Genomic DNA, 55907 nt, shown 5'->3' with positions numbered 1-55907 from the left:
GCCGGACAGCTGCTCGCCGTCGAGCCGGCGCACGCTCGCCTGCTCGGCCGACACCAGCTTGTGCAGGGCCTGTGTGGCGGCGCCCAGCGCGTTGGCGTCGGGGGCCGCGAGCCGGACCGTGAGGTCGAGCGGCGTGGGGCCGTGCGCCGGGCGCGGGCCGGCCGTCAGCGACACCGTGGTCGCCGAGGCCGGCAGGGTGAGCAGCCGGGACACCAGGCGCCGGGACGTCTCGACGCGCGGATCGGGCCACCGGCGCAGCCGGAAGGTGCTCTGCGCCATTCCGCCCACCCGGAGCCCCGGCCATGTCTCCTCGGCCGGGCCTATGCCGTCGTCGTGGGCCAGCTCGGCGATGACCCGCATCGCCGCGGCCTCGCCGAGCGGCTTGGCCGGCACCGCCGACATGCGCCGGACGAGCTTGCGCACCAGGCCCGAGAGCGAACGGTGCAGCTCGTCGGGGGACCAGCCCTCGGCCCGCAGCACCCGGACCGCGAGCAGCGCGCGGCTGTGCCCGAGCAGGCGGCCCTCGGTGAGCTGACGGTAGGAGTTCGCCGGGGTGCCGGCCCCGGCCCGCAGCGACGGGGCCGGCGCGCCGGTCAGCAGCAACTGGATGAGCACAGGCGGCAGCTCGGCCTCGGCCGAGGGCAGCAGCGAGGCGGGGGAGGGCAGCGTCGCCGACTCCTCGGCGAGCAGTCCGGCCGGGTCGCCCAGCTCGAGCACGGCGGTCAGGCCGCGGCCGTCGACGATGATCGCCGCCGGGTCGCCGGCCAGGTCGGTCTGCTCCACGCGCGCGCCGGGCGCGACGAACTCGAGCAGCGCGGCCGGGGTGTCGACCACCGCCGCATGGCGGCGGCCGCCGTAGCGCAGCATCAAGCCGAACCACTCGAAGAGCCAGCGCCGGCGCAGCCGCAGCCACGTCACCGCGAGGACGAGCAGGGCGACGGCGGCGCCGGCCACGATGCCGATCGGCCCGCTCAGCACACCGATCACGACGGCCACCGCGGCCACCTGGGTGGCGACGATCTGGCCGGCCCGGACGCCGAACAACCGTCCACCACGGACCGGCCTCATGCTGACCTTGGGTGACTGCCGGGCCGGGCCGCTGAGGTCGCGGTAGTCGCGGTCACCCGCCACGCCGACCGTCATCGCACACCGCCCTTCGCGCCGCGTTCTTGCTTGTGCGGGCCCATCGTAGGGGCTGCGGCCCATCCTCGGGGCGCCCTGTGGACAGTGCGAAAGTTATCCACAGGTTCCGATTTCCAGCTTTCCCGTCTTGACGGACTTCGCTACGGTCGGCGACGTACCTGAAGAGTAGTCGGCCGCTCACGGCGCGCCCCGTACGGCTTGTGTACGGGGGTTAGCCTGGTGGCCACCGTCGATACGTCGAGGACGATGATCACCGTCCGTCCATTACGGATCCCGGCGATCGGCGAACCGAACGAGAGAGCGGGGTGACGTCCGGGGTGGCCCAGACGCAGGCAGAATCCGCGGTGATGGCGAAGACCGCCGCGAACTTCGACGACGTGAACGCGGGGCTCCAGCAGATGCTGAGCACGCTCATGTCCGAGCTTTCCGTGCTGAGCAGCGCGTGGAAGGGACTCGGCGCGGCCGCGTTCGAGCAGGTCAAAGTGCAGTACGCGGAAGACCTCAAGAAGCTCAACGGTGCACTCGCGCAGACCGCCGATTCGATCAAGGTGTCGGGTGTCGGCTACGACGCCTCCGACACCGAGGCCCAGAGCCGGGTGGCCAACTCCGGTGGCAGCTTCCAGCTGCCGCTCTGACGGGGAGAGAAGACATGCCCAACGACGGAGTCCTGCTCGTCAACTTCGGCGCCCTTCAGAACGCGAGCGCCGACATCCAGAAGGCGATCAGCACGCTTCAGTCCCGGCTCGACCAGCTCGAGAGCGACGCCGCTCCGCTGGTCGCCAGCTGGGAGGGTGAGGCCAAGGAGGCGTACGCCCAGAGGCAGGCCACCTGGCGCGCCGCTTCGGCCGACCTCCAGAACATCCTTCAGAACATCAAGGTGGCCGTCGACCAGTCGGTGGACGACTACATCCACACCGAGAAGACGGCGACCCAGCGCTTCCAGTGAGCGCCGGTCCCGCCTGAGACGGCCGGGCAGTCGACAGCGACTGCGCCGGCCGTTCCGTTTAGTCCGTTCTTGCGGGCCTTGGTGTCCCCCGAACGCGTACTGGCCGAAAAGTCCGGTGACGCTACGATCGGTTGTTGGCTGATCGCTGCCAGCTACTGATCAAGGCGCTAGGAAGACCTACCTAGCGCGTACCGAGGGCGTCGTACACCTGCTTTACTACTCCGCGTACTGCCGCCCATTGTGATCGCGGCCTGACCTTGTAGGTTGTACGCGTTGAGATGGCCTCGTCGCGCGTGGGGAGAGGTGGACGTGTCCGAGTGGGAGCCGGCTACGGACGCCGAGGTCGCGATGCGCGATGCGTTGCGCACCGACGACCAGGAGTCGTACTTCCGCATTCTCTCCAGGGTTGACCTGCTGTTGCCGGTGTCGGCCGATGCCCTCGCGGGCCTCGCGCCGCTCGGCTGGGGCACCTGGAGCACAGGTGGGCGCACCCATGTGCTGGCCTTCACATCGACCGCCGCGCTGCAGGCGTGCCTGGCCGACTACACGGGTTCGGCCCGGCGTGTTCCGTATCAGGAGCTCGCCAACACCTGGCCCAACCTCGAGTGGTGGCTCGCGGTCAACCCCGGTCTGCCGATCGAGGGATATCTGCCGGCGTGGTTCGTCGCGCAGCTCTCCCGGGGCGATCTGAGGTTGCCCACCCGCGGCCCGGGCCGCGAGGCGACCCCGGCGTCGGCCAAGATGCAGGACCTTCAGGCGGCGGCGCTGGCGGCCAACGCGGCCGTCGCCCGCCAGGAGGAGACCGCCCGTCCGGGCGGGCCGACCACCGACGCGCCCTCAGCGGTGCCGGCGACGGCGGCCTACCCGCAATATCCGGGTTCGCCGGTCGCCGCGCCCAGCGCGTACGGCCAGGCGGCCAGCGCGGCCTACGGCGAGGGGAACACGCCCTACGGCCAGCCCGTGAGCGATTCGCCGGCATATGAGGCGCAGCCGCCCGCATACGGACAGCAGGCGCCCAGCGCGCCCGCCGCTTACGGCCAGGCCGCGGGAGCGGCCCCGGCGTACGGGCAGACGCCCTACGGCCAGCCGTACGGCGGCAGTGCCGGCGCCCCGCCCGCGCTCGGCCAGCCGGCCGGCCCTTCGACGAGCACGCCACCCGCATACGGCCAGCCCGGCAGCCCGGCCGCGCCCGGATACGAGCGGCCCGGCAGCCCGGCCGCCCCCGGATACGAGCGGCCCGGCAGCCCGGCCGCCCCCGGATACGAGCGGCCCGGCAGTCCCGTCCTTCCCGTGCGCGGTCAGCCCGGCAGCCCGGCGGCGCCTGCATACGGTCAGCCCGGCAGCCCGGCCGCGCCCGCGTATGGCCAGCCCGGTGCGAGTGCTGGCCCGGCTGCCCCCGCGTACGGTCAGCCCGCGGCGAGCGCTCCACCCGCCTACGGCCGGCCTGTCAGCCCGGCCGCTGGTGCTCCGGCGAGTGCCGTGCCCATCAGCGCGCCGCCGGTGAGCGGACCGGGAACGTACGGCGGTCAGTCGGCCGCCTTCGTCCGATCGCCCGGCCAGCAGCCAGGTGCGGCCCAGCCGTCGACCGCCGAGCCCTCGAAGTCCGAGCCGATCGGTCCCGGCGGTCTGCCGATCCGCAGCCCCGGCAGCGTGCTGCCCAGCGGCCTGCCCGCCCGCACGCCGGCCCCGGCCACCCCCGCGACGCCGGCCGGGCCCGCCAGCGCGGCCCCGCTCGTCCCGCCGATGGCTCCGCCGCCCGCGGTTCCGTCCGCCTACCAGCCGCCGTCCATCCCGATGACGCCGACCTCGAGCATCCCGTCCTCGAGCATCCCGGCGTCGAGCGTTCCCGCTTCGGGCATCCCGGCTTCCGGCATCCCCGCTTCCGGCATCCCCGCTTCCGGCATTCCGTCGTCGAGCATCCCCGCTTCGGGCATCCCCGCCTCGGGCATCCCCGCCTCCGGGCCGCCCTCCACGCCCACCCTCGGTGGTGCCTTCGGCGCCCTCGGCAGCCGTCGCTCGGCCCCTCCGAGCGACCTCCAGGACCCGAACGCCCCTCTCCCGGTCCGCAGCCCCGGTGCCAACACCCCGCCGGTGCCCGAGCACTTCGTGCCCAGCGACCCCGCCGAGAGCACCTTCGACCCCGGCTGGGCCCAGCCCACCGTGGCCACCCCGGCCGGTGGTCTGCCCCGCCGTTCCGCCACGCCTCCCGCCGACGAGCGCGGTGGCTTCCCTCAGGGCCCGGCCTCCCCGCAGGCCGCCGCCGCGCAGACCAGCCCCTCGGTTCAGCAGGGCGGCCTCGGTGACCAGCCGGGCAGCAACAGCGAGCCCGGCCGTGGCTTCGGCACCCCGCTGCCCCGTCGGCAGGCCACGTCGCCCTCGGCCGGCCCGCCGGCCTCCATGACGTCGTTCCCCGCCTTCCAGACGCGGTCCGACGCTGCCCGGGCCGAAGCTCCCGCCGAGCGCCCCGGTCTGGCCCCGCCGGTCATTCCCGGCTCGCCGGGCAGCGACCGGCCGGCTCGTCCCGGTGGCCACCCGCCGCTCGACGTTCGTGAGCCCGCTCGGGTCGATCCTTTCGTTCCGGCGAACGATGTCGAGCGGGAGCTTTTCGACGCCGCCGGTGGTGGCAGCACCGACGCCTTCCTCTCCACCCTGCTGCTCGCCACCGTGCTCGTCCCGGTGGCCGACCACTCCCGTCCGGGCAGCTCACCCGGCGAGTCCGGTTTCGCCTTCCGCACCGAGCAGATGGACGGCGAGGCCTTCCTCATCGTCTTCACGAGCAAGGACCGGCTGGCCGAGCACTACGCCCAGCCCACGCGCACGGTCGGCGTCCGGTTCTACGAGCTGATCCGCAACTGGCCCGACCCGGGCTGGTCGTTCGCGGTCAACCCGAACAGCCCGATCGGCGCGAAATATCCCGGACCGCAGGTCATCGCGCTGGCCAACTGGGCCGCCGAGGCCGGACTGGGCAACGACCCGGACGCGCCGGTCATCGACGACACCGCCGTTCCGGTGCCCGCGCCCGAACCGGCCAGCGACGACGCCCAGCACGCGACCGTCATGCAGAAGACGCTCCCGCCCGACCAGGTCGACTACTACCTGGAGCGCGGCTACGACCGGGTCGCCGGTTTCGTGCACCGCGCCACCGAGGTGGAGCATCTGCGCACGCCCGGCGAGCTCTTCGGAGCTTTGGGACTGAGCTACGACGGCTCGCAGCACCAGGCGGACGCCAAGGAGGCGTACGTCCTGCGCTGGCCCGCCTATCGGCCGAGCCTCTACCGGATCCCCTACGGCGGCCAGAACGAGCAGGCGCTGCGCGCCATGGACGGCTGGGTGATCGAGCGGCCGCCGTTCCGTGGCAACGGTTTCGCGCCCGGCGAGGGCCGTGACGTCATCGCCGAGTTCAAGGTGGACAGTGTCCGGCTGCCGCACGGCTCGCAGCTGTGGCGGATCGACGCCGACGGCAGCGAGCGCATGGTGGCTATCTTCGACAACGACGGACCGCTCTGGCGCCGGGTGGGTGAGCAGTGATGCGCGACGGCTACGTGGCCACCTGGCAGGGGCAGGAATACGACGCGGTTCCGGACGGCGACAACGTCCGGATCTACCGCGCCGAGCCGGCCGACGGCTTCGAGGAGGTCCGACCCGGCCGGTACGTGCGGGTGCTGAGCCCGAACGAGTACGAAGAGATGGTCTACGTGCGGACGACCTGTTCGTGGCGCGGGGCCCCGTTCATCGTGCTGGCCGAGACCGATTCATGGCTTCGGGTGGAGTATGCCGGCGGCCGCGCCCCGATCGCCCGCCAGCTCGGCCTCGAGGAGTTCGACTTCGGCGTCTACCAGGGGTGGGCTCCGATACACGAGGTCTCGGAGCTGCACGAGCAGCGGATCTAACTGGTCTTCGCCCAGCGGAGGATCTCGCCGGTGACCATGTCGGTCGCCTCCTGGTGCAGGAAGTGGCCGGCGTCGGGGATCAGGCGCCATTCGTACGGCGCGATCACGTATCGCCCCGAGCCCTGGGCCGTGCGCGGCAGGGTGGCCGTGTCCAGTTCGCCGTGCAGCTGCAGGGTCGGCGTCACCAGTGGTTTCTGCATCAGCTTCACGAAACGGTAGCCCTGGAGCCGGATCGCGCTGCGGAAGACCCACCGGTACGCCTCGAGGGCGCAGAACGCCGCCTGCGGGATCTGCATGGCCTCGCGGCACCGGCGCACGTATTCGTCGAACTCGGGCGTCTCCCGCCACCGCGGACTGGTCCAGCGGGTCATCAGCTCGCCCACCATGGCCGCGTCGTCGCGGGTGAGCACGTGTTCGTAGCGCGGCACCTGGAAGCGCAGCGCCGACGTGGAGGCCGAGAACTGGCCGCGCGGGTCGGCGAACAGCGCCGCCCGCAACCGCAGCGGGTGGGCCGCGCCGAGCACGACCAGGCGGTTGACCAGTTTGGGGTGGAACGCGGCGGCGGCCCAGGCGATCATGCCGCCGGCGCCGGCGCCCACGATCGTCGCGTTGCGCTCGCCCAGGGCCCGGATCGTGCCGGTGACGTCGGCCGCCATGGTGTATCCGTCGTAGCCTCGCGGCGGTTTGTCACTGGCGCCGTAGCCGCGCAGGTCCATGGCCACCGCCCGGAAGCCGGCGTCGGCGACCCGGGGCAGGATGTCGTGCCAGGCCCACCAATACTCCGGGAAGCCGTGCAGGAACAGGACGAGCGGGCCGGTGCCGGCCTCGACGACGTGGAACCGGCTGCCGTTGGCGCCGACGAAGCGATGTGTCCACGGGCCGTCCACCAGCACGCACGACTCGTCCACCCGACCGCCCATGACCTCCAGGGTAGGCGGTCGCGTCAGCCGGCTGCGACCATGGCCCGTACGAGCGTGCCGGGCTGGCCCTTGCCGCAGTTGATTTTCGTCGGTCCCGGGTTGACGCGGGCGCGGATCGCGGTGCCCGCGGTGACCGGAACGGGGCCGGCCGAGTAGAGGCTCCAGGTGACGCCCTGGTCGTCCTTGACGGTCAGGCAGGAGCCGGAGACGCCGGTGACCGTGCCGTTCACCCAGCCCGGCTGGATGCCCCCGACGTTGGGCACGTGCACCCCGGCCGGCCGGCTCGGGGTCGGCTGCGGCGCGGCCGAGGAGGCCGCCGAAACCGGCGAAACCGGCGAATTCGGCGAATTCGGCGAAGCGGGCACGGTGGCGGCACCCGGACCCGCTGGTGAATAAGGGGAAGGCGAAGTGGCGACCGGAGCGGCGCTCTGCCCGGCGGCCACGGGCGCCGGAGCGGCGGCCGCGGCGGGCCGCGGGGAATCGCTCGAACATCCGCCCAGCGCCAATATGCCGAGGGACAGCGCTACCGCCGTACCCCCAATGACCTTGACCATGAAACCCCCGTGACCACAACGCCGCGGCCCTTCAGGGCCGCGGCGCCACAGCGTATCGGAAACGGTCAGTCCTCGGACTTGGTGCTCTTCATGCCCGACGAGATCAGGTCCATCACCGCGGAGTCCTGGAGCGTGGTGACGTCACCCAGCGAGCGGTGCTCGGCCACGTCCTTGAGCAGACGGCGCATGATCTTGCCGGAGCGGGTCTTCGGAAGCTCGGGCACGAGCATGATCTGCCGCGGCTTGGCGATCGGGCCGAGCGTCTTGGCCACGTGGTTGCGCAGGTCGACGTTGAGCTGCTCGCCCGCGTCGCCCGCGGTGTCCACATTGCCCCGCGGGATCACGAACGCCACGATCGCCTGGCCGGTCGTCGGGTCGGTCGCGCCGACCACCGCCGCCTCGGCCACCGACGGATGCGACACCAGGGCCGACTCGACCTCGGTGGTCGAGATGTTGTGGCCCGAGATCAGCATGACGTCGTCGACCCGGCCCAGCAGCCAGATCGCGCCGTCGTCGTCCTTCTTGGCGCCGTCGCCGGCGAAGTAGATCCATTCATCGGAGGAGCCGGACCCGGAGCCGGCGCCGAAGCGGGACCAGTACGTGTCGATGAACCGCTTGTCGTCGCCCCAGATCGTGCGCAGCATCGACGGCCACGGGTCGCGCAGCACCAGGAAGCCGCCGCCACCGTTCGGCACCGACTGGGCCTGGTCGTCGACGACGTCGGCCGTGATGCCGGGCAGGGCGGTCATGGCCGAGCCGGGCTTGGTCGCGGTCACGCCGGGCAGCGGCGAGATCATCACGCCGCCGGTCTCGGTCTGCCACCAGGTGTCGACGACCGGGGTCTTGTCGTGGCCGATGTTCTTGCGGTACCACATCCAGGCCTCGGGGTTGATCGGCTCGCCGACGCTGCCCAGGATGCGCAGCGACGACAGGTCGTAGCCGGCCGGGATGTCGTCGCCCCACTTCATCATCGTGCGGATGAGGGTGGGCGCGGTGTAGAGGATCGACACCTTGTACTTGTCGACGATCTGCCAGAACCGGTCGCGGCCCGGGGTGTCCGGCGTGCCCTCGTACATGACCTGGGTCGCGCCGTTGGAGAGCGGGCCGTAGACGATGTAGGAGTGGCCGGTCACCCAACCGATGTCGGCCGTGCACCAGTAGACGTCGGTCTCCGGCTTGAGGTCGAAGACCGCGTGGTGCGTCCACGACGTCTGGGTCAGATAGCCGCCGGTGGTGTGCAGGATGCCCTTCGGCTTACCGGTCGTGCCCGACGTGTAGAGGATGAAGAGCGGGTGCTCGGAGTCGAACGCCTGCGCCTTGTGCTCCGGGCTGGCCTGCTCGACCGTCTCGTGCCACCACTTGTCCTTGTCGGTCCAGGCGACCTCCTGGCCGGTGCGGCGCACGACCAGCACGTTCTCGATGCTGGGGCACTGTGCGACGGCCTCGTCGACGGTCGGCTTGAGCGCCGAGGGCTTGCCCCGCCGATATCCGCCGTCCGCGGTGATCACGAGTTTCGCGTCGGCGTCCTTGATGCGGGTGGAGAGCGCGTCGACCGAGAAGCCGCCGAAGACCACGCTGTGCGTCGCGCCGATGCGGGCGCAGGCCAGCATCGCGACCGCGGCCTCGGGGATCATCGGCATGTAGATCGCGACCCGGTCGCCGGCGCCCACGCCGAGGCCGGTCAGCGTGTTCGCGGCCTGGCTGACCAGCTTGAGCAGGTCGGCGTAGGTGATCGTGCGGGTGTCGCCGGGCTCGCCCTCCCAGTGGATGGCGACCTTGTCACCGTTTCCGGCCTCGACGTGCCGGTCGACGCAGTTGTAGGCGATGTTCAGCTCGCCGCCCACGAACCACTTGGCGAACGGCGGGTTGGACCAGTCGAGCACCTGGTCCCACTTCTTGGCCCAGGCGAGGCGGTCGGCCTGGGTGGCCCAGAAGGCGAGCCGGTCGGCGGCGGCCTCCTCGTAGGCCGCGGCCTTGACGTTGGCGTCGGCGGCCACCTGCTCCGGCGGCGGGAACTGCCGCGTCTCCGATGACAGGTTCGCCAATGTCTCGCTCATGAGGGCGGCTCCTCTTCACTGCTGGCCGGGGCTTCTTGGTTGCACATTAGTCAGGCCTGATGGGACCGGCGAGGGTTGCGTCACCCAGCGCGCCGGGTGGCATCATGGGCGCGCTGGATGACCGATCCTTGATCGGTCCTGCGCGAATCTTGCCAGTTCCGCGCCCATTTGTGCAGCCCACGTTTCGATACTCTTACGCGGTGGATCCACTTGCCCCGCTGCTCGACCTGGCCGACGTCACTCCCGCCCTGACCGAGGCGCGTGACCGCGTCGACGCCGCCATGCGTCACCGCGCGCTGCGCCGGCACGGCGGTCAGGTGGCGGCCGAGGCCAGCCTGCGCGGCGCCGTGGCCAGCGCGGCTCTGGAGGGCAGCGCCTACGACCTCGACGAGGTCCGCGGCGGCACGGTCACCGATCCGGTGGTCCAGGGCGCCCTGCGCGTCGCCGAGAGCCTGGGTGGCCTCGTCGACCTCTGGCCCCGCGCGCCCCGCCAGGTGCTGGCCAAGCTGCATGTGCTCGCCGCGCGCGGCGCCGTCCCGGCCGCCGACCTCGGCCGCCTCACGGGCGCCGCCGACCGCGTCGACGCGCTCTCCGGGCTGGTGGCCGGCAACGACAAGACCCCGCCGCTGCTGCTGGCCGCGATCGTCCACGCCGAGCTGATCACGCTGCGCCCGTTCGCCGGCCCGGCCGGGGTCGTCGCCCGCGCCGCCGCCCACCTCACGCTGATCAACCGCGGCTTCGATCCGCGCGGCCTGGTCGCCGTCGAGATCGGTCACCACAACCGCGAGCCCGAATACGTCGGTTCCGCCGGCGCCTACGCGACCGGGACCCCCGACGGTGTCCGTTCGTGGCTGCGTCACTACGCCGCAGCGGTCACGGAGGCCGCCGACGAGATCACCCGCATCGGCGATGGGGTGCTGGCCTCCGTCTGATCGGTCAGTCTTTTCCGACTCCGCCGGATCATGACAATTCCGCTGGAATACTCGCACGCGTGGAGACGACCTGGGAGCGCCCTTACACGCCGGGCACGGGACGTTGGCTGGTGATCGGCTGGGAGATCGTCGCGCTGGCGCTGCTCGGCTGGACCACCGTCCGCCAGTTCGATCTCAGCGGCCACGGCATCCGCGTGCTCGCCGGCGTCCTGGCCGCCGTCTGGGTGCTCGGCTCCTACCGCATCCTGCAGATGGGCGCCTACGTCGGCCCGGCCGGCCTGCGCATCCGCGGCCTGCTGCGATCACACACGATGAGCTGGGCCGAGATCGCCCACGTGCGCCTGCACAAGGCCACACACAAGCTCGGGCCGTGGGAGATCGAGAGCGGCCTGACGGTCCTCATCGAGCGTTCGGACGGCTCCACGGTCAACACCGAGCTCTGGGCGCAGGGCGTCGACTTCCACTCGCGCCCCAAACTCTTCAAGGCCGTCTATCACGAACTGCGCAACAGACATCTAGAGGCGAGAAACCCCATTTAGTACGCATCGTCGGTGAGCCCCCGCTTCGTCGTTCCGGCTGGGTGCAACTCACCCTCCTTGCAGACGACCGGCCGGTTCGCCACTCACGCTTAAAGAAGGCAGAAATAGAGCCGGCGTCCCTCATGGGGCGCCGGCTTTGCGCGTCCGGACCGGGTTATCAAGCGTGCACCTGGGTCGTTGTCGACGGTCCAGAGCCTCGCGGGTCCACTGTGGGAGCCCGGTGGCCCAGGTCCCGCCGCAACGTGCCTGCCGTGGCTGATCGCGCGTGGGTTCCCGGTGGCCGTGCACGAGATCCGGACTACGGAAATTCCGGCTGAGCCGGGCTTTCTGCTTCGAACCTCGCCAGTTCTTTCTACGCCCGTCGCGGCTTGATCGCCAGGGTTTCAGGTCCCTTAAGTCGCCGCGCGAGATTACTCAGACCGAAGGCATTCGCGCTGGTCATTGACCTTGCGCCCGATGCCGTCGGAGGGTGAGAGCCGGGACAGCCCGGCGGCCGGGCGCGGAGAGCGAGCCGCGATAAGCGGCCCTGTCGTGCCGGGTCGGCGGGGATGGCGGTGGTTTCGGCGAGCGGGGGCCGCGCGACTCCGTACCGCCGGAATTTTCGAAGTTGACGTCAGGCCAGAGCTTTGGTGCGGCGATGGCGTGCGTAGATCGCGAGGCCGATGCCGACGCCGACGCCGACGCTCAGCGCGGCGGCGACCGGGACGGCCGGACGGTCGCGCAGACGCCTGCTCAGGGGGATGGGATGGCGGAACTCGAGGATGGGCCAGGCGTTCTCGACGGCGGCGCGGCGCAGGGCGCGATCGGGGTTGACGGCGCTGGGGTGGCCGACCGCCTCGAGCATCGGCAGGTCGGTGACCGAGTCGGAGTAGGCGTAGCACTCGGCCAGGTCGTAGCCGCGCTCGGCGGCCAGCTCACGGATGCCGACGACCTTGCTCGGACCGGCCGCGTAGAACTCGACCTCGCCGCTGTAGCGGCCGTCGACGATGCTCATGCGGGTCGCGATGACGTCGGTGATGCCCAGCAGCGCGCCGATCGGGCGGACCATCTCGTCGCCCGACGCGGAGACCAGCACGACGTCGCGGCCGGCCGCCTGATGCTCGGCGATCAGCGTCGCCGCCTCGGCGTAGACGTAAGGGTTGATGAGCTCCTCGAGCGTCTCGGCCACGATCTGCTGCAACTGCTCGACGCGCCAGCCCTTGGAGAGCGCCGCGAGGTAGTCACGCGTGCGGCTCATGGTCTGCTCGTCGGAGCCGCCGCCCAGCCGGAACATGAGCTGTGCGTAAGCGGATTTGACGACGTCACGGCGGCTGATCAGGCCATCACGGTAGAAAGGCCGTCCGAAGGCCAGCGCGCTGGACTTGGCGATGACGGTCTTGTCGAGGTCGAAAAACGCGGCACTGAGGCCCACGGGCGGCAAGTGTAGCCGTATCGCGCCGACCTCCGTGGCCCCCGGCGCGGCGACCCACCGATGGTGACGCGCTGTGAAAACGGTCAGACGGGCAGGCATATCCCACTCGGACACAATCAGTACTCGACTGCGCTGCGTCCGTGAGGCATGCTTGTGCTGTTGCGATCGGGATTCATGTTGTTACGGTCGCGCCCATTTCACTCAAGCCCTCGGTGATTACGCCCCCCGTAATCACCGAGCGATTCGGCTCGACCCCCCCGGAGCCGAATCCTCGGACGGCCCCCGTCTCCCCCGACGGGGGTCGTTCCCTATGCGCCGGTGGCGCGGGCCTGATCGGCCGTTTCGTTCTCGGTGCTCAAGCCGAAGAAATCGCACAGTCCGGTGACGTCGAGGACGCGCCGGAACGACGGCGACGGATTGACCACGACGAAGGCCGCGTCGACCTCGCCGGCCGCCCGGAAGCCTTCGATCAGGGCGCCGAGGCCGCTGGAGTCGATGAAACTCGCCGCCGCGAGGTCGATCCGCACGGTCGGGGGCGACCACTCGGCGACCGCGGCGCGCACACAGTCGGCCAGCTCGCCGGAGTTTGAGAAGTCGACCTCACCCACGACGACGATCGTGGCCCCGCCGTCGTCGGCGAGTGTGCGCTGGAACGAGCTCTCCATGCCAACCCCTCCGTGTTCGGAACAACATACCCAACCGGGCCGTGCTCCACCCCTCGGCGGTAATCCGTCCGTAGCAGATCAGCGCCGTGTCCGGCTGATATCCACAGGCGCTCCGGCTGTCCACAGGCCCCGTTGCCGAGGCGTATCGGGCTTCGCGACGGTGGGCGCCATGTCCGCACCTCGCCTGCCTCTCGTCGTCACCGCCGACCCCGATCTGCTCGATGACCTGCTCCGGCTCGCCGCCGCCGGAGGCACCCAGGTCGACGTGGCGCCCGACCCGGTGGCCGCCCGTTCCCGATATGGCCGTGCCCCGCTGGTCATGCTCGGGGCCGACCAGCTCCGCGCGATCGGCCGGGCCCGATTACCGCGCCGCTCACGGGTCGCCGTCGTCTATCGGGGCGAGCTGTCGCCCGCGCTCGACCGGCTCGCCCAGCAGTCCGGGGCGGAGCACATCATCGAGCTGCCGACCGCCGAGGCGTGGGTGGTCGACCGCTTCGCCGAGCAGCGCGACCAGCCGGTGGGGCGGGTCCTGGCCGTGATCGGCGGTCGCGGCGGCGCCGGCGCCAGCATCCTGTCGAGCGGTCTCGCCGTCACCGCCGCCGGGGCCGGTCACCGCACCCTGCTGATCGACGGCGATCCGCTCGGCGGCGGTCTCGACCTGCTGCTCGGCTGGGAACACGTCGACGGCCTGCGCTGGTCCGCGCTCACCGAGACGGAGGGCCGGGTCGATCCGCCGGCGCTGATCGGCGCGCTGCCGCACCGGGGCGAGCTGGTGCTGCTGTCGTTCGCCCGGCACGACTCGCCGGTCGTGCCCGCGCCGGCGATGGCGGCGACCATCGACGCCGCGCGCCGGGCCCGCGACGTGATCGTGGCCGACCTGCCCCGGCGGCTCGACGACGCCGGGGTGCTCGCGCTCGAGACCGCCGACCGGGCGCTGCTGATCGTCCCGGCCGAGCTGCGGGCGGTGGCCGCGGCGACCCGGGTCGCCCAGATGGTGCTGACCCACCGCGACGAGCTGTCGGTGGTGGTCCGCGGCCCGGCCCCGGGACGGCTCAAACCGCGTGACGTGGCCTCGTCGCTGAGGTTGCCGCTGGCCGGGACGCTGCGGCCCGATCCGGCGATGTGCCAGGCCCTGGAGCGCGGGATGGCGCCCGGCGAGACCGGGGGCGAGCTGGCCGGGTTGTGCCGGCGGCTGGTCGGCGAGCTTCTGGAGGCGGCATGACGGCGTACGGCTCCGCGCCCGCGGTGGCCGGGCGGGTGCGCCACCGGTTCGCGATGGAAGGTGTCGAAGCCACTCCGGCCGCCGTGGTGCGGGCGGTGCGGCGAGAGCCGTCGGCGGCGGTGCTGGGCGACACAGCCGTGCTGCGGCTCGCCGACCGGGTGCGCGACCAGCTCGTCGGCGCGGGCCCGCTGGCGCCGCTGCTCGACGACCCGGCGGTGACCGACATCCTGGTCAACGGGCTCGAGGTCTGGGTCGACCGCGGCGACGGCCTGTGCCGGGTCCCGGTGCCGATGGGCGATCACGACGAGGTGCGCCGGCTCGCGCAACGGCTGGCGGCGGCCTGCGGGCGCCGGCTCGACGACGGGCGGCCCTACGCGGACGCCCGCCTGCCCGACGGCACCCGGCTGCACGCGGTGCTGCCACCGGTCGCCACCGACGGGCCGTACCTGTCGCTGCGGACGTTCCGGCAGCGGCCGTTCACCCTCGACGAGCTGGTCGAGCACGGCACGGTCCCGGCGACGGCGGCCCCGGTGCTGGCGGCGATCGTGGCGGCCCGCCTGGCCTACCTGGTCACCGGGGGCACCGGCAGCGGCAAGACGACCCTGCTGGCCACCCTGCTCGGCCTGGTGCCGCCGACCGAGCGGATCGTCCTGGTCGAGGACGCGGCCGAGCTGCGCCCGGTGCACCCGCACGTGGTGGCGCTGCAGGCCCGCACGTCCAACGTGGAGGGTGTGGGCGCGATCGGCCTCACCGACCTGGTCCGCCAGGCGCTGCGCATGCGCCCCGACCGTCTGGTGATCGGGGAATGCCGCGGCGCCGAGATCGTCGACCTGCTCGGCGCCCTCAACACGGGCCATGAGGGCGGCGCGGGCACGCTGCACGCGAACGCGCCGGCCGACGTGCCGGCCCGCCTGGAGGCGCTCGGCCTGCTCGGCGGCCTGCCCCGGGCGGCGCTGCACGCGCAGGTGGTGGCCGCCCTCCAGGTGGTGCTCCAGGTCCGGCGGGGCGAGCAGGGCCGGGTGCTCGAGTCGGTCAGTGTCCTGCTGCCCTCCGGCGATCAGCGGATGGCCACCGTGGTCCCGGCCTGGCGCCGGCAACGCGGCCCGGGTCCGGGCGCGGCCGCCCTGGCCCGCATGCTGGCGGCGCGCGGTGTCCGGATCCCGGCGGTGCTCTCGCCCCCGCAGGGGCCGTCGTGAACTGGTGGGGGCCGTGTCTGGTGGCGGCGGCCGCGCTGGCGGTCGTCTGGCGAGGGGAGCCGCGCCTTCCCGCGATCTCCGCCGGTGCCCTGCGACAGCGGCTGCTGGCGGTCGTGGCGGTCGCGGCGGCCCGGCCGCGACAGGCGCTGGCGTGCGCGGTGGGCGGCACGATGGCGGTCGCCCTGATCGCGGGCGGACCGGTGGCGGCGGTCGTCGCCACGGTCTACGCCGGGCTGGCCGGCCGGGCCGTGATCCGGCGCTCGGCCCGCCGCCGCGCGGCCGCGACCCGGGCGGCCGCCCTGGACCTGCTGGCCGCCCTCGCCGCCGACCTGCGCGCCGGCCTGTCGCCGGCCGATCTGAATGTGGCCCGGTCGCCCGGAGCGGAGCGGCTGTCACAGCTCACGGCGTCGGTGTGGCGGCTGGCCGAGCGGACCGGGGCGCCGGCGGCCGATCTGGTGGAGCAGATCGAGGCCGACGCGCGGGCGGCCGACCGGGCGGCGGCCTCGGCGTCCGCGCAGGCCGCCGGGGCGCAGGCGACGGCGGTGCTGCTGGCGGCCCTGCCGGTCGGTGGCATCGGGCTGGGGCTGCTGATCGGGGCCGACCCGGTGTACGTCCTGCTCCACACGCCGCTGGGCGGGGCCTGCGCCCTCGTGGCGGTGTTTCTCCAGGGCGCCGGCTTCATCTGGGCGGAACGGCTGGTCGGGCGATGACGGCGATGTGCGAGCTGGCGGCGTTCCTGCGCGCGGCCGGCCCGGTGCGGATGCCCTCGCGGATGTGCTGCGTGGCCGCGCTGGTCGGGCGCGAGGCGCCCGACCAGGTCGCCGAGCTGTGCGAGACGCGGCCGGGGCTCGACCTCGACGACGCGGACCTGCTCACCCCGGCGGTGGCGTCGTGACGCCTCTGTTGATCGCCGCGGCCGTCGCGGTGCTGGTCGGCCTTCCCCGGCGGTGGCGGTTTCCGCGGCGGGCCCGGCGGCCGCTGTCGCCGGTGTGGGGCCGGGTGGCGACGGCGGCGGGCATCGCGGTCGCGGTGGCCGGATGTGTCGGCAGCTGGTGGGGGCTGCCGGTCGGAGCCGTCGCCGGAGTGGGGGCCGAGCGGCTTCTCCGGCGGCGTGAGCCGGCCGGGGTCCGGCGGGAACGACTCGCCGCGGCGGCCGACCTGCCGCTCGGGGCCGACCTGCTGGCGGCGGCGTTGCGGGCGGGCGCACCGGTCGACCAGGCGGTGGCCGCGGTGGCCGACGCCCTCGACGGCCCGTTGGGGGTCCGGCTGAGACGGACGGCGCGGTCGCTGCAGCTGGGCGCGGCGCCGGACGAGGCCTGGGCCCACCTGGCCGACATCGCCGGCGCTCACCGGCTGGTGGCGGCGGCGGTCCGTTCCAGCGCGAGCGGGGGAGCGCTCGCGGGGGCGTTGGCCCGGCTGTCCGGTGACCTGCGCGCCGGCCTGGCGGCCGAGGTGGAGGCGAGGGGCCAGCGGGCGGCGGTCCTGATCGTGCTGCCGCTCGGCGTGTGCTTCCTGCCGGCGTTCTTCCTGGCCGGCCTCGTCCCGATGATGACCTCCGTCCTCGGGGACGTGCTGTGACGTCCTCGTTCTGGCTCCGTGGCCGGCCATGTGTGGTGGCCGGCCGCGGTGATCGATGGTGAGAACACAACCGAAGGAGAACCACGTGCGCAAACTGATCGCGAACGTCGCCCGGCTGCGGGGCGAGGCCGCGGACGCCGGGATGAGCACCGCCGAGTACGCGGTCGGCACGCTGGCCGCCGTCGCGTTCGCCGGGATCCTGCTCAAGGTCGTCACCAGCGGCAACGTGCAGGCGGCGCTCGGCGCGGTCATCGATCGGGCCCTGAAGTGAGCGCGGTCATCGATCGGGCCCTGAAGTGAGACGGCGCCGGCGGTCCGGCCGCGATCGCGGGGCGTTCACGGCCGAGCTGGCGGCCGGGCTGCCGGCGCTCATGGTGCTGCTGGCGGCCGGCCTGACGGCCGTCAAGGCGGTGACGGCCCAGGCCCAGTGCGTGGCCGTGGCCCGGGACGCGGCCCTGGCCACCGCACGCGGCGAACCGGGACCGGGCGCCGGCGCCGGGCCACCGGGCGCGGTCGTCCAGATCAGCGGGGAGGGCGAGATGGTCACCGCTCGGGTGAGCGCCCCCATCCGCCTGCTGGGCGGCGGTCCGACGGTGATCACGGTGGAGGGTTCCGCGGTGGCCGCGCGCGAGCCGTCGGCCGTGGCTGGGCCCGGATGAGGGCCCGTGATCGAGGAGCCGCTTCGATCTTGCTGCTGGCGGTGGGACTCTGCCTCGTGGTGGCCGGGCTGGCCGGAGCGGCCGTCGGGTCAGCCTGGGTGGGGCGGCAGCAGGCGCGGACGGCGGCCGATCTCGGTGCGCTGGCCGGGGCGGCGGAGGCGATCTACGGGGAGGGGGTGGCCTGCGCGCGGGCGGGCCGGTTCGTCGCGGCCAACGGCGGGCGGATGACGTCCTGCGTGGTCACCGGGCTGGAGATCGTGGTGCGGGTGACGGTCGAGGTGGCGCCGATGGCCGGTTTCGTGGGGACGGCCGACGCCGCGGCCCGGGCGGGCCCGATCCAGGCGTTGCCGCCCTGATCGCAGCCGGGTGCGGGCGGGCTGGTCGTGACGGGCTGGGTGCGGCGGGCTGGCGCGGCGGGCTGGGTGCGGCGGGCTGGGTGCGGCGGGCTGGGTGCGGCGGGCTGGGCGAGCCGGCCTGATTGCTCTCAGGCGAGCTCGGCCGGAGTGGTGGTCAGGGCGGTGAGGACGGCGTCGAGGACCTGGACGGCGGCGGGCTTGTGGAGGGGGTTGTTGCCGTTGCCGCATTTCGGGGACTGGACGCAGGACGGGCAGCCGGTCTCGCAGGCGCAGGCGGCGATGGCCTCCCGGGTGGCGCTGAGCCAGTCGGTGGCGGTGGCGTAGGCGCGTTCGGCGAAACCGGCGCCGCCCGGGTGGCCGTCGTAGACGAAGACCGTGGGTGCTTCCGTGTCGGCGTGGTTCGCGGTGGAGAGGCCGCCGATGTCCCAGCGGTCGCATGTCGCGATCAGGGGGAGCAGGCCGATCGCGGCGTGCTCGGCGGCGTGCAGGGCGCCGGGCACGTCCGGTGGTTCCACGCCGGCCGTGGTCAGCGCCTCCGGTGTGATCGTGAACCAGACGGCCACCGTGCGCAGGTCGCGGACCGGGAGGTCGAGCGGCTTGGTGTCGATCACCTCGCCCGAGCCGGCGCGGCGGCGCTGGTAGGAGACCACCTGGCTGGTGACCTCGACGTCGCCCAGGAACAGGCTGATCGGGCCGGCGTCCACCCGGGAGCGGACGCCCAGCACCGCCACGTCCGTCACGTCGCGGGCGTGCGTCGACCAGTCCGGCTCCTCCTGGTGGACCAGCGCGATCGCGTCGTCCAGGTCGAGGTCGTCGACCACGAAGCTGACGCCCTGGTGCAGATAGACGGCGCCGGTGTGCAGCATCATGTGCGACGAACCCTGGTCGACCGTGCCCAGCAGCCGGCCGGTGGAGGCCTCCACCACCGAGACCGGGGCGCCGCCGGCGCCGCGCAGGTCCACGTCGGGGCGGCCCGGATGGGTCCAGTACCAGCCCGACGGGCGGCGGCGCAGCGCGCCCGAGGCGGTCAGGCCCTCCACCGCGGCGCGGGCCGGCTCGCCGCCGAACAGGGCCAGGTCGGCCTCGGTCAGCGGGGCCTCCGACGCCGCGCAGCAGAGTTGCGGGCCCAGGACGTACGGATTGGTGGGGTCGAGCACGGTGGCCTCGACCGGGCGGCCGAACAGGGCCGACGGGTGGTGCACCAGATAGGTGTCCAGCGGGTCGTCGCGGGCGACCAGCACGGCCAGGGCCTCCCCGCCCGCGCGGCCGGCGCGGCCCGCCTGCTGCCACAGCGACGCCCGCGTGCCGGGGTAGCCGCAGATCAGCACGGCGTCCAGGCCGACCAGGTCGACGCCCAGCTCCAGCGCGTTGGTCGAGGCCAGCGCCAGCAGCTCGCCCGAGAGCAGCGCCCGCTCGATCTGGCGGCGGTCCTCGCGCAGATATCCGGCGCGATAGGCGGCCACCCGGTCGCCCAGCCCGGGCACGGCCTCGTCGAGCTGCCGCCGGGTGATGGTCGCGACCACCTCGGCGCCGCGCCGGGAACGGATGAAGGCCAGCGTCCGGGTGCCGGCCGTGACGGCGTCGGTGAGCAGGTCGGCGGTCTCGCGCAGCGCGGACCGGCGTACCCGCGGAAGCTCGATCTCGTCGAAATCGGGGGAAGGGGAGGCGGCCGGCTGGAGCGGTGGCTCCCACAGGGCGAAGGTCATGGCGCCGCGCGGTGAGGCGTCCTCGGTCACCGCGGTCACCGGCAGGCCGGTCAGCCGGGAGGCGGCGTCGGCCGGATCGCCCGAGGTCGCCGAGGCCAGCACGAAGGTGGGAGAGCCGCCGTAGCGGGCCGCGGTGCGGCGCAGGCGGCGGATCACGTGGGACACATGGGAGCCGAAGACGCCTCGGTAGGCGTGGCACTCGTCGATCACCACGTACGTCAGGCGGCGGAGGAAGGACGCCCAGCGTGCGTGCCCTGGAAGCATCGCATGATGCAACATATCCGGATTTGTGAGTATCAGCCGGGAGTGCTGACGGATCCACTCCCGCTCCTCGCGTGAGGTGTCACCGTCGTATGTGGCCGGGCGCACCCCGGACAGGCCCAGCCGGGCCACCGCCCGCAGCTGATCCGCGGCCAGGGCCTTGGTCGGCGAGACGTAGAGCGCCGTCGCCCGCGGATCGTCCAGCAGCCGGGTGAGGGCCGGCAGCTGATACGCGAGCGACTTCCCCGAGCCGGTGCCGGTGGCGATCACCACGTGCGTTCCGGAGTGGGCCAGCGTCGCCGCCGAGGCCTGGTGTTCCCACGGCGACTTGATGCCGTGTGCGGTCAGGGCCGAGACTAGGTCGGCCGCGGCCCAGCCGGGCCACGGCGCCGCGCGTCCCACGCGCGCGGGCAACTTCTCGATGTGCGTGACCGGCGACTCCTCGGCTGATGAGTTGCGGGCCCTCAGCAGGTGCAGCAGCTCGGAGGGGCCGAAGGCGGTCGACGTCACGCACAGCACTGTGACACCGGAATGCCGCGAACCTCAAACGGGTACGACGGTGGGTGCCATGCGACGCCTGAATCCGGGCGGTGGTTAGATTCGCTGGGGAGATCGGCTGCCGGATCAGCGTGCCCCGCAGGGAGGAGGAGCGATGGAGCTGTCCCTTGCTACCCGGACCGTCGACGAGCACACGGTGCTCGAGGTCGGCGGCGAGGTCGACGTCTACACGGCTCCGAGGCTGCGGGAGCGCCTCGTCGAGCTGGTCGATTCGGGTGCGCGCAACGTCATCGTCGACCTCGGCGGCGTCGAGTTCCTCGACTCGACCGGCCTGGGCGTGCTGGTCGGCGCGATGAAGCGCCTCCGCGTGGCCAACGGAAAGTTCGGCCTGGTCTGTTCCAAGGAAGCGCTGCTGAAGATCTTCCGGATCACGGCGCTCGACCAGGTGTTCCCGATCTATCCCACGATCGAGGCGGCGACCCAGGACGGCGACGGCAGCGGTCCGACTTCGTGATGGCGACTGTTCGGCTGTCCTTCTCGCCCGCGCCGGTGCACGTCCGTACGGCCCGGCTGGTCGGCGTCGCCGTGGCCCGCCGTGCCGGCGTCGCCGAGGAACTGCTGGACGAGGTCCGGCTGGCCATCGGTGAGGCCTGCACGCGGGCCGTCGCCCTGCACAACCAGTACGGCCTGCCCGACCTGGTGACCGTCGAGATGTCTGATTCGGACTCCTACACGGTCCGGGTCATCGACCACGCCCCGATCGAGGCCAGCATCGGCTTGACCAAGCTGCCGCCGGACGAGCTGGCCGCCGAGACGCTGACCGACGAGGACCTCACCACCGGCGTCGGTTTCGCGCTGCTGGCCGGTTTCGTCGACGACCTGAAGGTCAGCCCGGTCGCGGACGGGACGGGCACCGAGGTCCGCATGGTGTGGCCCGTGCAGCGCAGATAGGGCATTTCGGACAAAGCCCCAGGGATAAACCAGCTTCTATACCCTATTTCTCGCCCGCTAACACAGCGGGAAACATCACCACGACACGGCCGGATCCGGGTGTGACCATCACCACGTCGGCCGATACAGTACGCGAGTTATCAACTACTGCTCCTGGTCCCGCGCCCGCGGGACCCGGTTGTCGTTCCCCTTAGAACGGGGATGCGCCCGGACGGTCTCGTCCGCTGACCCGGGCGCGGTCGGTGTACAGGAGGACATTGATGTCCGGGACCTCGTTAAGTGGTTCCAACGTCACGTTTGTCATCGTGGCGCTGGTATTCGCGCTCATCGCGCTCGGCTTCGCCGCCATGTTCGTCCAGTCGGTGCTCAAGGCCGGCCGGGGAACCAAGAACATGCAGGAGATCGCCGGGGCCGTGCAGGAAGGCGCGTCGGCGTACCTGTTCCGTCAGTTCAAGACCCTCGCCATCTTCGTGGTGATCGCGGTCGTTCTGCTCTTCCTCCTGCCGGTGCACGACACCGACAACGAGGTCTGGGTCAAGATCGGCCGTTCGCTGTTCTTCATCGTCGGCGCCGTCTTCAGCTCGTTCATCGGTGGCGCCGGCATGGCGCTCGCCACCCGGGCCAACCTGCGGGTGGCCGCGGCGGCCGGTGAGAACGGCGGCCGCGAGACCGCCATGGGCATCGCGTTCCGCACCGGTGGCGTGGTCGGCTTCCTCACCGTGGGCCTCGGCCTGTTCGGTGGCGCGCTGGTCGTGCTCATCTTCCGGGCGGACGCCCCGACAGTGCTCGAGGGCTTCGGCTTCGGCGCCGCGCTGCTCGCCATGTTCATGCGGGTCGGCGGTGGCATCTTCACCAAGGCCGCCGACGTCGGCGCCGACCTGGTCGGCAAGGTCGAGCAGGGCATCCCCGAGGATGACCCGCGCAACGCCGCGACCATCGCGGACAACGTGGGCGACAACGTCGGTGACTGTGCCGGCATGGCGGCCGACCTGTTCGAGTCGTACGCGGTGACCCTGGTCGCGGCGCTGATCCTGGGCCAGGCCGCGTTCGGCCAGGACGGCCTGATCTTCCCGCTGATCGTCTCGACGATCGGCGTGGTGATCGCGATCATCGGTGTCTTCATCACGCGCCTGCGCCCGAGCGACCGCAACGGCCTCACGGCGATCAACCGCGCGTTCTACATCTCCGCGGTGATCTCCGCGATCGCCGTCGCCGTGGTCACCTTCATCTACCTGCCCAGCACCTTCGCGGGCTTCGGTGACGACAGCATCGAGGCGGGCGTCGCCGCCAGCGGCCGCGACCCGCGCTGGGTCGCGATCGGCGCCGTGGTGATCGGCATCGTGCTGGCCGCCGCCATCCAGGCGCTGACCGGCTACTTCACCGAGACCAACAAGCGACCGGTGCAGGACATCGGCAAGTCGTCGCAGACGGGCGCGGCCACCGTCGTGCTCGCCGGCATCAGCGTCGGCCTGGAGTCCGCCGTGTACTCGGCGCTGCTGATCGGCGCCGGCGTCTACGGCGCCTTCCTGCTCGGCGGCACGTCGCTGACCCTGTCGCTGTTCGCCGTCGCGCTGGCCGGCATCGGCCTGCTCACCACGGTCGGCGTCATCGTCGCGATGGACACCTTCGGCCCGATCTCCGACAACGCGCAGGGCATCGCCGAGATGTCGGGCGACGTCGACGAGAAGGGCGCGCAGATCCTCACCGAGCTCGACGCGGTCGGCAACACCACCAAGGCGATCACCAAGGGCATCGCGATCGCCACGGCCGTGCTCGCCGCGACGGCGCTGTTCGGGTCGTACACCAACAGCCTGGCCACCTCGCTGGCCGACGCGGGCATCCGCCCGGACCAGGTCGGCAACGAGATCCTCGGCCTGCTGAACATCGCGAACCCGCGCAGCATCGTCGGCCTGCTGATCGGCGCGGCCGTCGTGTTCCTCTTCTCCGGCCTGGCCATCAACGCCGTCTCCCGCTCCGCGGGCGCCGTCGTGATGGAGGTCCGCCGCCAGTTCCGCGAGTTCCCGGGCATCATGGACCGCACCCAGCGGCCCGAGTACGGCCGGGTCGTCGACATCTGCACCCGTGACGCGCAGCGCGAGCTGCTCGCCCCCGGTGTGCTGGCGATCATGGCCCCGATCGCCGTCGGTTTCGGTCTCGGCGCCGGCGCGCTCGCGGCCTACCTGGCCGGCGCCATCGGCGCCGGCACGCTGATGGCGGTCTTCCTGGCCAACTCCGGTGGCGCCTGGGACAACGCCAAGAAGCTGGTCGAGGACGGCAACTTCGGCGGCAAGGGCTCCGAGGCGCACGAGGCGACGGTCATCGGCGACACTGTCGGCGACCCGTTCAAGGACACCGCCGGCCCGGCCATCAACCCGCTGCTCAAGGTGATGAACCTGGTGTCGCTGCTGATCGCGCCGGCGGTCGTGGCGTGGAGCATCGGCAGCGACCAGAACAACCCGCTGCGCATCACCATCGCGGTCGTCGCGGCGGCGATCGTGGTGGCCGCGGTCGTCTGGAGCAAGCGCAAGCCGATCTCGATGGGTGACGACACCCCGACCCCGGCGGCCGGCGACACCACGCCGACGGCCAAGGTCACGGCGTAACAAACCGTACGGGGCACTCGACCTTCGTCGGGTGCCCCGTACGCTGCTCTCCATGCGCCCGGCCCGACCCCTCGCACTGCTGGCTCTGCTCGCGCTCGTGACCCCTCTCGCCGCATGCTCCGGCGCGCACAGCGCGCGCGCCTGGGCGACCTCCGTCTGCACCACGCTCGAGCCGTGGCGCAGCGAGATCGGCTCGCTGGCCACCCGCACCCAGCAGCAGATGGAGACCGCCACCACGCCCAACCAGGCGAAGGAAAACCTCTCACGGCTCTTCGCCGGCGCCGAGGACGCGAGCGAGCGTGCCCGTGCCGGCGTGCAGAAGGCGGGAGTGCCCGACGTGGACGACGGTGAGAAGATCGCCGACGGTTTCCTCGGCTCGCTGTCGGCCATGCGCGACGCCTACGCGAAGGCCAAGGGCGGCATCGAGGGTCTGCCGACCGCGCCCGCCGAGTCCTTCTATCAACAGGTGACCCAGGTCGTCTCCCAGCTTCAGACCGACTACGAGGCGAGCGGCCTCGACACGAGCAAGCTCAACTCCCAGGAGCTGCAGGCCGCCTTCGACGAAGTGCCCGAGTGCCGGTGAGATGACCGAGACGGGGTGGCCGCTGATCCCGCGCGAGGTTCTGCCCGCGCCGGTCCCGGCTGCCAAGCGCCGGCCGGCGCAGCGTCCACCGGGGCAGACTTCCGAGTCGGGGAGGCAGCTCCCGATCTTCGGGGCCGAGACCACCGAGCCGTCGCCGGGCGACCTGGCCGGGCTGCTGGCCGGTCCGGGCCGGCTGGGCCGCATGGGCGGCACGGCCCGGGTGTCGGTGGTCGTGGACGCCGCCTGGCGGGTTCACGTGCTGGCCGCCGAGTTGGTCAGCCGGGGGCTGGTGGTCAACTGGCGCCCCGTGGAAACCTCCGAAACCGACAAATCCGGCGAGCCAGGGACGACGGCGCAGGAATCGGGCGACGATCAGCCGACCGAGGCGCAGATCACGGAAGTGGATGAGCCACCCGGGGCGAGACCCCGTTTCGAGGTGCTCACGGCGTACTCCCGGAGATTGAACGGTCTTGCACGGGCCTGGCCCGAGGTGGCCGCCGAGCTTTTTCTCAGCGGCCCCCGGCTGCGGCTCTGGGTCGCCGCCGCCGGTGAGCCCGTCCCGGGCGGATATGCGCTGGGTCTGGACCCGGGGAAGGATGCCGCGGAGATCGACGCGGCGCTGGTCCGAGCGGGTCTCGCGGGCCGGCTGTCGGAGGACGGACGGCAATATCTGATCAAGGGGAAGAGACGGGTCGCCCGGCTCGCCGAGCTGGTCGGCGAAAGGCCCCCGGCCGCGCCGGAAGACCTCTGGCCTCGGGGCGCGGGTGCGTGATCTTCCTGGATTGTGTCCGACACGACGGCATGTTCCCGGTGTACGGTGTCGCCGTCGGACGCGTGCGGTGGCCGGACCGTTACCATCCGACTTCGGGGTGCGGAGGGAATGGGAGCTCGTCCGGCGCGTTACGTTGAAAGTCTGTGCGCCCCGTCGGTCTGGATGGCGGGACGCTTAGTGCGAAGTGTGGGAGTGCCGTGCCGAGTGACGCCAGGACGACCCGTCTGGTCATCGTCGAGTCTCCGTCGAAGGCCAAGACGATCGCCGGTTACCTAGGCCCCGACTATTTTGTCGAGGCCTCGTTCGGCCATGTCCGTGACCTGCCCCGCAAGGCAGCCGACGTGCCCGCCAAATACAAGGGCGAGTCGTGGGCGCGCCTCGGCGTCGACGTCGACAACGGCTTCCACGCGCTCTACGTCGTCTCCCAGGACCGCAAGGCCCAGATCGCCAAGCTGCAGAAGCTGGCCAAGGAAGTGGACGAGATCTTCCTCGCCACCGATGAGGACCGCGAGGGCGAGGCCATCGCCTGGCACCTGGTCGAGACGATCAAGCCGCGGGTCCCGGTCAAGCGGATGGTCTTCCACGAGATCACCAAGCCGGCCATCCAGGCCGCCGTGGCCAACCCGCGCGAGATCGACCGCGACCTGGTCGACGCGCAGGAGGCCCGCCGCATCCTCGACCGCCTCTACGGCTACGAGGTCAGCCCCGTCCTCTGGAAGAAGGTCATGCCCGGCCTGTCGGCCGGGCGTGTCCAATCGGTGGCGACCCGCATCGTGGTCGAGCGGGAACGCCAGCGCATGGCGTTCCGCAGCGCGGAATATTGGGACATCCTGGCCACCCTGGCCGTTCAAGGCCAGATCGAGGGCCCGCGCAGCTTCAACGCCACCCTGATCGCGCTCGACGGCGACCGGATCGCCACCGGCAAGGACTTCGAGCCCACCACGGGCCAGGTCAAGCCGGGCGCCGGCGTGGTCCACCTCGACGAGACCGGCGCCCGGGGCCTCGCCGCCCGCCTCGACGACCGCCCGTTCACCGTCACCCGGGTCGAGGAGAAGCCGTACCGCCGCCGGCCGTACGCGCCGTTCATCACCTCGACGCTGCAGCAGGAGGCCGCCCGCAAGCTGCGGTTCTCCGCCTCGCAGACGATGCGCACGGCACAGAAGCTGTACGAGAACGGCTACATCACCTATATGCGTACCGACTCGGTCAACCTGTCGGAGACCGCGCTGACCGCGGCCCGCCGCCAGATCGCCGAGCTCTACGGTCCGTCGAACGTGCCGCCGCAACCGCGCCGCTACACCGGCAAGGTGAAGAACGCGCAGGAGGCGCACGAGGCCATCCGCCCCGCCGGCGACAACTTCCGGACGCCGGGCGAGGTTGCCAACGAGCTCTCCACCGACGAGTTCAAGCTGTACGAGCTGATCTGGCGGCGCACGATCGCGTCCCAGATGACCGACGCCGTCGGCAACTCGGTCAGCGTGCGGATCCGCGCCATCTCGACCGCGAACGAGGAGGTCGACTTCGCCGCCTCCGGCAAGACGATCACCGACCCCGGCTTCCTGCGGGCCTACGTGGAGTCCTCCGACGACGAGAACGCCGAGGCCGAGGACGCCGAGCGCCGCCTGCCGACCCTGGTCAAGGACCAGCCGCTGACCGCCGAGGAGCTGGCCGCGGTCGGCCACCACACCTCGCCGCCCGCCCGCTACACCGAGGCGTCGCTGGTCAAGGCGCTGGAGGAGCTCGGCATCGGCCGCCCGTCGACGTACGAGTCGATCATGCGGACGATCCAGGACCGCGGCTACGTCGAGAAGCGCGGCCAGGCGATGATCCCGACCTTCCTGGCGTTCGCGGTGATCGGCCTGCTCGAGGGCCACTACCCGCGCCTGGTCGACTACAACTTCACGGCCTCGATGGAGAGCCAGCTCGACGACATCGCCGGTGGCGACCACGCCGCGCTCGACTTCCTGACCTCCTTCTACTTCGGCAGCCAGACGCCGGGCGCGGACGACTCGATCGCCAAGGCCGGCGGCCTCAAGAAGATGGTCACCGAGAACCTGAGCGCGATCGACGCCCGCTCGGTCAACTCGATCCCGCTCTTCACCGACGAGCAGGGCCGCAACGTGGTGGTCCGGGTCGGCCGCTACGGGCCCTACCTGGAGCGCCGGCTGCCCGACGTCGACGAGGAGACGCAGGGCGACCGCGCCTCGCTGCCCGAGGGCATCGCGCCCGACGAGCTGACCCCGGAGAAGATCGACGAGCTCTATCTGGGCGGTGGCGGCGAGCGGTCGCTCGGCCAAGACCCGGCGACCGGCGGGGACGTCCAGCTGAAATCGGGGCGATTCGGTCCGTACGTCCAGAGCGGTGACCGCAAGTCCTCGCTGTTCAAGAGCCATGTGCCGGACGAGCTCACCCTCGAGCAGGCGCTCAAGCTGCTGACCCTGCCGCGCGTGCTGGGCGCCGACGCCGAGGGCAAGGAGATCTCGGCGGCGAACGGCCGCTACGGCCCGTACGTCAAGCGCGACACCGACTACCGGTCGCTGGAGAACGAGGACAAGCTCTTCACGGTCACCCTGGACGAGGCGCTGGCCCTGCTCGCGCAGCCCAAGACCCGGCAGCGCCGCGAGGCCAAGCCGCCGCTGCGCGAGATGGGTCCCGACCCGGTCACCGAGAAGCCCATGGTGATCAAGGAGGGCCGCTTCGGCCCGTACGTCACCGACGGCGAATACAACGCGTCGCTGCGCCGGGGGCAGACGCCCGAGGAGCTGACCGTCGAGCAGGCGTCCGAGATGCTCGCCGAGAAGCGCGCCAAGGGCCCGGCCCCGAAGAAGAAGGTGGCCAAGAAGGCCGCCGCCAAGACGGCCGAGCCCGCGGCCAAGAAGGCTCCGGCGAAAAAGGCCGCGCCCGCCAAGAAGGCGGCCGCGGCGAAGAAGGCAGCGCCGAAGAAGGCGGCCCCCAAGAAGGCCGCCGCTTCGGCGGAGTGATTCAGGCTCCGAGCACCCGGTCCAGATATTCGTTCGCGAAGACCCGGGCCGGGTCGAGCCGGTCCCGCACGGCCACGAAGTCGTCGAACTTCGGGTAGACCGGGCGGAGGTCCTCGGCCGTGCGGTAGTGCAGCTTCCCCCAGTGCGGACGCCCGCCCAGCGGCTGGCAGACGGCCTCCATCGCGCGGAAGTACGGCTCGTAGGTGACGCCGCTGTACTGGTGGACCGCGATGTAGGCGGACTCGCGGCCGTAGCCGTGGGAGAGCCACACATCGTCCGGGCCGGTGAAGCGCACCTCGACCGGGAACTGCACCTTGAACGGCAGCCCTTCGATGATCCGGGGCAGCGCGTCCAGCACTTCGGGGAGCGCCTCGCGCGGGACCTCGTACTCCATCTCGGTGAATCGAACCCGCCGCGGCGTGCAGAAGACCTTGTCGGAGCGCTCCGTGTAGGTGCGGGCGGTCAGCGCGCGGGCCGCGACCGACTGCACCGTCGGCACGATCGCCGGGACGGCCTTGCCGAGGCGGCAGACGCCCTGCCACACCGTGTTCGACAGGAACTCGTCGTCCAGCCAGCCCCGGAACGAGGACAGCGGCTGGTCGTGCGCGGGCACGCGATTGTTGCGCTTGAGCTGGGCCCTGTCGGTGTACGGATACCAGTAGAACTCGACGTGGTCGTTGCTCGGGATCCACTCGTCGAGCCCGGCCAGCACGTCGGCCAGCGCCATCGGCCGTTCGTCGGCCAGCAGCGTGAACGCGGGAACGCAGCGCAGCGTCACCTCGACGAGGATGCCGAGCGCGCCCAGCCCGATCCGCGCCGCCTGGAACAGCTCCTCGCCGGCGCCGATGGTGAGGACCTCACCCGACCCGTTGACAATCTTGACGCCTTCCACGCAGGACGCCAGCGTGCAGTGTGAGGCGCCGGTGCCGTGGGTGCCGGTGGAGATCGCGCCGGCTACCGTCTGCGCGTCGATGTCGCCGAGGTTCGGCATCGCCAGGCCGTGCTCGGCGAGAAGCGCGTTGAGCTTGGCCAGCGGCATGCCCGCCTGCACCGTGACTAGGTCCCCCTGCACCGAGATCAATTCGTTCAGACGGTGAAGCACCATTCGCTGATCATTTGCGACAGCGATGGCGGTAAATGAATGACCGCTGCCGACCGCTTTTACCTTGCGTCCGTTTCCCGACGCGTCCTTGACGTGGGCGGCCACCTCGTCGACAGTGCCAGGGGTCAGGACGTCGGCGGCGATGGCCTGCTGGTTGCCGCCCCAGTTGATCCAGCGGCGGGCGTTCAGGGGGGTCGTCATTATGGCTTTGTCCTCCGTACGAGCGCACAGTCGCACAAAACCGGGAAAGCGGCGTGTCCCGCGCGTCCCGTCGATGCCTCTCGCTCGTTGATCCGAGTAACGTTCCGATTATCACTGCTGAGAGGGAGTGGCGACGCGTGTCGACACCAACCGTCACCACCGGGCCCCTTCGCCGGGTTCCGGTGCAGGGCAGAAGCGTTGCCCGGGTCCAACGCATGCTCGACGCCTGCGCCGAGCTCGTCGACGAGGTCGGCTATGAGGGCCTGACCACGACGCTGCTCGCCGAGCGGGCCGAGGTCGCCATCGGCTCGGTCTACCAGTTCTTCCCCGACAAGCGGGCGATCGTCCAGGCGCTCGCCATGCGCAACATGGACGCCTACCTGCAGAGTCTGTCCGACCGCTTCGGCAGCGAGACCTTCGCCCACTGGTGGGACGGTGTCGACGCGGCCATCGACGCGTACATCGACATGCACCGCAGCGTGCCCGGCTTCCGCACCCTGCACTTCGGCGACGTGGTCGACGTGCACCTGCTCGACGTCGAGCGCGACAACAACGCGGTGATCGCCGACCGCCTGGCCGAGCTGCTGGTCGACCAGTTCCAGCTGATGGACCGGGCGCGGCTGCGGTTCGCGCTGCAGATCTCGGTGGAGGCGGCGGACGCGCTGATCAAGCTGGCGTTCCGGCGCGATCAGAACGGTGACGAGTCCGTGCTGACCGAAGCAAAGGCCCTGATCCGGGAGTACCTGCACCGCCATGTGACCAACTGAGCGGCGCTCACCCCAGGAAGGCATGGCCCTCCCCGCGGTAGGTCGGGGTCGGCGCGGCTGTCTCACCGTCGATCAGCTGAAGCTCGTTGACGTGCTCACACAGCTCGCCGGCCTTGGCGTGACGGAACCACACCCGGTCACCCGGCCGTAGCGTCGCCGCGGCGGGGCCGACCAGCGGCGTCTGCACCTCGCCGGGTCCCTCGTCGGGCTTGAACCTCAGGCCCTCCGGGAGATACGGGGTGGGCTGGCGGGACGTCTCGGCGGGCCCGGAGGCGATCCAACCGCCGCCGAGCACCGTGGCGATCTTCGGCGCGGGGCGCCGCACCACGCTGAGCGCGAAGAACGCGGCCGGGGTCGGCCGCCACGCGCTGTAGGCGTCGAACAGCGTCGGCCCGTACAGCCCCGAACCGGCGGTGACCTCGGTGACCGCCGGATCGGCGCCGGTCGCGGCCACGCTTCCGGTGCCGCCGCCGTTCACGTATTCGAGGTCGGCGTGCTCGCGGACGGCCTTCACGGCGGCCCCGCGGCGCTGGAGCAGCTCGGGGAACGACCTGGACTGCATCAGGCGGATCGCCCGGCCCTTCAGCGACTGTCCGGGCGGCAGGTCGCCCAGGCCGGCGATCTGCGCCTCGTACGACATCATCCCGACCAGCTGGAAACCCGGACGCTCGACCAACCGCCGGGCCAGAGCGCCGGCCTGGGCCGCGGAGTGCACAGGCGAACGGCGTACACCCAAATGAATTTGATTCGTCGGCCGCCAGGACGAGTCGAGGTCGAGGCAGAGCCGCACCGGCTCCGGACGGGCCGTCGGCGGCGTCACCTGGTCGACGATGTCGAGGTGACTGGGGTGGTCCACCATGATCGAGATGGCCGCGGCCAGGTCGGGCTGTGTGGTCAGCTCGCGCAGGGCGATCCGGTCGACCGTGGGGTACGCCACCAGGACGTCATCGGTCAGCCCTTCGCGCACGAGCCAGATCGCTTCGCCCAGGGTGTACGCCATGACGCCGTGCCAGCCGGGCTTGGCCAGCACCCGCTCCAGCAGCGCCCGGCAGCGCACCGACTTGCTGGCCACCCGCAGCGGCTTGCCGCCGGCGCGTGCCACCAACTGGGCGGCGTTGTCGTCGAAGGCGGCCAGGTCGACGGCGGCCACCGGCGTCTCGAGGTGCGCGGTGGCCCGGTCGAGCCGCTTCTGCAGGAGTGTGCGGTCGATCACGCGAGCAACTTAACGCGTGATGAAGGCAACGCGAAAGGCCTTCACTTTTTCGATACCCGAACGTGGGTGAACAGGGCGGTCGTGGCCGCCCGATAGAGTGCACCCTGCGGGGATCACGGGAGGTACGGCCATCGACACCGAAAAGCGGGAAACCGCGCCGGTAGACCTGTCGGGAGCGGCGGCCCTACGGTCCGTGCTGCGCATCCGGCCGTTCCGGCGACTCTGGCTCGTGCTCGGCCTCGCCTCCTTCGGCGACTGGATCGGCCTGCTCGCCACCGGCATCTTCGCCGCCGCCCAGTTCCAGAGCAGCGCCGGGCAGGGTGCGGCCTTCGGCGGCACCATCGCCGTCCGCCTGCTGCCGGCCCTGCTGCTCGGCCCGATCGCCGGTGTCTTCGCCGACCGGTTCGACCGGCGCTACACCATGGTCATCACCGACCTGATCCGTTTCGTCTTCTACGGCTCGATCCCGCTGGTGCCGCTGCTGGGCGGCTCACCCGGCGTCACCGTGGCCTGGGCCGCCATCGCCACCTTCATCGGCGAGACGATCACGCTGATCTGGATCCCGGCCAAGGAAGCCGCGGTGCCCAACCTCATCCCGAAATCGCGGATCGAGGTCTCCAACCAGCTCACCCTGGTCACGACGTACGGCATCACGCCGATCCTGGCCGCCCTGGTCCTCTCGGCGCTGACCGCCGGCGTACAGCAATCAGGGGTGACCCTGCCCGACTGGGCCGAGCCGGTCCAGCTGGCGCTCTACCTGAACGCGATCTCGCGGCTGGTCACCGCGCTCACGGTCTTCTTCGGCATCAAGGAGATCGGCGGCAAGAGCGAGGAACGCCAGCGCGAGGCCCAAGAGCAGAGCATGGTCCGCCAGTTCCTCGACGGCTGGAAATACATCGGCGGCACGCCTCTGGTCCGTGGCCTGGTCCTGGGCATCTTCGGCGCGTTCGCGGCCGGCGGCATCGTGATCGGCGCGGCCAAGACCTTCGCGACGTCCCTTGGCGCCGGTGAAGCGGCGTTCTACCTGCTCTTCGGCACCATCTTCATGGGCCTGGCGCTCGGCATCGGCCTCGGCCCGATGATCATCCGCGAGCTCTCCCGCCGCCGCTGGTTCGGCATGAGCATCGTCCTGGCCAGCGGCTCGGTGATGTTCCTGGGCGTGGCCTTCCACCTGTCGATGGCCCTGGTCGGCGCGCTGCTGGTCGGCGCCGGGGCCGGCATGGCGTTCCTGGCCGGCACGACGCTGCTCTACGGCGAGGTCGACGACGCGGTCCGCGGCCGGGTCTTCGCGGTGGTCCAGATCGGCGTACGGATGGTGCTGCTCCTGGCCATCACCCTGGCCGGCTTCCTGGTCGGCCTGGGCAGCTCCCGCCGCGTCGACCTGGGCGCGTTCAGCATCGACGTGTCCTTCACCCGCGTGCTGCTGCTGGTGGCGGGCGCGGCCGGGGTGGCGGTCGGCATCAGCTCGTTCCGCCAGATGGACGACAAGCGCGGCGTCCCGGTGCTGGCCGACCTGTGGGGCTCCATCCGGGGCCGTCCGCTGTCGCCGGACGAGCAGTTCGTGCGCAGCGGCGTCTTCGTGGTCTTCGAGGGCGGCGAGGGCGCGGGCAAATCGACCCAGGTACGCCGCCTGGCCGCCACCCTCGAGGCGGCGGGCCACGACGTGGTCGTCACCCGCGAGCCCGGCGCGACAGACGTCGGCGCCCGCATCCGGCGCCTGGTCCTCGACAAGGGCGACGCCCCGTCGGCGAGGGCCGAGGCGCTGCTGTACGCGGCCGACCGGGCCCATCACGTGGCGACGGTGGTCCGTCCCGCCCTGGCCCGGGGAGCGGTGGTGATCAGCGACCGGTACGTGGACTCGTCCCTGGCCTACCAGGGCGCCGGCCGCACCCTCCCGGTCGCCGAGATCTCCTGGCTGTCCTCCTGGGCTACCGGAGGCCTGAAGCCCGACCTGGTGGTCCTGCTCGACGTCGACCCGACAGTGGGCCTGGGCCGGGTCGACTCCAGGGGCGAGGGAGCGGACCGCCTGGAGAGCGAGTCCCGTTCCTTCCACGAGCGGGTCCGCTACGCCTTCCTCGACCTGGCCGCGGCCGACCCGCGCCGCTACCTGGTCCTGGACGCCGCCCGCCCACCGGAGGAGATCGGCACGGCGGTGAGCGACCGCCTGACCCCGCTCCTGGCCGGCGACGGCGTGCACCCGGCCCCCGCCTCGACGGCGGTCCCACCGGCTCCCGACTTCGAGGCCCCCGACCTGATCGCGGCCGACCACCCGCATCCGGAGGAGCCTCCGCTGGAGGAAATGGCCGAGCTGCTGGGCGTCAACGACGACGAGACCCCGGACGGCCCCACCCGCAGCCGGCGCATCGGCTAGCGAGGCTCACGCTCAGCCAGTGCCCGCCGGACACCACGAGCCATCCGCCGCGAGGCGTTGGGCTGGTCGATGAGGCCGAGCACTTCGGTCTCGCTGAGTTCCGCCCGCCGAGCCAACGCCAGAGCGGCCGCGAAGGGACGTTCGCCCGGCTGATTGAGCAGCGCACGGACCTCGCGCAACGTCCCCAACAGGGTGGACCGATCCGCGTTGTGGTGCCGGGCTATCGCGAGCAGGACGCTGTTCCGGGTCCACCGGTCCAGCCCGTCGAGAGAGACAGCGGCGAGCGTGGTGGCGTCGGCGCGCGGAGACCGGGCGACAGCGCTACGAACGAACGAGAACGGGTTCCGGCCCAGCTGCCGCAAGCCTTCTTGATCAATCCGCGGATCATTGACGAGGTCGCGGTAGTCGACCGGCGTGCGCTCATGAGGCAACAGCTCATAGATGTCGACCACCTGGGCATCGTGCCACGCACCTGCCCACTCCAGCGCTGCCACCGCAGCGAGAACCGCGGATACCCCCTCGCTCTCCCCGACACCTATTTTGAACGCCGTATCACCGTAGAGCCCCAGGGAAGCGATGTAGCTCCAGGAGCGTCCGTTCAGGTCTGGGATCGCCAGTCGTTCGGGGAGGAGTACCTCCACAAGTTGCCGGTCACCTGGGACCCTGAGGTACACCTTTGATCTTGGTGGGAGACACGAAGAAGGCCCCGTTCCTGGGGTGTTATCCCAGTCCACGGGGCCTTCGTGTTACCCGAGCCGCCTGACGGAATCGAACCGTCGACCTACGCATTACGAGTGCGTCGCTCTAGCCGACTGAGCTAAGGCGGCAACGATGACCAATCGTACGCCATCGGTTCGGCCCGGGTTCGGCGGGTCCGCTGTAAACGGGGGAGCGAATCTGTCGTACGACGGGACTACTGTGCCTGGCGTGACCGACGATCACCCGCAGCCGGCCCCTCAGGGGCAGGTCGTGCCGCGCCGGCCGACCAGCATGGATCCTCGTGAGCTGGGCTTCGAGCCCAAGCGCCCGGTGGGCTGGCTCGCGCCGTTGTTGCTGCTCAGTACGGGTCTGCGGGCCCTTCTGGCGATCCTCTTCGGTGCCTATCTGGACAAACGCGAGCTCCAGAACTCGCTCGACGGCGGCTGGTTCGACCACTCCAAGACGGCCGACGGGGAGCTGTGGCTCGACTACGTGGCCGATCTCGGCGACGGCTTCCACGCCACCTATTCGGTGGCCTGGCTGCTGGCCCAGCCGACCCTCCAGGTGGGTGACGCGACGCTGCCGCGCGGGCGGCTGCTGCTCATGGGTGGCGATCAGGTCTACCCGCTGGCCAGCGGCGACGGCTACGAGAGCCGGATGAAGGGTCCCTACCGGGCGGCGCTGCCCGAGCCGCCGGCCGAGGGGCACCGGCCGACCCTGTTCGCCCTGCCCGGCAACCACGACTGGTACGACGGGCTGACGGCGTTCCTGCGGCTGTTCGCGCGGCGCAAGGACGGGCACATCGGCGGGTGGCGCACCGAGCAGCGGCGGTCGTACTTCGCGGTCAAGCTGCCCTCGGACTGGTGGCTGTTCGCGATCGACGAGCAGTTCGGGGCGTACATCGATGATCCGCAATTGCTGTATTTCGAGAAGGCGGCGCGTGACCTCGGCCCGGAGGACCGGGTCATCCTCATGACGCCGTCGCCCAAGTGGGTGAAGGCGGCCGACGACCCGAAGGACTACGACGCGATCGACTACTTCGTGCGGACGATCATCGCGCCCCGCAAGGCGACGGTCCGGGTGATGGTCTCGGGCGACCTGCACCACTACGCGCGCTACGGCGACGACGACCGGCAGCTGATCACCTGCGGCGGTGGAGGGGCCTATCTGCTCGGCACGGCCCAGCTGCCCGACGAGATCGTGGTGCCGCCCGAGGGCACGCTGACCCGCAACCGCAGCGTGAGCCACACCTACCCGTTCCAGAAGGCCTTTCCCGACGCGGCCGCGTCGCGGCGGATGGGCTGGGGCGTGTTCCACCGGGTCACGACCCGCAACGCCGGCTTCGCCACCATGCTCGGCATCATCACCACGCTGACCATGCTGGCGATGGCCGGCGCGGTCGTCCAGGACGACATCTTCAAGCGGCTGTTCAGCATTCCGCTGGTCTTCATGCTCGCGGTGATCCTGGCCGGCGCGGTGCTGTTCGCCCAGCCGCCCGGCGCCGACAAGCCGAAACACGCACGGCACTGGATCCTCGGGCTGCTGCACGGCTTCGCCCAGATAGCGCTGGCCGCCGGCGGCACGTGGCTGTGGCTGCGGCTGCCGTTCCACGAGTGGTCCTGGCCCGGTCCGCTGGTGGTCGCGGCGGTGCTCTACCTGCCGGTCGGCGGATTCGTGGCCACCCAGGTGTGCGCACTCTATCTGCTGATCGCCGGCCGCTTCGACGTGAACGTCAACGAGCTCTTCGCCGGTCAGGGCATCGAAGACGCGAAAAGCTTCCTACGGCTGCACATCGACCGCGACGGCACGCTCACCATCCACCCGATCGGCGTCGACAAGATCAGCCGCAAGTGGGAGGCCGATCCGCAGGGCGCCCCGGACGCCTCATGGCTGCGCCCGGCCGAGCCACTGGTGGCCCGGCTCATCGAGGAGCCGGTCAGGGTGCGGTGAATCAGCCGTACTGCTCGTCGTGGGCCTGGCGGGGCCCACAGACCGAGGCACGGCTGCACGAGCAGCGGGAACCGTCGGCGTCGAGGCGGACGACCACGGAGTCCTTGGGCACGCTGTGCGCGACGACGCGGCCGTCGCCCTCGGGGGTGGTGACCCGGCTGCCGATCGTGGGCGCCGACGCCTGGAACCTCTGGTACAGAGGATGTTCGTATTTGAGGCAGCACATGAGCCGGCCGCAGGCGCCCGAGATGCGCAGCGGGTTGAGCGGCAGGTCCTGGTCCTTGGCCATGCGGATGGTGACCGGCTCGAAGTCGGTCAGGAAGGTCGCGCAGCAGAGATCGCGGCCGCAGGAGCCGATGCCGCCCTGCACCCGGGCCGAGTCGCGCGCCGAGAGCTGGCGCAGCTCGACCCGGCAATGCAGGGTGGCGCCGAGATCGCGCACGAGAGACCGGAAATCGACCCGGTGGGGTGCCGTGAAATAGATCGTCGTGCGGGCGCTGTTGCCGCCGGTCTGATCCAGCACGTGATCGACGGCGACGACCTTCATCGGCAGCTCGTGCGCCTTGATCAGCTTTTTGGCGGCGACCTTGGCCTCGGCCTTGCGTTTGCGCAGCAACTCGTCGCGGCGCAGATCGTTGTCGTCGGCGATGCCGGCGACCTTCGGGAAGCCCGAGGTCTCCTCGCTCACCCACTGCGCCGCCCAGACGCACTCCGCCACCTCGGGGCCGTCGTCCGTGGGCACCAGCACACGGTCGCCGACCTGGGGCGAGAACTCGCCCGGGTCGAGGTAGTAGAGGCGGCCGTACCGGTTGAAGCTGACCGCGCACAGCATGCCCATGGTCACCACCCTACGACTTCCCCAAGCGCGCACCAAATGCCGGTTTTGGGCTACCCGGCAGGGTTGTCGCATAGATGCGGCACAACCGCCCCAATCGACCGTCGTTGGGCAGACCCGTAGACGTTGCTCAACACGGAACACTTCGGGAGGGAACTACCCATGACGCCCGCCAGATCGCTGGCCGCCAGTGTCGTCGCGCTCGGTTTCACGGGTGCTCTCAGCGCCCCGCTGCCCGCGTTCGCCGCTCCCGCACCGTGCGAGCGGGCCGAGAGCTACGCGGCCCAGTCCGGCGCCGAGCTGCTGCGCATCGAGAAGCTCGCCGTGCAGGTTCCCGAGGTGCGCTACAAGAAGCCGAAGACGGAGAGCGCCCGGGACACCGGCGCGGCGGCTCGGGTGTTGGGTGCTGTGGACGACCCGATCGCCGACCCGGAGGACAGCGACACCCTCAGCGAGGGCATCGGCATGCTGGGTACGGCCGTGCTGGGCTCGCTGACCCCGCGCCCGAAGGTCAAGGCGGGCACCGACGGCGAGGCCGACGTGGTCACCCCGGCCAACGAGGTCACCGGCCGTCTGGGCGAGGCCGCCGAGCATGGCGGGAGCCTCGTGGATGGACTGACGGCGGCGGGGAGTGCCTCGGGCGGAGGCGGTGCCGGAGGGCCGGTGCAGGGCGAGATCACGAAGTCGCGGGGGATGGCGGCGGCGCGGGATCCCGGGTTGGGCGACGCCGCCTCCGGCAGCGCGAGTGGCTCGGGGGTCAAGGGCAGCGGTGACGCGGACGGCGGTGACGCGGACGGCGGTGACGAGGACGGTTTGGGCGCGAACGGCGCTGGCCGTAACGCGGGCGACGGTGACGTGGGCGGTTCGGGTGCGAACGGTGCCGGGGACGACAACGACGGTGTCGCGGGCGACAGTGACGGTGTTGCGGTCGGCGCCGGCGAGGATGGCGCCAAGAAGGATGAATCTGGCGACGAGGGCGATGCCGGCTCCAACTCGGGCTCAAGTGATGGTGACGAGGCGCGGAAGGGTGCGGTCGCGGAGAGAGGCAAGACCGCGACGCTGTCCGATGTGGGTGTTGGTGAGACCCGGACTGCGATGATCGCTGAGGCCAAGGTGTCGTCGGCGGCCTATGGACGGCTGCTGGACGGGCAGGCCCAGGGCAGCGGCGGGCTGAGCAAGCCGCTGCTTCAGAAGGCGCCGCCCACCAACCCCGAGGCGGCGCGCCGGGCCACGTCGGCCGGCAAGGCGGGGCCGCTGAAGCTCGGTGCTGGGCAGATGAAGGCGCACGCGCGGTGGGAAGCCGGCATGGCCTGTGGTCGTGCCGTGGGTGAGACGACCCGTTCGGAGGCCGGGGTGACGAGCCTGCGGTTGTTGGACGGGCTTGTCCGCGTACCGGAGAAGCTCTCGAGCGAAAGCACGACGGCGCTGGAGCCAAGCGGCGACGCGGCCCGGTCGGTGGCCTCGTCCACCGTGAAGGCGGGCCGGATCGAGCTGGCCGGTGGCAAGGTCCTGGTGCGCGTGCTGCGGCCGCCGGCGCTGACCACCTCGATGTCGGCCGCCGAGGGTGGCAAGGTCGTCTACCGTCCGGCCCTGGTGGAGGTCTCTGGCGACGGCATCGCCACGAAGCGGCTGGAGGCGCCGGGCGACCACGCCGACATCACGCTGACTCCGCAGCGCCACGCGACCGAGTCCGTGCCGCTGAGCCGCCTCTCCGACCTGACCGCGCTGGGCAAGGGCGGACGGTTGCCGGTTCCGGCGGTGCCGGGACTGCCCCCGGTGGCCGCAGCGCCCGGTCTGCCCCCAATGACCGCGCCGAAGGGTGGGGCCACCGCACCGAAGACGGAGACCGAGTCAGGCACGAATGTCGGCACTCGCCTGCGCGTCTCGCTCGGCGACGTCCGGCATGCGACGAAGGGCACCGCCATCGCGGCCCGTGCCACGGCCGTCAAGGTCTCCCTGGTCCAGGCCACCGCGGCCAAGCACGGCACGAAGGACCGGGGTAAGCCCGGCTACGGCCCGCAGGTCAGGACCACTTTGGACATGGCTTTCGGCGTGCTGGAATCCGCCGCGGTCTCACCCTCGGCCGGTCAGCCCGCCGGGGCCGGGGCCGGCGGCGCCGGTGGCGGCCTTCCGGTGACCGGCCCGCGCCTCGACCGTCTGGCCATGGCCGGTGGAACTCTGCTGGTGGCCGGCATCGCCGCGGTGGCCGTGACCATGCGCCGCCGTCGCTCGCGGCACTGATGATCCGGAACCGGCGTCGACCGTATGGAGACTTGTCGATCTCCTGACGGATGAGTCGCGGACGACGGACGTCCGGTCCTGCTCGCCCGAGCGGCCCGAAGCCGTCGTAACCCCGAGACAACCATCGATCGATGGCGTTGAGTAATCGGTACACCTGCGGGGGGTGCAGGGGGTTGCGGCGCCGCACTCGGATTCGAGTGCGGCGCCGCACCCATGTCGGGCCCCTACACCGGGATCGGGCTCGTCAGGTGGGTGGAGTTGTGCATCAGCTCCTCCGCTTCGGTGTAGAGGCCTGCGATCGTCCGCAGGACGTGGGTGGCGACCGTGGCGGCGGCCTCGATCTCGGCCGCCTCGGGTGGCGCGGCGGTGGGCGTGGTCTGCAGCGTCAGCGCCTCGGCCGACAGCAGCGCCTCGGCCAGTGTCGCGGCCAGGGTGTCGCGGACCCGGGTCATCCAGTCATGCAGGGCGCTTGCCAGGTCGGCCGTGGCCTCCAGCCGCTCGTCGAGGCTGTCGTCGGCGCCGGCCAGGTGGGTGGCGACCCGGTGGCGGAGATCGTCGTAGGCCTCGGCGGCCTCGCCCTCCCACTCTCCAGGCGGTGGCAGGTCGGCGGCGGCGCCGGCGCACGACCGGGCCGCGGCTCGCAACGAGGGCCCGGTTTCGGCCAGCACCTCGGGCCGGAGCGCGTCCACGGCCGCGACGGCGTCGGCGGGCAGAAGGCGTACACGCCGAAGCTCTTGCCAGATCTCGTGCTCCGCCGGGGCCCCGGCCGCGTCGAGCACCTGCTCCACGCGCCGCAGCAGGGGCCGGGCCGCGTCGAGCACCTGGCTCAGGCGATCCATCAGAGCTCCAAGCGGCGGCGGACCGCGTCGTCGGTCTCGCGATAGCCGTCGCGGGCGGACCGGACCGAGGAGGCCATGGCGGTCAGGCGGGCCGAGACGTCGGCGGCCTCCCGCGCCCGAGCGGCGACGATGGCCGTCCAATGCTCGTGCAGGGAGCGGCCGACGCGCCCGGGCACGCCAGGCATGGTCTCGGCGAACGAGCCGGGCGGGACGGTGAGCGGGGCCACCGCCCGTTCGACGGTGCGCAGGTCGTCGGCCGCGCGGTCGAGGCAGTCGGCGAGGTGGTCCATGTCAGTCCTCTCCCAGGGAGCGCGGCTGCCCGAAGATCTCGCCGCGAAGTTTGTCGCGCGCCCAGCGGGCGGCGTCGGCGGCGTCGGCCACCACGGCCTGGAGCTCGCGGGTGAATTCGGAGGGTTCGCGGTGATGAAGACCGCCGTGGACGCGCATGTCGGTGATCCGGCCGGTGGCGGTCACGGTGGCCTCGATCGAGCCGTCGGGCGAGTGCACGGAGACCGTCTGCGACTCGATGGCGCGCTCGAAGTCGGCCCGCAGCTGCTCGACGCGACGATGCCGGTCGATGGCTTCGCTGATCCACGCTTCGTCGATCTCACGCGCCATGCCGGAGTCTCCTCACCGTGCGTCACTTGCCGGGACCAGAACGTACCCGGAAGAGTGAAGGCTCCGCTACGGCAAGTTCTCCACTGTGGATAACCCTCCTGTGGATAACTTCGGAGACTGTCGGACCCGCGCAATACCATCGTGTGCGTGAGTGAAGTCTTCGCAGATCTGGTGGGTCAGAACGACGCGGTCGCCACGCTGCGCCAGGCCGCCTCGGCGGCGGCGCGGGTCGTGGCCGGCGAGGAGGTGCCGGCCGGCGCCATGACCCATGCGTGGATCTTCACGGGCCCGCCCGGCAGTGGCCGCTCGGTGGCGGCGCGGGCGTTCGCGGCCGCCCTCCAGTGCGAGCGCGGCGGGGTGGGCTGCGGCGAGTGCCACGGCTGTCACACCGCGCTCGGCAAGACCCACGCCGACGTGCGGTTCGTGGTGCCCGAGGGTCTCTCGATCGGCGTCAACGAGATGCGGACCCTGGTGCTGCGGGCGGCGAGCGCGCCCTCCGGCGGCCGGTGGCAGGTGGTGGTCATCGAGGATGCCGACCGGCTCACCGAGCAGGCGGGAAACGCGCTGCTCAAGGCCATCGAGGAGCCGCCGCCGCGCACGGTCTTCCTGCTCTGCACCCCGTCGACGCATCCCGACGACATCTCGGTGACGATCCGGTCGCGCTGCCGCGTCGTGGCGTTGCGCCAGCCGCCGGCCGACGCCGTGGCCGAGGTCCTGGCCCGCCGCGACGGGGTCACGCCCGACGTCGCGGCCTGGGCCGCGGCGGCCGCCCAGGGCCACGTCGGGCGGGCGAAAAGGCTGGCCGGCGATCCCGAGGCCCGCAGCCGGCGCGAGGCCGTCCTGGCCGTGCCGAGGCGGCTGAGCAGCGTCGGCGCCTGCTACGAGGCCGCCGCCGCGCTGATCAAGGCGGCCGAGGCCGAGGCGGCCGAGGCGGTCGTCGAGACCGACGCGGCCGAGCGGGCGGCGCTCGAGCAGGCCCTGGGCGCGGGCGGCACGGGCCGCGGCGCCGCCGGCGCCATGCGAGGCGCCGCCGGCCAGCTGAAAGAGCTCGAGAAGCGCCAGAAGTCCCGGGCCACCCGCTCGAAGCGGGACGCGCTGGACCGCGCGCTGGTCGACCTGGCCGGTTTCTACCGCGACGTCCTGATCACCAACCTGCGCGCGCCGGTCTCGGTCGTGCATACCGACACGGCGACCCAGTCCGCGGCCGCCGCCGAGAAATGGAGCGCCGAGAGCACCCTGCGCCGGCTGGAGGCCGTGCTGGCTTGCCGCGACGCCATCGATCAGAACGTCAAGCCCGACATCGCGGTCGAGGCCATGATGCTCACTCTGTGGCGAGGTTGATCGCCGAGATCAGCTCGCCGCAGAAGGCCGGCAGGTCGTCGGGCTTGCGGCTCGTGATGAGGCGGTCGTCGACGAAGACCTCCTCGTCGACCCAGGTGGCGCCGGCGTTGGCCAGGTCGGTGCGCAGGCTGGGCCAGCTCGTCAGCGTGCGGCCGCTGACCGCGCCCGCCTCGACCAGCGTCCAGGGGCCGTGGCAGATGGCGGCGACCGGCTTCCCGGACGCCATGAAATCGCGGACGAACCGGACGGCGTCGCCGTCGGCGCGCAGGAAATCGGGGTTGGCGACCCCGCCGGGAAGGACGAGGGCGTCGTAGTCGGAGACGTCGGCGTCCTTCACCGACTTCTCCACCCGGTACGTGCCGGCCTTGTCCATGTGGTTGACGGCCTGGATCTCGCCGTCCTTGATGGAGACCAGCTCGGCAGTGCCCCCGGCCGATTCCACGGCCTTGCGCGGCTCCGTGTACTCGACCTCCTCCACGCCGTCGGTGGCGAGGAAGGCAACGCGCTTGCCCTGGATCGAGGTGGTCATCGGTCGCCCCTTCTTCGAAGACAAGAGATCAATAACCGCGATTCCCCAGAGCGGCCCGGGCAAACGCCGGGGTACGCCCATTGGCGAGCTGACCGCCGAACCAGGCGCCGAATCCGCAGATGGCGACGGCGATGATCTCGAGAAGATAAAGGCCGGTTCCGGCGGCGCGATCGGGATTGCCGATCCGGACCATGAGAATGACGGCGAACAGGAACAGGACACCCATGTTCATCAAGGCGCGCAGCACGCCGAGCCTCTTGGTGTCGGCGCGGCGGACGAAAGCGAGATCAATGGCGCCCGCGGTCGCAGCGAGGACACCGGCGACCAGACCGGCCACGATGTTCCAGTAGGCCAGCGTTCCCAGAATGCTAGGGCCACCCAGTTGATTCGCTGTATCGAAGATGAGGGCCATCGCGAACAGGCCGAGAGGAAACATCACCAGGATGGGCTGCACTGCCTGGCCCGCGATCTTGAGTCGGCTCTCCATGCGGGTTCATCGCCCTTCCACCTGCGCTTTTGCAGGATCGACAGTGACATCCCTTGGTGGCCTACCCGGCCTGTTCGTCTATGAAACGCCGTAGGGCGGTCAGGGTGACGGGCCTCTCCATGGCAGTCGGCTTGTACGCAATCTGCAACATGGCAGATTGATGTGTAGCGGACAGCCGTGTGGCGTGCTCTACTGCTAGTAGAGCAACAAGGGCGGAGACGGCAGAAGGGGAAAGCTCGGCAGGGTAGACAAAACAAACGGCACCCGGCGGCAACCGGGTGCCGTTCCTGCCTCTGCGCCTTTGCTGCGTCCGATCAGCGTGGAAAGGATCAGCGGGGCGAGGGTCAATCAGTCGCTTCAGCCATCGTGGCCCCAATTTCCTCTCCTCGCAAGCCTCAGCCGAGAGGAGTGCGCCATGAGCAAACGTACCTACTACCGTGGGCCGGACGCCGTGGTTACCGACGATTACTTCGTCTGGAGGACTACACCCGTCAGGAGCTACGTGGTCCGCGATCTCCGCAATGTCGGCCAGCTGCGAGCAGTAGCCGAGCCGGCCTCATCTGTACGTGTCTCCGTGGCCGCCGCTCTCACCGTCGGGGTGATCGGTGCCGGCTGGACGGTGCTCGAGCCACCGCACGCGTATGCCATCGGCCTGGTTGCCGTGACGGTTCCCGTGGCTTGCACCCTGCCGTCCATGTTCCGCCGCCGGGGCGGTCGCGCGTGGGAGCTGCACGCCAGCTACCGCGGTGTCGAGGTGGTTCTCTACTCGTGTGGGGAGGAAAGGCAGTTCAACCAGGTCAAGCGGGCGCTGCGAAGAGCGATGGAGGACGCTCGACCACCGGCGGGGGATCTTCGGCTCGCCGCCGCGTGACGACCTCGCCGGAGTGACGGGGACGTTTCGATCAAAACCGCACGACGTTCGCGTCGTTCTGGTAGGACGTAAGAATAAGCTGCCTCGCTGATGGCCAGTAGGCAATCAGCGAGGTAGCATCCTGCACCGACCCATCCACGCCACCGCTTCAACGATGAAGGACTCATGGCCGAGGGCGATTCGCCGACGATTGCACGCCTGCGCGTTCGCGTTGCGTTACGCGAAGCTCGCGAGGCGGCCGGCCTGACCCAGTTGCAGGTGGCCGAGGAGATGGAGTGGTCGAACAGCAAGGTGATTCGCATCGAGAAGGGCGACGTCTCCGTCTCGATCAATGATCTGCGCGGCCTGCTCGCCCTGCTCGGCATTCGCGACAAAACAAAGATCAACTCCCTGCTGACCGACGCCCGGATCGCGCGGACGCGCCAGAAACTCGACTCGGCGTGGTGGCACGAGGAGCGGTTCCGCGACCAGATGTCGGAGAGTCTCCGCAAGTTCGTGGAGTACGAGGCGGAGACCTCGCAGCTGCGGTCGTTCAACATCTTCTACATCCCCGGTCCGCTGCAGACGCCCGAGTACGGGACGGCACTGACGGGCACGTGGATGGACGAGGCCGATTTCTCCCAGGACAAAGTCGACGCCCTGGTCGAGGCTCGGGCCCACCGCCGCGAAGCGCTGATCCGCCGCGGCGACTCGCTGGAATATCTGGTCCTGCTCGACCAGTCGGTACTGATGAGATCGTTCGGTGGCCGAGCGGCCTTCATCGAGCAGCTGCGCCAGCTCATCGAGCTCTCCGAGCGCGGGCTCTACAAGATGCGCATGCTGCCGTTCAGCCTCGAGATCGCGATCGCGAACAACGGGAGTTTCGAACTGGCCACCGTGGGTGTCGGCCGGGCGAACAATGAGGTCATGTACCGCGAGACCGGGGTGAGCGACGAGATCGTCGAGACCCGCCCGGACACGCTGCGGCACCGTAAGCGTTTTGATCAACTTTGGAAATTCGCAGACAGCGAGGGTGACACAACCGCCTTCGTGCAGAAGCGCATAGACGAGCTCGAGGCGAACCCTCCTGTCGTTAAAAGTTGAAATATTATTTGATGGTCATTGAAAACCACAGGAGTAGAGACATGCGCGAGTTGGAGTGGCGCCGGAGCAGCCGGTGCGCTGCGGGCAACTGTGTCGAAGTTGCCAAGGTGGATGGGCAGTACCTGATCCGTGACAGCAAGAACCCGCAGCTGCCCCCGCACTCGTTCACCGAGGACGAGTGGCTCGCGTTCGCGGCAGGCGTGAAGGCCGGCGACTTCGCGTTCTGATTTGCTCGCATCACCCGCCGCCCTGCGTGGGCTTCTACGCAGGGCGGTGTCGGCTAGCCGACTCGCCCGTGCGCCGTAAAATGGCCTGAGCCGCATATATAGGGATAAATTCCCCGTACTTACGCGACATAACATGCATTCCCGCGCCGCCTGCGGCATTCACTCCTGCCGCGTCCCGAAACGGTCCCTTAACGTGGACTTCGGGAACCGGCACGGAGGTGTGCAAATGATCTACAGCGCCGACGAATTGCGATGGCAACGCTCGAGACGTTGCTCCAGCGGCACTTGCGTCGAAGTCGCCCAGGCGGACGGCAACATTCTGGTCCGCGACTCGAAGAATCCCGGGGGAGCTGTCCTCTCCTTCGACCCCTCGGAGTGGAGGGCGTTCGTGGAGGGTGTCAAGCAGGACGAGTTCTCCTTCGAATGAGGCGGGATCCGGCCGAACCGCTGGTCTGCCGCTGGCCGAGAGCGGCATACTGCGCGAGTGAGGGCCGACCCGCACGTAACCGGCGCCAACCGCTTCGCTGTCCTGCACGACGCGGCTGAGGCGCTGCTCGACGAGCTGGACCAGCGTTACATGGTCGACCGCAGGGAGACCAAGGAGCAGCTGGGGCCGGCCGAGGGCCTGGTGCGGATGGAGCGGTTGATGCCGCGTACGCCCGCTGCCGCGCCCCTCGCCATCGCTTTCACCGAATTTCCGGGCATCGTCGTACGCCTGGGGCGGTGGTGGGACGAGGCGTTGCCCGCCTGTGGGTGCGAGGTCTGCTCCGAAGACCCGGCCCAGCTCGTCGACCTGCTCCGCAAGCAGGCGTTCGCCCTGGTCGAGGGTGGTCTGTGGGAGCGGGTGCGCCGTGGGGTGGGCGGCTCCTGGTTCGAGACGAGACTGATCGGCGTCGGCATCAACGGCCGTCGTGAGGGTCCGCTCACCCGCCGGGACGCCCGCGACGCGCGCCGTGGAGGTTTCGCGGCGCCGGTGTCGTGGGCGCCCTGGCCTACGCGCGGAAAAGAGTGAGCAGCGCCCGGACGCCCCGGCGCTCGACCACGCGCGCCATCGAGAGATCACCACGGCAGAACGTCTCGAACGCCCGCCAGCCCAGCGGCGTGCCCATCGCGAGGTGGGCCACCGCGGGGTGCCGGGAAAAGGCGCCGAGCAACCGGCGGCCCGCGGCCATCTCCGGCGCGAGCTCGCCCGCGACCCGCCGCTCGTAAGGGCCGAGATCTCCGCCGGCCGCGGCCTCGCCCGCCCACGCGCCGGAGCGCAGCGCGTAGCTGATGCCCTCGCGGGTCCACGGCTCCAGCAGGCCCGCCGCGTCGCCGGCGACCCCGACCCGGCCGCGGCGCAACGGGGAGTCCGGCTTGCGGCACCGGGTCAGGTGGCCGGAGTCGCGCAGGACCTCGCGACCAGCGAGGCCGAGCCGTTCGACGAAGGCGCCCAGATAGCGCTTGGTCTCGGCGCCGTTGCCCTTCGCCATGATCACGCCGACAGTCAGCTCGTCGTCCTTGGGAAAGACCCAGCCGTATGAGCCGGGGAACGGCCCCCAGTCGAGCAGCACCCGGCCGCGCCACCGTGAACGGTCGGCCTCGGTCGCGGCGAGCTCCACCTCGAGGCCGAGATCCTGCTGGTCGAGGGTGACGCCGACGTAGCGGGAGGTGATGCCGGCCGAGCCGTCGGCGCCGATCACCACCCGGCCGGTGACTTCCTCGCCGTCGGCCAGCGTGACGGTGGCCGTGTCATCGTCCTGGTCGATCGAGCGGACCTGGCTGTGCGGCCGGACGGTCGCGCCGGCCGCGATCGCCGCCTTGGACCAGGCCAGGTCGAAGTCGTCGCGCCGGACCATGGTGAGCAGCGGCCGGCCGCTCGAATGCCGGGTGAAGGAGCGCCGGCCGTCGCGGGTGAACGTGATCGACCCGATGGTGTCCCGGCCCGGCACGTCGATGAGCGGGGCCGCGATGGCGAGTGAGCTGCCGAGGAGGCCGCCGCCGCAGGTCTTGTAGCGGGGGTGCTCGGCCCGCTCGAGAACGATCGTGCGCGCGCCGGCCGTCGCGGCCGCGTGTGCCGCCGACAATCCGGCCGGCCCGCCGCCGACCACAACGACATCCCAAGCCGGCTTCGCGATCACGGCCGCATTCTATCCAGGGTTCTATGTACGATCGTACGCATGGCTATCATGCGCGCCATTGAGGTGAAGCGATGACCACGGTGCCCGCGGCCCGTTCGCCGCGCCGCTACGACCCCGAGCGCAAGAGCCGCATCATCGACGCGACGATCGAGGTGATCGCCGACCACGGCGTCGCCGGCACCACCAGTCGCCGCATCGCGGCCGCGGCCGACGTGCCGCTGGGATCGATCACCTATCACTTCGACAGCATCGACGACCTGCTCGCGCAGGCCTTCCGCCGGCTCTCCGACCAGATGTCGCCGCGCTACGAGGCGCATTTCGCCGACGTGCGCGACCTGGAGGGCTTCGCCGACGCGGTGGCCGACCTGATCAACGGCGACGCCGGTGGCACCGGGCGGGACTGGGTCGTCTCGTACGAGCTCTATCTGGCGGCACTGCGCGATCCGGCGCTGCGCAACGTGACCGAGGCGTGGATGCGCCGGTCGCGGGCGGTGCTCGAACGTTTCATCGATCCGGTGACGGCTCGCGGCGTCGACGCGCTCATCGAGGGCCTCGTCATGCACCGCACCCTTTCCACGGCCCCCTTCGACCGTGCGGAGACCCGCGCCATCGTCCGCCGTTTCCTCGGAGTCGCCGAATGACCACCGCCACCGCCGCCACCTCGGAGGTGCGGGCGGCGACCCGCGCCGTCTATCTGGCCTTCATCTTCGCCGGCGTCGCGGCCGCGAGCTGGGCGTCCCGCATTCCGCAGGTGCGTGACGAGCTCGGCCTCAGCCCGTCGCGCCTCGGCCTGGTGCTGCTCGCGCTGGCCGCCGGCTCGATCGTGTCGCTGCTGCTCGCGGGCCAGATCGTGTCGCACTTCGGCTCGCGGCGCACGGTCGGCGCGATGGGCGCGGTCCTGGGCGTCGCGATGCTCGGCGTGTCCTTCGGATATCTCCACCGCGTGTGGGCGGTGGTCGCGTCCCTGTTCGTCTTCGGATTCGCGAACGGCGCCTGGGACGTCGGCATGAACGTGCAGGGCGCGATCGTCGAACGCCGCCTCGGCAAGGCGATCATGCCGCGCTTCCACGCGGGTTTCAGCGTCGGCACGGTCGCCGGCGCGCTGGTCGGTGCGGCAGCCGTGGCTCTGGACATTTCGGTGACGCTGCATCTGGCGATCACGGCGGTGGTCATCGCCGTGGTGGTCGTCCTCTCCGTCCGCGCCTTCGGCCCCGACGACGACGGCCCCGAGCCGGTCGTCACCCCCTCCGATCCGACGATGGTGGGATCGACCGCCCCGGTCACCACGCAGAGTCGCCTGTCCCGAGCCTTGGCTACCTGGCGTGAGCCCCGAACGATCGTGGTCGGCGTCTTCGTCCTGGCGTTCGCCTTCACCGAGGGTGCCGGCATCGACTGGATCAGCGTCTCGATGATCGACAGTCACGGCTCCTCGGCGGCCGTCGGAACCCTGGCCTTCGCCGTCTTCCTCGCCGCGATGACGGCCGGTCGCTGGTTCGGGCCGCCGCTGCTCGACCGCTTCGGCCGCGTGCCGGTGGTCCGGGTCCTGGCGGTGATTTCGCTGGCCGGCCTGGCTCTTTACATCCTCGGCCCGAGCACGCCGGTGGCTTTCGTGGGCGCGCTCTTCTGGGGTTTGGGCGCGTCGCTGGGCTTCCCGGTCGGCATGAGCGCCGCCGCCGACGACCCGTCCCACGCGGCCGCCCGGGTCAGCGTGGTCGCCTCGATCGGTTACTGCGCGTTCCTGGGCGGCCCGCCACTGATCGGCTTCCTCGGCGACCACATCACGGTCAAGAACGCCTTGGTAGCGGTGGCCGTCCTACTCATCGTGTCGATCACGCTGGCCGGCGCGGTCAAGCCCTTGCCGGGCTCGGCCGACGACCGCGAGCACCAGGGCAACGGTCAGGGCTAGCCAAGATCTGCGATGCGCCTCCGGATGGTGTCGAGAGAAGCGGCCGCCGCCCAGAGCTGTTCGAAGAGAGCGCGATGCCGGGAAGTGCCGGCCCGACTCTCGACGACCGTGTCGATCCCGTCGCGATAGACCACCTCGGGCGATGCCCGGTCGGGTCCGAACCGGAGGATGTCGAAACCGCTGCCGCGGGCGACGGCGATGTCGCTGTCATATGGGAGCATCCGCATCCCGATGTTCCCCTGTTCCGCCAGCTCGACGAGACGACGCAGCTGATCGGCGAGCGTCCGGGTGCCGCCGACCGGCCGGAACAGCGCGGACTCGTCGAGGACGAGGCGGAGACGTACCGACCCGGTCCGTGCCAGGAACGCCTGCCACCATGCCGCCGGCGGACGGTTCCGGGCCGTCCGCGCGTCGGTGAGCAGCGCGTTGACTCGATCCCGATCGCGTATGCCGAGGAGACCGCGCAGGTCGTTGGAGGCGAGGGCGGTGTCGCCGTTCTCGAAACGGGCAATCTTGCTGAGCGAACACTCCATTGCTTCGGCGACCTGCGCTTGGGTCAGGCCGGCCGCCTCGCGTGCTTCGCGGAGCGCGATGCGAATACGCAGGCGTGCGATTGCCGGCGCATCGCTGTCGGTCATGCTTCCTCGCTAGCTGGCGCGGGCGGCCGCCGCGGCGGCCCAGGCTTCGTCGGCGGCCTTCTTCAGGGCTATGCCGTCTGTTCCGTCGTAGCGGAGGAAGCGAGGGAGGGCAATGGCCAAGACGGCGGTGCCGGCCACGCAGAGGATGCCGCCCAGCCAGATCGAGCCGGTTACGCCCAGGCGGGTGCGGGCCATCGCGCCCGAACGCAGCTGGCCCAGCAAAGGGCCCGTGGTGTAGCTCAGCATCTCTATGCCGGCCAGGCGGCCCCTCAAATGGTCGGGGATGGTCTGGCTCCAGATGATGGCGCGGAAGATGCCGGAGATCATGTCGGCGGCGCCGGCGAAGGCCAGGCAGAACAGGGTCAGCCAGAGGGTGTTGGACAGGCCCACGCCGATGATGCCTACGCCCCAGAGGGCGGCGGCGATCACCACCATCAGGCCGTGGCGGTGGACCCGGGCCGTCCAGCGGCTGCCCAGCGTGGCCAGCAGTGAGCCGACCGCGGGCGCCGCGTAGAGCAGGCCCAGCACGCGCGGGCCGCCCAGCTGGGTGGCCAGGAACGGGTACAGGGCCTGCGGCATGCCGAAGAACATGGCGTTGATGTCGACCAGATACGTGCCCAGCAGCTCGGGGCGGGAACGGGCGTACCGCAGGCCCGTCACCACGGACCGCAGGGACGGGCGGTCGGCGTCCGGTGGCGGGGGCACCGCCCTCACCAGGGTCAGGCAGGTGAGCGACACCACGAAGGTGAGCAGGTCGAAGGCGTACACCCAAGAAAGATCGACCGAGGCGATCAGGAGGCCGGCCAGGGCGGGGCCGCCGAGTTGCGCCATCTGCATGCCGAGCGACTGCAGCGCCATGGTCGCCGGGATCTCCTCGGGGCGCACCAGGCGGGGGACCATCGCCTCGAGGGCCGGGCGTTGCAGGCCGTCGACCGTGGCCGTCAGCGCCGCTACCACGTAGAGCAGCCACAGGTGGGGCGACGAGGACAGAGCGTTTATCAGCAGTACGCCGGTGAGCGCGGCCAGGGCGAACTCGCCGCCCCGGACCAGCAGGCGGCGGTCGACGTAGTCGGCCAGCGCTCCGCCCACGAACGCCATGACCAGCAGCGGGACCAGCTCGCACACGCCCAGCAGGCCGACCATCAGGGGGTCGTTCGTGAGGTGGGCGACCTGGAACGGGATGGTGACGTACGTGATGAAAGAGCCGAAACCGGAGACGGTTCCGCCCGCGAAGACCAGTCGGTAGTCGCGGGACGTGCGCAGCGGCGTGAGGTCGAGCACTCGCGGATCGTGCCCGACCGGGACGCCTAGGCGCGACTCATTTCAGACCGTGCTCACTTAAGAACGAGGCGGCCGGTTGCCTGGAACGAGGCCAGGTCGGCCAGGGTCTCGTCGATCACGAAGGACTTGGGGCCGGGCAGCGCGTCGAGCGCGAAGAAGCCGGCGTCGACCGACTCCTCGGTCTCGCGCAGCAGTTCGCCCTCCCAGGTGTCGATCTTGAACGACATGAGGATCTGCTGGTAGGTGTGCCCGTAGTCGTTCGTGTACGTGTACGCCGTGTAGAAGGCGAACGGGGTCAGGGATGTCGCCCGCAGGCCGGTCTCCTCCCACACCTCGCGGATCGCGCACTCCTCCATGCTCTCGCCGAGCTCCATCGCGCCGGCCGGAATGGCCCAGCGATGGTTGTCGGACCGCTGGATGAGCAGCAGCCTGTTCTGATCGTCGATGATCACGCCGCGCGCACCCACGAACAGGATCGTGTCGGTGTCGCCGACGCTCGCGCGTACCTTGCCCAGATAAGACTCGTCCCACGTCAGTGCCACGGGGCAACTTTAATCATGCGGACTTCTTGGCCGCCTTCTTCACGGGTGTGGCCTTCTTCGCTGCGGGAGCCTTTTTGGCCGCGGGGGCCTTCTTCGCAGCTGGGGTCGCCTTTTTCTTGGGAGCAGGGGCGTCCTTCTCGCCACGGGCGGCCTTGGCCCGCTCGACCGAGGCCTTCAGCGCGGCCATCAGGTCGACCGCGGCGGCCGGGGCCTCCTCGGTCTCCTCCGGCTGCACCACCTCGCGGCCCTCGACCTTGGCGTCGATGACCTCCTGGAGGGCGGCCCGGTAGTTGTCGGTGAACTCCTCGGCCTTGAAGCTGCCGGCCATCGAGTCGATCAGCGACGACGCCATGGCCAGCTCGGCCGGGCGGGTCTCGATGTCCTCGTCGAGGAAGCCGAAGTCGGGGGTGCGCACCTCGTCGGGCCAGAGCATGGTGTTCAGCACCAGCACGCCCTCGTGGACCCGCAGGGTGGCCAGCTGTTCGCGCTGGCGCAGCGCGATCTTGACGACCGCGACCCGGTCGGCGTCCTGGAGGGCGTCACGCAACAGGACGTACGGCTTGGCGGCCTGGCCCTCGGGCTCGAGGTAGTACGTCTTGGCGAACAGGATCGGGTCGATCTGCTCGGCCGGCACGAACTCCAGCACGTCGATGGCCCGGGACGTGGTCAGCGGCAGGTCGGCGAAGTCTTCGTCGGTCAGGATGACCATCTCGCCGCCGCCGATGTCGTAGCCCTTGGCGATGTCGTCGTAGCTGACCACCTCGCCGTCGATCGAGCAGGTGCGCTGATATTTGATCCGGCCGCCGTCGGTGCGGTGCACCTGGTGGAACCGGATGTCCTTCTCCTCGGTCGCCGAATATAGCTTCACGGCGATGGACACCAGTCCGAACGAGACGGCGCCCTTCCAGATCGCTCTCATGAGAACCCCCTGATCAGAATGGCATTAGTGAGACGCCTGCGTAAGGTGTTCGATCCTGCCTAAGGTGATCGGGTGCCCGGTGCGCCGCTGTCTCCCATGCTCGCCACCGCTGGTGCGCTGCCGGCCGGGCCGGGGTGGAGCTACGAGTTCAAGTGGGACGGTGTCCGCGTTCTCGCGCTCTTCGCCGGGGGTCCACCCGTCCTGTTCGCGCGGTCCGGCGCCGTGGTCACGGCCGCGTATCCCGAGATCGCCGGCCTGCGCCTGCCCGAGGGCACGCTGCTCGACGGCGAGATGGTGGTGCTCGACGCGAAGGGCCGGCCGTCGTTCACCGCGCTGGCCGAGCGCATGCACGTCCGGGACAGCTCCAAGGCGGCCCGCCTGGCGGTGACGGCGCCCGTGACGTACATGATCTTCGATCTGCTCTATCACGACGGCCTGGACTACACCGGCCTGCCCTATCTGGCCCGCCGGGAGAAGCTCGAAGAGCTCGATCTGGCCGGGCCGCGCTGGATGGTACCGCCGTCGTTCGGTGACGGACCGGCGACTGAGGCCGCGGCGAAGGAGAACAGCCTGGAGGGTGTGGTCGCCAAGCGCGCCGACTCGGTCTATCTGCCCGGCACGCGGTCTCCGGACTGGGTCAAGATCAAATTTGACCGTACGGGCGACTACGTGATCGGTGGCTGGCGGGCCGGCGCCCGGAAGCTGGGGGGACTGCTGGTGGGCGTGCCGACGCCGGACGGTCTCGCCTTTCGGGGCCGGGTCGGCGGCGGCATCGGGGCGGTCGCCGAGAAGGAGCTGCTGTCCCGGCTGGAACCGCTCGCCACGAAATCCTCGCCCTTCGTGCCGGGTGCGGTGCCGCGCGAGGATTCGCGAGGGGCGCACTGGGTACGACCGGAGCTGGTGGTGGAGATCCGCTACGGCAACCGGACGCCGGACGGGCGCTTGCGCTTCCCCCGGTTCCTGCGGTTGCGTGACGACAAGACGCCGCAGGAGTGCGCGGAGGAGGACGAGGATGGCCGGTGACCGGCACCCGGTCTCGATCGACGGCCGTGACCTGGAGCTCTCCAACCTCGACAAGGTGATGTACCCGGCCGCCGGGTTCACCAAGGGCGAGGTCATCGACTACTACTCGCGGATCGCGCCGGTGATGCTCCCGCACCTGACCGGGCGGGCGGTGACCCGCATCCGCTTTCCGAACGGCGTCGACGGCGTCCACTTCTTCGAGAAGAACAAACCCGGGGGTACGCCTGACTGGGTGCGCCTGGAAACCCTCCCCGTACCGGGGTCGACCAAGAGCCGCGAGACCATCGACTTCGTCGTGGTCGACGAGCTGGCGACTCTGGTCTGGCTGGCCAACCTGGCCGCGCTCGAGCTGCACACGCCGCAGTGGAAGGTCGGCGAGAACCCCGATCTGCTCGTGGTCGACCTCGATCCGGGCGCGCCGGCGGGTCTGCGGGAGTGCTGCGCGGTGGCGGTGCTGATGCGTGACCGGCTCGCCGAGGACGGCGTCGAGGCGTGGCCCAAGACGTCCGGCAAGAAGGGCATGCAGCTCTGCTGCCCGATCTCCGGGACGCAGGATTCGGAGGTCGTGTCGGCGTACGCCAAAAAAGTCGCCGAAGAGCTGGCGGCGATGGTCCCCGGCTCGATCACCGCCAAGATGGCGAAAGCCATCCGTCCCGGAAAGATCTTCATCGACTGGAGTCAGAACGCCGCCGCCAAGACCACCGTGACCCCCTACTCGCTGCGCGCCCAGGAGCAGCCGACCGCCTCCACCCCGCTGCTGTGGGACGAGGTCGAGGCCATCGCCACCGGCGACGAGGAGCCGCGGCAATATCGGGCGGACGAGGTGCTCGAACGCGTCGAGGAGCACGGTGACCTGCTCGAAGGCCTCCTGCGGAGGGGCCCGCTCCTTCCGGCGTAGACCTACTTGGTGTCGCAAGGTACCGTGTGCCGCATGGGAGATGTGTCGCAGTTGGCGACCGGTCTGCGGCGGGGGACTCTCGAGTTCTGTGTCCTGGCGATGGTGGAGTTCGAGGACAGGTACGGCAACGAGATCGTCCGCCGGCTCGGCGAGGAACCCAATCTGGCCGCCGGCGAGGGGACGATCTATCCGCTGCTCTCGCGCTTGCGCCGGTCGGGTTGGCTGGAGAGCAAGTGGGTCGAGTCGCCGACCGGGCCGCCCCGGCGCTACTACGGGCTGACCATGGCCGGCCGGTCCGCGCTCGAGCACTTCCGCAGCGAATGGGTTTCCTTCCGACAGACCGTGGACCGACTCGTGGGAACCGGTGAGGCCGCATGAAGACCAACCACACCGACGTCGTCGCCGAATATCTGCGCGAGGTCGACCAGCGACTGGCCGGGCTGCCCGTGCTCCAGCGCCGCGAGCTGCTCGCCGACCTGGCCGCGCACATCGCCACCGAGCGCGACGAGCGCAACCTGGCCTCCGAGGGCGAGGTCATCGAGGTGCTCGAGCGGCTCGGCACCCCGGAGGCGATCGCCGCCGCCGCGCACGAGGAGGCCGGCACCCGCCCGCGGCCGCCACAGACGGCCTATGCGCCGTACTCGCCGCCGCAGGCTTCTTACTCAGCGCCGCAGGCTTCCTACGCGCCGCCGCAGGCGTTCTATCCGCCGCCGACGGCTCCGGCCAAGCGCCGGTCGACCAACTGGGTGCTGATCGGGCTGGTGGCCGGAGGGGCGATCGTCG

57 protein-coding genes and 1 tRNA gene (2 of these 58 only partly in view) are annotated in these 55907 nt (G+C 70.9%); 36 read left to right on the top strand and 22 right to left on the bottom strand.

Features of this window, described 5'->3' with window-relative positions:
* Positions 1-1143 carry the 5' portion of a type VII secretion protein EccE gene (gene eccE, locus ACFY36_RS26880; RefSeq protein ID WP_499748685.1) on the bottom strand. 708 nt of this gene lie to the left of the window's left edge, so the window shows 1143 of its 1851 coding nt (coding positions 1-1143); the start codon lies at positions 1141-1143; its stop codon lies off the left edge, out of view.
* Between the two features lie 305 nt (positions 1144-1448).
* Between eccE and ACFY36_RS26875 the strand changes: the two genes are divergently transcribed.
* From ACFY36_RS26875 to ACFY36_RS26860, 4 genes are all read left to right on the top strand, one after another.
* On the top strand, positions 1449-1778 hold the full coding sequence (locus ACFY36_RS26875; protein ID WP_499748684.1) for a WXG100 family type VII secretion target: 330 nt from the start codon (positions 1449-1451) through the stop codon (positions 1776-1778).
* Between the two features lie 14 nt (positions 1779-1792).
* Positions 1793-2089 (top strand): WXG100 family type VII secretion target, encoded by a 297-nt coding sequence (locus ACFY36_RS26870; RefSeq protein ID WP_499748683.1) that lies wholly within the window; start codon positions 1793-1795, stop codon positions 2087-2089.
* A gap of 309 nt (positions 2090-2398) precedes the next feature.
* Positions 2399-5617, top strand: a complete 3219-nt coding sequence (locus tag ACFY36_RS26865) for an SseB family protein (RefSeq protein WP_499748682.1) — start codon at positions 2399-2401, stop codon at positions 5615-5617.
* The gene (locus ACFY36_RS26860) at positions 5614-5979 is read left to right on the top strand and encodes a UCP033725 family protein (RefSeq protein WP_499748681.1); all 366 of its coding nucleotides are present in this window, start codon (positions 5614-5616) and stop codon (positions 5977-5979) included. The genes ACFY36_RS26865 and ACFY36_RS26860 overlap by 4 nt, the downstream gene beginning before the upstream one ends.
* Here the strand turns inward: ACFY36_RS26860 and ACFY36_RS26855 are convergent.
* The 3 genes from ACFY36_RS26855 to acs all read right to left on the bottom strand — a co-directional run bounded on the left by ACFY36_RS26855 (position 5976) and on the right by acs (position 9510).
* Positions 5976-6899 carry an alpha/beta fold hydrolase gene (locus ACFY36_RS26855; RefSeq protein ID WP_499748680.1) on the bottom strand — a complete coding sequence of 308 codons (924 nt, stop codon included), beginning with the start codon at positions 6897-6899 and terminating at the stop codon, positions 5976-5978. The genes ACFY36_RS26860 and ACFY36_RS26855 overlap by 4 nt on opposite strands.
* A 23-nt stretch (positions 6900-6922) precedes the next feature.
* Positions 6923-7162 carry a hypothetical protein gene (locus tag ACFY36_RS26850; RefSeq protein WP_499748679.1) on the bottom strand — a complete coding sequence of 80 codons (240 nt, stop codon included), beginning with the start codon at positions 7160-7162 and terminating at the stop codon, positions 6923-6925.
* A 356-nt stretch (positions 7163-7518) separates the two neighbouring features.
* Positions 7519-9510: an acetate--CoA ligase gene (acs, locus tag ACFY36_RS26845; RefSeq protein WP_499748678.1), complete on the bottom strand. Its 1992-nt coding sequence runs from the start codon at positions 9508-9510 to the stop codon at positions 7519-7521.
* Positions 9511-9710: 200 nt separating this feature from the next.
* Between acs and ACFY36_RS26840 the strand changes: the two genes are divergently transcribed.
* Together ACFY36_RS26840 and ACFY36_RS26835 are read left to right on the top strand one after the other, a co-directional pair.
* Positions 9711-10442 (top strand): Fic family protein, encoded by a 732-nt coding sequence (locus tag ACFY36_RS26840; RefSeq protein WP_499748677.1) that lies wholly within the window; start codon positions 9711-9713, stop codon positions 10440-10442.
* 59 nt (positions 10443-10501) lie between these two features.
* Positions 10502-10981, top strand: coding sequence for a PH domain-containing protein (locus tag ACFY36_RS26835; RefSeq protein ID WP_499748676.1), 480 nt, complete (start codon positions 10502-10504; stop codon positions 10979-10981).
* A gap of 613 nt (positions 10982-11594) precedes the next feature.
* On the opposite strand, the gene ACFY36_RS26830 is transcribed toward ACFY36_RS26835, so the two are convergent.
* Together ACFY36_RS26830 and ACFY36_RS26825 are read right to left on the bottom strand one after the other, a co-directional pair.
* Positions 11595-12392 (bottom strand): HAD family hydrolase, encoded by a 798-nt coding sequence (locus ACFY36_RS26830; RefSeq protein WP_499748675.1) that lies wholly within the window; start codon positions 12390-12392, stop codon positions 11595-11597.
* Positions 12393-12700: 308 nt separating this feature from the next.
* Entirely contained in the window at positions 12701-13057 is a 357-nt protein-coding gene (locus ACFY36_RS26825; RefSeq protein WP_499748674.1) for an STAS domain-containing protein, read from the bottom strand.
* A 169-nt stretch (positions 13058-13226) separates the two neighbouring features.
* Between ACFY36_RS26825 and ssd the strand changes: the two genes are divergently transcribed.
* The 8 genes from ssd to ACFY36_RS26785 all read left to right on the top strand — a co-directional run bounded on the left by ssd (position 13227) and on the right by ACFY36_RS26785 (position 18068).
* Complete coding sequence (gene ssd, locus ACFY36_RS26820) at positions 13227-14279, top strand: septum site-determining protein Ssd (protein WP_499748673.1); 1053 nt, start codon at positions 13227-13229, stop codon at positions 14277-14279.
* Positions 14276-15475 carry a TadA family conjugal transfer-associated ATPase gene (locus tag ACFY36_RS26815; RefSeq protein ID WP_499748672.1) on the top strand — a complete coding sequence of 400 codons (1200 nt, stop codon included), beginning with the start codon at positions 14276-14278 and terminating at the stop codon, positions 15473-15475. The genes ssd and ACFY36_RS26815 overlap by 4 nt, the downstream gene beginning before the upstream one ends.
* Positions 15472-16185: a hypothetical protein gene (locus ACFY36_RS26810; protein ID WP_499748671.1), complete on the top strand. Its 714-nt coding sequence runs from the start codon at positions 15472-15474 to the stop codon at positions 16183-16185. Before ACFY36_RS26815 ends, ACFY36_RS26810 begins: the two co-directional genes overlap by 4 nt.
* On the top strand, positions 16182-16370 hold the full coding sequence (locus ACFY36_RS26805) for a hypothetical protein (protein WP_499748670.1): 189 nt from the start codon (positions 16182-16184) through the stop codon (positions 16368-16370). Before ACFY36_RS26810 ends, ACFY36_RS26805 begins: the two co-directional genes overlap by 4 nt.
* A gap of 92 nt (positions 16371-16462) precedes the next feature.
* Positions 16463-17053 (top strand): type II secretion system F family protein, encoded by a 591-nt coding sequence (locus ACFY36_RS26800; protein ID WP_499748798.1) that lies wholly within the window; start codon positions 16463-16465, stop codon positions 17051-17053.
* A gap of 94 nt (positions 17054-17147) precedes the next feature.
* Positions 17148-17324: a DUF4244 domain-containing protein gene (locus tag ACFY36_RS26795; RefSeq protein ID WP_499748797.1), complete on the top strand. Its 177-nt coding sequence runs from the start codon at positions 17148-17150 to the stop codon at positions 17322-17324.
* Between the two features lie 25 nt (positions 17325-17349).
* Positions 17350-17712, top strand: coding sequence for a TadE family type IV pilus minor pilin (locus ACFY36_RS26790; protein WP_499748669.1), 363 nt, complete (start codon positions 17350-17352; stop codon positions 17710-17712).
* Entirely contained in the window at positions 17709-18068 is a 360-nt protein-coding gene (locus ACFY36_RS26785) for an Rv3654c family TadE-like protein (protein WP_499748668.1), read from the top strand. The genes ACFY36_RS26790 and ACFY36_RS26785 overlap by 4 nt, the downstream gene beginning before the upstream one ends.
* A gap of 128 nt (positions 18069-18196) precedes the next feature.
* Here ACFY36_RS26785 and ACFY36_RS26780 read toward each other — a convergent pair whose 3' ends face one another.
* The gene (locus tag ACFY36_RS26780) at positions 18197-20545 is read right to left on the bottom strand and encodes a DEAD/DEAH box helicase (protein ID WP_499748667.1); all 2349 of its coding nucleotides are present in this window, start codon (positions 20543-20545) and stop codon (positions 18197-18199) included.
* A 142-nt stretch (positions 20546-20687) separates the two neighbouring features.
* Between ACFY36_RS26780 and ACFY36_RS26775 the strand changes: the two genes are divergently transcribed.
* From ACFY36_RS26775 to topA, 6 genes are all read left to right on the top strand, one after another.
* Positions 20688-21047, top strand: a complete 360-nt coding sequence (locus ACFY36_RS26775; protein ID WP_360260427.1) for an STAS domain-containing protein — start codon at positions 20688-20690, stop codon at positions 21045-21047.
* Positions 21044-21484 carry an ATP-binding protein gene (locus ACFY36_RS26770; RefSeq protein WP_499748666.1) on the top strand — a complete coding sequence of 147 codons (441 nt, stop codon included), beginning with the start codon at positions 21044-21046 and terminating at the stop codon, positions 21482-21484. Before ACFY36_RS26775 ends, ACFY36_RS26770 begins: the two co-directional genes overlap by 4 nt.
* 260 nt (positions 21485-21744) lie before the next feature.
* On the top strand, positions 21745-24087 hold the full coding sequence (locus ACFY36_RS26765) for a sodium-translocating pyrophosphatase (RefSeq protein WP_499748665.1): 2343 nt from the start codon (positions 21745-21747) through the stop codon (positions 24085-24087).
* A gap of 52 nt (positions 24088-24139) precedes the next feature.
* Positions 24140-24670, top strand: a complete 531-nt coding sequence (locus ACFY36_RS26760; RefSeq protein ID WP_499748664.1) for a hypothetical protein — start codon at positions 24140-24142, stop codon at positions 24668-24670.
* A 1-nt stretch (position 24671) separates the two neighbouring features.
* Entirely contained in the window at positions 24672-25442 is a 771-nt protein-coding gene (locus ACFY36_RS26755; protein WP_499748663.1) for a hypothetical protein, read from the top strand.
* A gap of 197 nt (positions 25443-25639) precedes the next feature.
* Entirely contained in the window at positions 25640-28423 is a 2784-nt protein-coding gene (gene topA, locus ACFY36_RS26750) for a type I DNA topoisomerase (RefSeq protein ID WP_499748662.1), read from the top strand.
* Position 28424: 1 nt separating this feature from the next.
* Here topA and ACFY36_RS26745 read toward each other — a convergent pair whose 3' ends face one another.
* The gene (locus ACFY36_RS26745) at positions 28425-29726 is read right to left on the bottom strand and encodes a D-arabinono-1,4-lactone oxidase (RefSeq protein ID WP_499748661.1); all 1302 of its coding nucleotides are present in this window, start codon (positions 29724-29726) and stop codon (positions 28425-28427) included.
* A 137-nt stretch (positions 29727-29863) separates the two neighbouring features.
* Between ACFY36_RS26745 and ACFY36_RS26740 the strand changes: the two genes are divergently transcribed.
* A complete protein-coding gene (locus ACFY36_RS26740; RefSeq protein ID WP_498693856.1) occupies positions 29864-30493 on the top strand; it encodes a TetR/AcrR family transcriptional regulator in 630 nt (209 codons plus the stop codon).
* 7 nt (positions 30494-30500) lie between these two features.
* On the opposite strand, the gene ACFY36_RS26735 is transcribed toward ACFY36_RS26740, so the two are convergent.
* Entirely contained in the window at positions 30501-31706 is a 1206-nt protein-coding gene (locus ACFY36_RS26735) for an amino acid deaminase/aldolase (protein ID WP_499748660.1), read from the bottom strand.
* A gap of 193 nt (positions 31707-31899) precedes the next feature.
* On the opposite strand from ACFY36_RS26735, the gene tmk reads away from it, so the two are divergent.
* Positions 31900-34077: a dTMP kinase gene (gene tmk, locus ACFY36_RS26730; RefSeq protein ID WP_499748659.1), complete on the top strand. Its 2178-nt coding sequence runs from the start codon at positions 31900-31902 to the stop codon at positions 34075-34077.
* On the opposite strand, the gene ACFY36_RS26725 is transcribed toward tmk, so the two are convergent.
* Both ACFY36_RS26725 and ACFY36_RS26720 read right to left on the bottom strand, forming a co-directional pair.
* On the bottom strand, positions 34074-34718 hold the full coding sequence (locus ACFY36_RS26725; RefSeq protein ID WP_499748658.1) for a hypothetical protein: 645 nt from the start codon (positions 34716-34718) through the stop codon (positions 34074-34076). The genes tmk and ACFY36_RS26725 overlap by 4 nt on opposite strands.
* A 112-nt stretch (positions 34719-34830) precedes the next feature.
* Positions 34831-34904 (bottom strand) — tRNA-Thr (locus ACFY36_RS26720).
* Positions 34905-34908: 4 nt separating this feature from the next.
* Here ACFY36_RS26720 and ACFY36_RS26715 point away from each other — a divergent pair.
* Positions 34909-36726 (top strand): metallophosphoesterase, encoded by a 1818-nt coding sequence (locus ACFY36_RS26715; protein WP_499748657.1) that lies wholly within the window; start codon positions 34909-34911, stop codon positions 36724-36726.
* 1 nt (position 36727) lies between these two features.
* On the opposite strand, the gene ACFY36_RS26710 is transcribed toward ACFY36_RS26715, so the two are convergent.
* A complete protein-coding gene (locus ACFY36_RS26710; RefSeq protein WP_499748656.1) occupies positions 36728-37564 on the bottom strand; it encodes a PSP1 domain-containing protein in 837 nt (278 codons plus the stop codon).
* A 159-nt stretch (positions 37565-37723) separates the two neighbouring features.
* Here ACFY36_RS26710 and ACFY36_RS26705 point away from each other — a divergent pair, with 159 nt between their 5' ends.
* A complete protein-coding gene (locus tag ACFY36_RS26705; protein WP_499748655.1) occupies positions 37724-39802 on the top strand; it encodes a hypothetical protein in 2079 nt (692 codons plus the stop codon).
* Between the two features lie 224 nt (positions 39803-40026).
* On the opposite strand, the gene ACFY36_RS26700 is transcribed toward ACFY36_RS26705, so the two are convergent.
* From ACFY36_RS26700 to ACFY36_RS26690, 3 genes are read right to left on the bottom strand one after another with little or no spacing between them, the layout of a single operon-like run.
* A complete protein-coding gene (locus ACFY36_RS26700) occupies positions 40027-40641 on the bottom strand; it encodes a hypothetical protein (RefSeq protein ID WP_499748654.1) in 615 nt (204 codons plus the stop codon).
* Positions 40641-40931: a hypothetical protein gene (locus ACFY36_RS26695; RefSeq protein ID WP_499748653.1), complete on the bottom strand. Its 291-nt coding sequence runs from the start codon at positions 40929-40931 to the stop codon at positions 40641-40643. The genes ACFY36_RS26700 and ACFY36_RS26695 overlap by 1 nt, the downstream gene beginning before the upstream one ends.
* Before the next feature lies 1 nt (position 40932).
* Positions 40933-41259, bottom strand: a complete 327-nt coding sequence (locus ACFY36_RS26690) for a YbaB/EbfC family nucleoid-associated protein (RefSeq protein ID WP_499748652.1) — start codon at positions 41257-41259, stop codon at positions 40933-40935.
* Positions 41260-41406: 147 nt separating this feature from the next.
* On the opposite strand from ACFY36_RS26690, the gene ACFY36_RS26685 reads away from it, so the two are divergent.
* The gene (locus ACFY36_RS26685) at positions 41407-42600 is read left to right on the top strand and encodes a DNA polymerase III subunit delta' (RefSeq protein WP_499748651.1); all 1194 of its coding nucleotides are present in this window, start codon (positions 41407-41409) and stop codon (positions 42598-42600) included.
* On the opposite strand, the gene ACFY36_RS26680 is transcribed toward ACFY36_RS26685, so the two are convergent.
* The gene (locus tag ACFY36_RS26680; protein WP_499748650.1) at positions 42581-43129 is read right to left on the bottom strand and encodes a type 1 glutamine amidotransferase domain-containing protein; all 549 of its coding nucleotides are present in this window, start codon (positions 43127-43129) and stop codon (positions 42581-42583) included. The two genes, ACFY36_RS26685 and ACFY36_RS26680, sit on opposite strands and share 20 nt — an antisense overlap.
* A 28-nt stretch (positions 43130-43157) precedes the next feature.
* Positions 43158-43616: a DUF2231 domain-containing protein gene (locus tag ACFY36_RS26675; RefSeq protein ID WP_499748649.1), complete on the bottom strand. Its 459-nt coding sequence runs from the start codon at positions 43614-43616 to the stop codon at positions 43158-43160.
* Between the two features lie 415 nt (positions 43617-44031).
* Between ACFY36_RS26675 and ACFY36_RS26670 the strand changes: the two genes are divergently transcribed.
* The 5 genes from ACFY36_RS26670 (at position 44032) to ACFY36_RS26650 (ending at position 46809) form a co-directional block, all read left to right on the top strand.
* Positions 44032-44487, top strand: a complete 456-nt coding sequence (locus ACFY36_RS26670; protein ID WP_499748648.1) for a DUF6232 family protein — start codon at positions 44032-44034, stop codon at positions 44485-44487.
* A 165-nt stretch (positions 44488-44652) separates the two neighbouring features.
* Positions 44653-45570 (top strand): helix-turn-helix domain-containing protein, encoded by a 918-nt coding sequence (locus ACFY36_RS26665; protein ID WP_499748647.1) that lies wholly within the window; start codon positions 44653-44655, stop codon positions 45568-45570.
* Positions 45571-45611: 41 nt separating this feature from the next.
* Entirely contained in the window at positions 45612-45797 is a 186-nt protein-coding gene (locus tag ACFY36_RS26660; RefSeq protein ID WP_097328501.1) for a DUF397 domain-containing protein, read from the top strand.
* Positions 45798-46023: 226 nt separating this feature from the next.
* Positions 46024-46224 (top strand): DUF397 domain-containing protein, encoded by a 201-nt coding sequence (locus ACFY36_RS26655; RefSeq protein WP_498693882.1) that lies wholly within the window; start codon positions 46024-46026, stop codon positions 46222-46224.
* A 57-nt stretch (positions 46225-46281) separates the two neighbouring features.
* On the top strand, positions 46282-46809 hold the full coding sequence (locus ACFY36_RS26650) for a DUF6226 family protein (protein WP_499748646.1): 528 nt from the start codon (positions 46282-46284) through the stop codon (positions 46807-46809).
* Here the strand turns inward: ACFY36_RS26650 and ACFY36_RS26645 are convergent.
* Entirely contained in the window at positions 46790-47917 is a 1128-nt protein-coding gene (locus ACFY36_RS26645; protein ID WP_499748645.1) for a geranylgeranyl reductase family protein, read from the bottom strand. The two genes, ACFY36_RS26650 and ACFY36_RS26645, sit on opposite strands and share 20 nt — an antisense overlap.
* Positions 47918-47988: 71 nt before the next feature.
* Here ACFY36_RS26645 and ACFY36_RS26640 point away from each other — a divergent pair, with 71 nt between their 5' ends.
* Together ACFY36_RS26640 and ACFY36_RS26635 are read left to right on the top strand one after the other, a co-directional pair.
* A complete protein-coding gene (locus ACFY36_RS26640) occupies positions 47989-48558 on the top strand; it encodes a TetR/AcrR family transcriptional regulator (protein ID WP_499748644.1) in 570 nt (189 codons plus the stop codon).
* Positions 48555-49823 (top strand): MFS transporter, encoded by a 1269-nt coding sequence (locus tag ACFY36_RS26635; protein ID WP_499748643.1) that lies wholly within the window; start codon positions 48555-48557, stop codon positions 49821-49823. The genes ACFY36_RS26640 and ACFY36_RS26635 overlap by 4 nt, the downstream gene beginning before the upstream one ends.
* Here ACFY36_RS26635 and ACFY36_RS26630 read toward each other — a convergent pair.
* From ACFY36_RS26630 to ku, 4 genes are read right to left on the bottom strand one after another with little or no spacing between them, the layout of a single operon-like run.
* Entirely contained in the window at positions 49820-50461 is a 642-nt protein-coding gene (locus ACFY36_RS26630; RefSeq protein WP_499748642.1) for a helix-turn-helix domain-containing protein, read from the bottom strand. The genes ACFY36_RS26635 and ACFY36_RS26630 overlap by 4 nt on opposite strands.
* Positions 50462-50470: 9 nt before the next feature.
* Positions 50471-51742: an MFS transporter gene (locus ACFY36_RS26625; protein ID WP_499748641.1), complete on the bottom strand. Its 1272-nt coding sequence runs from the start codon at positions 51740-51742 to the stop codon at positions 50471-50473.
* Between the two features lie 53 nt (positions 51743-51795).
* Positions 51796-52284: an NUDIX hydrolase gene (locus tag ACFY36_RS26620; RefSeq protein WP_498693891.1), complete on the bottom strand. Its 489-nt coding sequence runs from the start codon at positions 52282-52284 to the stop codon at positions 51796-51798.
* Positions 52285-52297: 13 nt separating this feature from the next.
* Positions 52298-53203 (bottom strand): non-homologous end joining protein Ku, encoded by a 906-nt coding sequence (gene ku / locus ACFY36_RS26615; protein WP_499748640.1) that lies wholly within the window; start codon positions 53201-53203, stop codon positions 52298-52300.
* 72 nt (positions 53204-53275) lie between these two features.
* On the opposite strand from ku, the gene ligD (ACFY36_RS26610) reads away from it, so the two are divergent.
* The 4 genes in view from ligD (ACFY36_RS26610) to ACFY36_RS26595 are tightly spaced (at most 33 nt apart) and all read left to right on the top strand, a layout consistent with a single transcriptional unit that may run on beyond the window.
* Positions 53276-54226 (top strand): non-homologous end-joining DNA ligase, encoded by a 951-nt coding sequence (ligD, locus tag ACFY36_RS26610; RefSeq protein WP_499748639.1) that lies wholly within the window; start codon positions 53276-53278, stop codon positions 54224-54226.
* Complete coding sequence (ligD, locus tag ACFY36_RS26605) at positions 54216-55124, top strand: non-homologous end-joining DNA ligase (protein WP_499748638.1); 909 nt, start codon at positions 54216-54218, stop codon at positions 55122-55124. The genes ligD (ACFY36_RS26610) and ligD (ACFY36_RS26605) overlap by 11 nt, the downstream gene beginning before the upstream one ends.
* Positions 55125-55157: 33 nt before the next feature.
* The gene (locus ACFY36_RS26600) at positions 55158-55502 is read left to right on the top strand and encodes a PadR family transcriptional regulator (RefSeq protein ID WP_498656520.1); all 345 of its coding nucleotides are present in this window, start codon (positions 55158-55160) and stop codon (positions 55500-55502) included.
* Positions 55499-55907 carry the 5' portion of an HAAS signaling domain-containing protein gene (locus tag ACFY36_RS26595; RefSeq protein WP_499748637.1) on the top strand. Its footprint extends 140 nt past the window's final position, so the window shows 409 of its 549 coding nt (coding positions 1-409); its start codon is at positions 55499-55501; its stop codon lies off the right edge, out of view. Before ACFY36_RS26600 ends, ACFY36_RS26595 begins: the two co-directional genes overlap by 4 nt.

It is taken from the genome of Actinoplanes sp. NPDC000266 (assembly GCF_042899005.1).
Taxonomy (GTDB): domain Bacteria; phylum Actinomycetota; class Actinomycetes; order Mycobacteriales; family Micromonosporaceae; genus Actinoplanes.
Note: the sequence above shows the minus strand (reverse complement) of the source record. Positions and strands in the feature narration are given on the sequence as shown.

Coding starts and splice junctions, on each gene's coding strand:
- ACFY36_RS26600 (WP_498656520.1), top strand. CDS start 55,158: ATGGGAGATGTGTCGCAGTTGGCGACCGGTCTGCGGCGGGGGACTCTC.
- ssd (WP_499748673.1), top strand. CDS start 13,227: ATGTCCGCACCTCGCCTGCCTCTCGTCGTCACCGCCGACCCCGATCTG.
- ACFY36_RS26680 (WP_499748650.1), bottom strand. CDS start 43,129: ATGACCACCTCGATCCAGGGCAAGCGCGTTGCCTTCCTCGCCACCGAC.
- ligD (WP_499748638.1), top strand. CDS start 54,216: ATGGCCGGTGACCGGCACCCGGTCTCGATCGACGGCCGTGACCTGGAG.
- ACFY36_RS26855 (WP_499748680.1), bottom strand. CDS start 6,899: ATGGGCGGTCGGGTGGACGAGTCGTGCGTGCTGGTGGACGGCCCGTGG.
- ACFY36_RS26640 (WP_499748644.1), top strand. CDS start 47,989: ATGACCACGGTGCCCGCGGCCCGTTCGCCGCGCCGCTACGACCCCGAG.
- ACFY36_RS26695 (WP_499748653.1), bottom strand. CDS start 40,931: ATGGACCACCTCGCCGACTGCCTCGACCGCGCGGCCGACGACCTGCGC.
- ACFY36_RS26785 (WP_499748668.1), top strand. CDS start 17,709: ATGAGGGCCCGTGATCGAGGAGCCGCTTCGATCTTGCTGCTGGCGGTG.
- ACFY36_RS26705 (WP_499748655.1), top strand. CDS start 37,724: ATGACGCCCGCCAGATCGCTGGCCGCCAGTGTCGTCGCGCTCGGTTTC.
- ACFY36_RS26630 (WP_499748642.1), bottom strand. CDS start 50,461: ATGACCGACAGCGATGCGCCGGCAATCGCACGCCTGCGTATTCGCATC.
- ACFY36_RS26815 (WP_499748672.1), top strand. CDS start 14,276: ATGACGGCGTACGGCTCCGCGCCCGCGGTGGCCGGGCGGGTGCGCCAC.
- ACFY36_RS26690 (WP_499748652.1), bottom strand. CDS start 41,259: ATGGCGCGTGAGATCGACGAAGCGTGGATCAGCGAAGCCATCGACCGG.
- ACFY36_RS26745 (WP_499748661.1), bottom strand. CDS start 29,726: ATGACGACCCCCCTGAACGCCCGCCGCTGGATCAACTGGGGCGGCAAC.
- ACFY36_RS26715 (WP_499748657.1), top strand. CDS start 34,909: ATGACCAATCGTACGCCATCGGTTCGGCCCGGGTTCGGCGGGTCCGCT.
- ACFY36_RS26670 (WP_499748648.1), top strand. CDS start 44,032: ATGAGCAAACGTACCTACTACCGTGGGCCGGACGCCGTGGTTACCGAC.
- ACFY36_RS26675 (WP_499748649.1), bottom strand. CDS start 43,616: ATGGAGAGCCGACTCAAGATCGCGGGCCAGGCAGTGCAGCCCATCCTG.
- ACFY36_RS26755 (WP_499748663.1), top strand. CDS start 24,672: ATGACCGAGACGGGGTGGCCGCTGATCCCGCGCGAGGTTCTGCCCGCG.
- ACFY36_RS26870 (WP_499748683.1), top strand. CDS start 1,793: ATGCCCAACGACGGAGTCCTGCTCGTCAACTTCGGCGCCCTTCAGAAC.
- ACFY36_RS26635 (WP_499748643.1), top strand. CDS start 48,555: ATGACCACCGCCACCGCCGCCACCTCGGAGGTGCGGGCGGCGACCCGC.
- ACFY36_RS26660 (WP_097328501.1), top strand. CDS start 45,612: ATGCGCGAGTTGGAGTGGCGCCGGAGCAGCCGGTGCGCTGCGGGCAAC.
- ACFY36_RS26700 (WP_499748654.1), bottom strand. CDS start 40,641: ATGGATCGCCTGAGCCAGGTGCTCGACGCGGCCCGGCCCCTGCTGCGG.
- ACFY36_RS26710 (WP_499748656.1), bottom strand. CDS start 37,564: ATGGGCATGCTGTGCGCGGTCAGCTTCAACCGGTACGGCCGCCTCTAC.
- ku (WP_499748640.1), bottom strand. CDS start 53,203: ATGAGAGCGATCTGGAAGGGCGCCGTCTCGTTCGGACTGGTGTCCATC.
- ACFY36_RS26825 (WP_499748674.1), bottom strand. CDS start 13,057: ATGGAGAGCTCGTTCCAGCGCACACTCGCCGACGACGGCGGGGCCACG.
- ACFY36_RS26805 (WP_499748670.1), top strand. CDS start 16,182: ATGACGGCGATGTGCGAGCTGGCGGCGTTCCTGCGCGCGGCCGGCCCG.
- ACFY36_RS26765 (WP_499748665.1), top strand. CDS start 21,745: ATGTCCGGGACCTCGTTAAGTGGTTCCAACGTCACGTTTGTCATCGTG.
- ACFY36_RS26655 (WP_498693882.1), top strand. CDS start 46,024: ATGATCTACAGCGCCGACGAATTGCGATGGCAACGCTCGAGACGTTGC.
- ACFY36_RS26665 (WP_499748647.1), top strand. CDS start 44,653: ATGGCCGAGGGCGATTCGCCGACGATTGCACGCCTGCGCGTTCGCGTT.
- acs (WP_499748678.1), bottom strand. CDS start 9,510: ATGAGCGAGACATTGGCGAACCTGTCATCGGAGACGCGGCAGTTCCCG.
- ACFY36_RS26775 (WP_360260427.1), top strand. CDS start 20,688: ATGGAGCTGTCCCTTGCTACCCGGACCGTCGACGAGCACACGGTGCTC.
- ACFY36_RS26760 (WP_499748664.1), top strand. CDS start 24,140: ATGCGCCCGGCCCGACCCCTCGCACTGCTGGCTCTGCTCGCGCTCGTG.